The following is a 54,833-nucleotide window of genomic DNA, read 5'->3' on the forward strand; positions in this document are numbered from 1 at the left end:
GGGTTCCTGAAATCCAGCAGGGCGAGATCGACCTGCCGCTCGCCAAGCAGCCCGGATCGGGCGGCGAGAAAATGCATGTCCATGACGACGGCCTGCCATCGAAGACGCGCTACCGCGTCATCGAGCGCGCCGGGAACAGCGCGGCGTGGGTCGAGCTGCAACCGCTGACCGGGCGCACCCACCAGCTGCGCGTCCATATGGCGGCGATCGGCCACCCGATCGTCGGCGACGGCAAATATGGCGGCAAGGGCGCGTTCCTGACCGGGACGATCAGTCGCAAGATGCATCTGCACAGCCGGCGCCTCCGCATCGACCATCCCGACGGCGGCGCGATCGACATAAGCGCCGAGGTGCCCGACCATTTCGCCGCAAGCCTCGACGCGCTGGGCTTCGACACCCTGCTCGGCCAGATCGGCATCGACGCGCAGGAAAAAGGTCCGCCGCCCAAATCGGCGCTGAAGGCGCAGGCCAAGGCGCACAGCAAGCAAATCCGCAAGGCCCGGCGCGGCGAACGGCGCGGGCGCACCGCCGACAGCAAGCCGACCGACTTCGTCGGCAAGCCGAAGCCCAAACCCAAGGCCAAATCGGGCAAGCCGACGACGCCGAAACCCGCCGGCAAGAAACCGACCGCGAAAAAGCACCCGGCGCAGCCCGCCAAGCCGCGCTGATGCATCCCGATCCCGCCTTTCGGCCCAAGGACGACGACCTCGCCGCGCTGCTGGTGCGCGAGATCGGCTTCGCCGCGATTTTCGCAAGCACCCCCGACGGCCCGCGCGTCGCGCACGCGCCGGTGGTGCTGAGCGAAGATACCAGCACGCTGCAATTCCACCTGTCGCGCGGCAACGGGCTGGCCCGGCATCTCGATGGCGCCGCGGCGCTCGCGGTGGTGCAGGGTCCCGACGCCTATGTCAGCGCGAGCTGGTACGCCGCGCCCGACCAGGTCCCGACCTGGAATTATGTCGCGGTCGAGATGGAGGGCAAGTCCCGCAAACTCGACCGCGAGGCGCTGATCCGCCAGCTCGATACGCTGTCGGCGCTCCATGAAGCGCGCATCGGCATCGACCCGCCATGGACGCGCGACAAGATGAGTCCGGCGATTTTCGGCAAGATGGCGGATGCGATCACCGGGTTCGAAATGACCATCACCGCGTGGCGCCCGACGCTCAAGCTATCGCAGAACAAGCCCGCCGACGAACGCACGCGGGTGGCGGGCGCGCTGCAGGCGCAGGGTCATGGCGCGCTCGCCCATTTGATGGACCAGCTCGCTGGTCGAGGAGAAAGACGATGACCGCCGCCGACGAAGCGCTCGCCAAGAAACGCTATTTCGCGATCAACCTGATGCGCATCATCGGCGCGCTGCTCATCATGGCGGGCTTTCTGCTCGTCGCGGGGCGCTGGGACCTGGCGGGACAACCGACCGACCGCTATATCGGCATCGCGGTGGTGCTGATGGGCGCGTTCGATTTTGCGGTTTTCCCGCTGCTGCTCGCGCGCCGCTGGCGGACGCCCAAAGAGCTATGAAGCGTTTCTGGAAAGAGGCCAGCGTCGTCGAGGATGGCGGCGGCTGGGGCATCGCGCTCGACGGGCGCCCGGTGCGGACCCCGCAGCGCGCACCGCTCGCGGTCGCAAACCCCGCGCTTGCCGAGGCGATCGCCGCCGAATGGCAGGCGCAGGGCGAGACCGTCGATCCCGCGGCCATGCCGCTGACCGGCCTCGCCAACGCGGCGATCGATCTGGCGATGCCGGGCCCCGCCGTCTTTGCCGAACCCGTCGCCGCTTATGCCGCGACCGACCTCTTCTGTTATCGCGACGACCGCGACGCCTTGCTGCAGGCTGAGCAGGCGGCGGCATGGAACCCGCTGCTGGCCTGGGCCGAGGCGCGGTACGGGGTCGAGTTCGAGATTACGCGGGGCATTTTGCCGATCGACCAGCCGCCCGCGACGGTGGCGGCGTTGCGCACGGCGGTGCTGGCGCTCGATCCGTGGCGGATGACGGCGCTGACCCCGCTGGTGACGATCGGCGGGTCGCTGGTCGCGGGGCTTGCAATGGTCGAGGGGGCGTTCGATCCCGAGGATTTGTGGTCGGCGGTCAGCCTCGACGAGCATTATCAGGAGCGGCGCTGGGGCGCCGATGCCCTGGCGCAGGCGCAACGCGCGGCGCACAAGCGCGACTGGGACAATGCGGTGCGGTTTTTGGGATTGCTTTGATTTCGATCCTCCCTGTCGCGAAGCGATGGGGAGGTGGCAGCGCGGAGCGCTGACGGAGGGGCCGACGCCATAAACGCCGGTTTGCGGCTGCATTGCCCCTCCACNGGCGGTCCCCCTCCCCATGGCTTCGCCACAGGGAGGATTTTTCAGTCCGCGAAATTCGGCGCCCGCTTTTCCATCCCCGCCATCACCGCCTCGATCTGGTTCGGGGTGCGGATCACCAGCACCTGCTCATCGCTCTCGGCCTGCAAAATCTCGGCGTCGCTTGCGTCGGCGAGCATGTTGCACAGCCGCTTGGCGCCGCGGATCGCGTGCGGATTCTTGTTCGCGATCACCGCCGCGAGGTCCATCGCCTTCGCCAGCGGGTCGTCCGAGACATGCGTCGCGAAACCCAGCAGCTTCGCCTCCGACCCGTTGAATTCGCGGTTGGTATAGATCATCTCGCGCAGCACATCGTCGGCAACCTGGGTGCGCCACAGTGCCATGCCGGCGACATCGGGGACGAGACCCCAGCGCATTTCCATGATCGCGATGCGCGTATCGGGGTGGACGATGCGGATATCGGCGGCGGCCATGATCTGGCTGCCTGCACCGAACGCAACGCCGTGCACCGCCGCGATCACCGGCACCGGCAGCTCGCGCCAGCCCCACGCCGCATATTGGGCGTTATTCGAAACCCCGCGGGTGCGGTCGGACAGCGTGCCGCCCGCGCTGCTCGCGCCCGGGTCGCGGTCGGCGCTGAGGCTCGACAGGTCGAGCCCGGCACAGAAGGCGCGGCCCTCGCCCGACAGCACGACGACGCGGAGGCCCGCGGTGGCCTTCAGCTGGTCGATCGCCTCCGCCAGCGCCGCCCACATCGCGGCGTCGAGCGCGTTCATCTTGTCGGCGCGGATCAGCCGGACGTCGGCGATGCCGTTTTCCAGCATGGTGATCGAAATGCGGTCTTTCATTCAGGCTTCCCCTGGCTTCTTCGCTTGAGCGCCGCTGCGACGAGCGGCAGTTGGTCGTTTCCGAAATACATGTCGTCGCGATCGACGAAGATCGTCGGCGAGCCATAGCCGCCGCGCGCGATCACTTCCTCGGTATTGGTCCGCAGCCGCGCCTTGACCGCATCGCTGCCGGCCGCCGCCGCGAGCGCGACGCCATCCAGCCCCTCGGCATCGGCGACCGCCGTCAGCACCGCGACATCGTCGAGATTTTCCTGCCGGTCGAAATAGCTCGCGAAGGCGGCGCGCGCGAAACGGACGAGCGCGGCCTGATCGTCCTCGAGCGCGCAGCAGAAACGCATCGCCGCGATGCTCTTCGCCGGATGCCATTGCGACGGGAAATTCATCGGCACGCCCGCGAGCCGTGCCCAGTCCTTAAGCACCTTCCAGCTGTGCTGCAGCCGCCGGTTGTCGGCCTGTTCGCGCGCCGCATAGACTGCGGGGTTCACCGCGTTGAACACCCCGCCGACCAGGATCGGACGGTAACGCGCGCTCGCCCCGGCCCGTCCGAGCACGCCCGGCAAATTGTGGAAAGCAAGACAGGTCCAGGGCGAGGACAGGTCAAAGAAGAATTCGACGCGTTCTTTCACCCTGGACCTCCCTGCATGGTTCAGCCGACCTTGAGTTCGATGTCGGGCACGCCCGGACAGGCGATCCGCACCGACTTATAGGCGGGCAGCGCGTTCGGGATGTCGAGGCTGAGGTCTACCTTCGTCACCACCTGCGGCGTCGCGCCGTCGGGCGCGTTCGCGCGCAGCAGCACGATCTGGTTCGGCGGGTTCATCTTGTCGAGCGGACCGGCCTGCAGCGCGGTCGCATAGCCCGCGACCGGCGCATTGGCGGTGCCGCTGATCTTGAGCGTCTTGGTCGCGGCATCGATCGTCGCCGCCAGCTTGACGTCGGCCAGCTTGTTGCAGGCGTTGGGTTTCGCGGGATCGATCGGGATCGCCGCGGGCGCCGCCACGGGGGCGGCGGTTGCCGCGGTCGCGGCCGGGTCGGCTGTCTGGTCGGCCGGCGGCGCGTCCTTCTTGCCGCATCCTGCCAGTCCCACGGCGACTATCATCGCCGCCGTCATCATCGCCTTGTTCATAAGTCAGCCTCCAACATCGGGGCGGCGGCCTGTCGGTCCGCCGCCGACTCGCGCGGTCAGTTTGCCCGCGCCCAATATTGGTCGCGGAGCAGGCGCTTGTATAGCTTGCCGGTGTCGTGGCGCGGCAGCGTTTCCATGAAATCGATGCGGCGCGGGACTTTGACGCCCGACAGCTTTTCGCGGCAATAGGCGATCAAATCGTCGCGCAGCGCGTCGCCGGCGTCGGCCATGTTCGCGGGCTGGACCACCGCGATCACTTCCTCGCCGAAATCGTCGTGCGGGCCGCCCACGACCGCGACGTCGGCGACCGCGGGGTGGGTGACGAGATGATTCTCGATCTCCTGCGGATAGACGTTCACGCCGCCGGTGATGATCATGAAGCTCTTGCGGTCGGTGAGGTAGAGGAAGCCTTCTTCGTCAACCTTGCCCACATCGCCGAGGGTCGACCAGCCCCTCGAGTTGCGGCTCGACGCGGTCTTCTCATTATCCCCATGATATTCGAAGACATTTTCGCTTTCAAAGAAAACGCAGCCTTCCTCGTTCGGGCCAAGCTCGGTTTCATTGTCCTCGCCCATGACATGCACCGCGCCGAGGATCGGGCGACCGACACTGCCCTTGTGGGTCAGCCAGTCGGCGCTGGAGATGAAGGTCATGCCATTGCCCTCCGATCCCGCATAATATTCGAAGAGCACCGGCCCCCACCATTCGATCATCGCCTGCTTGACCGGCACCGGGCACGGCGCCGCGGCGTGGATCGCGACCTTCATCGACGACACGTCGTAGCGCGCGCGGGTCTCGTCGGGCAGCTTGAGCATGCGCACGAAATGGGTCGGCACCCACTGGCTCGAATTGACGCGATATTTTTCGATGAACGACAGCGCCGCCTCGGGATCGAATTTCTTCATCAGCACTACGGTGCCGCCAAGGCGGTGGACGGTCATCGACCAGCGCAGCGGCGCGGCGTGATAGAGCGGCGCCGGCGACAGATAGACGCTGTCGGCGTTCATCTGGAACACCGCCGCGGCGAGCATCACGAGGCTGTTCGTCGCGTCGATCGCCGGATCCTCGGGCAGCGGCACGCGCACCCCCTTGGGCCGCCCGGTGGTCCCCGACGAATAGAGCATGTCGACCCCGGCGCGCTCGTCGGCGACCGGCGTCGCGGGCATCGCGGCGACGGCCTCTTCCCAATTCGCGTAGCCGGGGATGGTGCCGCCCATCGCGAACCGCTCGATTTGCGTCGTCAACTGCTGCGCGGCGCCCGCGAGGCTCGCCGAAACGACGAGCAGCCGCGCGCCCGAATTTTCGAGGATATAGTCGGTCTCGTCCTGCGTCAGCCGCGACGAGATGCAGACATAGCGCAGCCCCGCGCGCTGCGCGCCCCAGGTCAGCCCATAATAGTCGGGCGTGTTGTCGAGCATATAGGCGACGACATCGTCATGCCCCAGGCCATGCGCGCGAAACAGCTGCGCGACGCGATTCGACGCGGCATCGAGCTCGCCATAGCTGATCGTCGCACCGGTTTCGGCGACGATGATCGCGGGCTTGTCGGGGTTGCTGCGCGCGTGGACGGACGGATGCATCGGGGACCTCTCCAGCAGGGATCATTGGTTTCTTTATGTCCGAAGTCAGTAGCAAGCTGAAACTTTTGGTCAAGCGACGGCGGCACGGCAGCGCTACGAAGCGCAGGATCGGTCAAATCGCGGCAGCAAATGGGTCAAATGACCGCCCCGTTTTCAGAACTGGGGATCCTCGGGCCGCGAGCGGAGCGCATAGCCCTGTCCCTTGACGGTGCATAGCATCGGCCAGGCGAAGCCGCGGTCGACCTTGGCGCGCAGCCGCGACATATGCACCTCGACCCGGTTGGTGCCGGGATCGAAATCGATGCGCCATACCGCCCTGAGCAGCGCGACGCGCGACACCGGCCGGTCGGGTGCGCGCGCGAGGTTGGCGAGCAGGTCGAATTCGCGCAGCGGCAGGCGGATCTCGCGTCCCGCGCGCTCGACCCGGCGGTCGATCAGGTCGATCCGCAGTTCGCCCCCGCCGAGTTGTCCCGCGGCCATCCGGCTCCGCCGGATCAGCCCGGCGATTCGCGCGACGACCTCGGCCGGATCGTCGACCCAGCCGACCGCATCGTCGGCGCCGGCGGCGAGCGCGAGCATCCGGTCGGCGCGGCTATCGCGGTCGGACAGGATCAGCAAGGGCCGCCGCGCCGCGATCGCGCGCGCGAGGCCGACGAGACCCGCAGGATCGTGCGACTCGGCAAAGGGATCGACGGCGAGCAGGTCGAAACAGCCATCGCGCCAGACGCGGCCACCGCCGGCGAGCGGCGGCAGGCACATGACGCGAAATCCGCCGGCCTCGAGCGCGCAGGCAAGCCGGTGTGCGCGCGCCGCGATCGCATGGTGGACGCCGATCAGCGGCGGGGGTCCGGTCACGGCGCGACGGTCGCTTTGCTCCAATCGCCCCTCCCCCGCGCGTCACATCATTTCGATCGGTCCCCTTTTCGCTCCGTTGCACCGTGCCACCGCTGTGCTAACGAACCGCTTCATGACCGCACCCGAAATGCTCGCCGGCGACTTCGCCACCCTGCCCGACCTGATCCGCGCCCACGCCGCCGAACGCCCCGATGCGATAGCCGCGGCCGATCCGATTCGGCGCCTGAGCTGGTCCGAACTGGACGCATTGGTCGATCGCATCGCGGCGCGGCTGCAACAGGACGGCTTCGCGAAAGGCGATCGCACCGCGGTCGCCGGGCTGAACAGCGTCGAGCAGATGGCGGCGATCCTCGGCACGCTGCGCGCCGGCGGGGTCGCGGGCCTCATCACCAACAGCGCGACGGGCGAACAGATGGCGGCGATGATCGCCGACACCGGCGCGCGGCACCTGTTCCTCGACAGCGCCGCATCGGCGAGCATGGAAGGGCAAGTCGTCACCGCGAGCGACCGCGTCGCGATCGACGGCAGCGACGTCGGCACCCCGATGGACGCCTGGCTGGCGCTCGCGGGCGCGAAACCGGCGCCGGTCGATATCGGTCCCGACGATGGCTTCAACATCATCTATTCGTCAGGGACGACGGGCACGCCCAAGGGCATCGTCCACAGCCATGCGATGCGCTGGCAGCATATCCAGCGCGGCGCCCCCGCCTATGGCCGCGACGCGGTGACGATCCTATCGACCCCGCTCTATTCGAACACCACGATGGCGAGCTTCCTGCCCACCGTCGGGTCGGGCGGCCAGGTCGTGCTGATGAAGAAATTCGACGCGCGCGGCTTCCTCGAACTCGCGAGCCGCGAGCGCGCGACGAACACCATGCTGGTGCCGGTGCAATATCGCCGCATCATGGCGCTCGAGGATTTCGACAGCTTCGACCTCGACAGCTTCGTGATGAAATACTGCACCTCGGCGCCCTTCGCCGCGACGCTGAAGGCCGATGTGCTGAAGCGCTGGCCCGGCGGCCTCGTCGAAATCTATGGCATGACCGAGGGCGGCGCCTCGTTCATCCTCGAGGCGCATCATTTCCCCGACAAGCTGCACACCGTCGGCCGCCCGGCACCGGGCCATATCGCCAAGGTGATCGACGAGGACGGCAACGAACTGCCGCAGGGTTCGGTCGGCGAAGTCGTCGGGCGCTCGCCGGCGATGATGACCGGGTACAACAACCGCCCCGACGCGACCAAGGCGATGCACTGGCACGATGCCGACGGGAACCTCTTCTATCGCCACGGCGACATCGGGCGGATCGACGAGGACGGCTTCCTGACCCTGATGGACCGCGCCAAGGACATGATCATCTCGGGCGGCTTCAACATCTTCCCGAGCGACCTCGAGGGCATCCTGCTCGCCGACGACCGCGTCGTCGAAGCGGCGGTGGTCGGCATGCCGAGCGAGGAATGGGGCGAGACCCCGGTGGCGTTCGTCGTGCTGAAGGACGGCGCCGACGCCGAGAGCGTGCGCGCCGACTGCAACGCCAAGGTCGGCAAGACCCAGCGGATCAGCGCGATCACCGTGGTCGACGAACTGCCGCGCAGCCCGATCGGCAAGGTGCTGAAGCGCGAACTGCGCGACCGTTACGCCCGGTAACGACCGAGAGTCGCCCTCTCTTGTCTCGTCACCCCGGACTAGATCCGGGGTCCCGCTTGAGGTCGAAGCATGCCGATGCTTTAAAAGAGCGGGATCCCGGATCTAGTCCGGGATGACGATGGGAAATGAGGCGACGTCCGCTTTCCACCCCAAAACCGCCGCTAGCCCCAATGCCCGATATTCGGCATCGGCGGACGAGGGGCGGCCCTCACCCCCTTCTCAAACCAGTCGTCGCCCGGTAACCGCCACCGTCGCGCAGGCGGGCGTGCCGTCCTTGCCGGTTCCGTCCACCGAAATCGCGATGCGCCCGCCATCCTTCGCCGCGGCGTCGAGCATAGCCTGTCCGATGTCGTGGATGTCGATCTTCATCCGGCGGGACCATGGCGAAGACGGGTCCCCGGCCATCTGCCCGATGCGGATATAGACGAAGCGCCGCTGGGGCCCCTCGCGCCGCACTTGATCGCCAAGGAATTTCGGCCCCGGCCCGACGCGGATAGCAAAATCGAAGGCCAGCGGCTCGCCCGCGTCCGACGCTCTGGCATCGAGCGGGCCGCCGTCCCTGCCCTGCAGGCTGTGGAGCACGCCGGGTACCGGCCGGTCGATGACGATCCGCATTGGAACCTCATGCTGGTCCACGCGCGCCATCCTAATGCCCCATATCCGCCATCGACGCCTTTGCCGCCCCCGGCTTCGGCGGGCGGAGCAGCAGCACCAGCGGGATCGACGCCAGCGTCACCCACATCATCAGCCAGAAATCGTCGATATAGGCGACCATCGCCGCCTGCCGGTTGATCTCGGCGTTGATCATCGCCAGCGCGGTGTCGCCCGCGATGCCGAAGCGGTCGGCGGTCGACGGGTCGAGCAGGCTGACCGAGCTGTTGGTGACATGGCTCGCCAGATCCTCGTGGCTGCGCTGAATATTGGCGCCGAGCAGCGTGGTGACGGTCGAGATGCCGACCGACGCGCCGACGCTGCGCAGCAGGTTCAGGATGCTCGACCCGTCGGTGCGATACTGCGGCGGGATCGTCGCGAACGCCATGGTGTTGAGCGGGATGAAGATCAGCCCCATGCCCAGCCCCTGCACGATGCCGCTGATGATCACCGGCTGCATCCCCATTTCCAGCGACCAGTGGCTCATCTGCCACAGCGACAGCGCGGCGATGAGCAAGCCCGAGCCCACCATCCAGCGCGCGTCGATCTTGCCCAGCATCTGCCCCGCGAACCACATGCTGGCGAGGATGCCGACCCCGCGCACGGCGAGCACGACGCCGGTGTCGATCACCGGCCAGCCGAACAGATTCTGCAGCATCGGCGGCAACAGCGCCATCGACGCGAACATCACCACCCCGATCACGATCATAAAACCCATCGCGGTGACGAGGTTGCGGTCGGCGAGCATCTGGCGGTTGAACAGCGGTGCGCGCGCGGTGATCATATGGACGAGGAACATCCACAGGCATGCGACCGCGACGCCGCATTCGATCCAGATTTCGATGCTGTCGAACCAGTCCTGGTGCGCGCCGCGGTCGAGCATCAACTGCAACGACGCGAGCCCCAGCGCGAGCATCGAGAAACCGAACAGGTCGAACTTGCGGTCGGCCTTGCGCGTCGCGGGCAGCAGCGCCCACATCATCGCGATCGTCAGCAGCCCGACCGGCAAATTGACGTAAAAGACCCAGCGCCAATTGGCGCTTTCGGTCAGCCAGCCGCCGAGCAAAGGCCCCAGGATCGGCCCGACCATGATCCCCATGCCCCAGATCGACATCGCGCGCGCCTGTTTGTCGGGCGGGTTGATGTCGAGCATCACCGATTGCGACAGCGGCCCGATGAAGGCGGCGCTGATCCCTTGCAGGAAACGGAAGACCACCATCTGTTCGAGCGACTGCGCGGCGCCGCATGCCATCGAGGTAATGATGAAACCGGTGATCGCGGCGAGGAACAATTCGCGCCGCCCGATGCGGTCGGCGAGCCAGCCGGTGATCGGCATCGCGATCGCCGATGCGAGGATATAACTGGTCAGCACCCAGGTCACCGTCTCGCTCGTCGCGCCCAGCGCCGACTGCATGTGCGGGATCGCGACATTGGCGATGGTGGTATCGAGAATCTGCATGATCGACGCGCCCATGACGGCGACCATCAGCAACCCGCGATAGCGGACGCGCTCGTGCAAGGGCCGATCGTCGGCGGCGGGTAGCGCCGCGGCGGGCGTGCGGCGAGGGAGCGAGCGGGAGGCCATGGCTAGAACAGATCCTCCCTGTGGCGAAGCCATGGGGAGGGGGACCGCGCCCAAAGGGCGTGGTGGAGGGGCCGCGACGGCAGCGCCAANCATCGCTACGCGACAGGGAGGATCGACGATAGGAATGGCCCGGCATTGCCGCCTACTTCCCGGCCACCGCACCATCGCCCGTAAACACCCGCACATCGGCCGACAGCCCGGCGATCATGTCGCGCGACGGCTTTTCGTCGAAGGCGATCTTCACCGGCACGCGCTGGGTCACCTTGACCCAGTTGCCGGTCGCGTTCTGCGCCGGCAGCACCGAAAACTCGCTGCCCGTCCCCGCGCCGATCGTCAGCACATGGCCACGAATCTTCAGCCCCGGATAGGCGTCGAAGCTGATTTCGGCGCGCTGGCCGATGCGCATATTGGCAAGGTCGGTTTCCTTGAAATTGGCCTCGACCCACGGATGGCCGGTATCGACGATCGTCACCGCGGGCAGGCCCTGCACCATCATCTGGCCGATCTGCAGCCGGTCAGCCTGCGCGACGCGGCCGGCGTAAGGCGCCCGCACATCGGTACGACCCAGATTGACCTCGGCCTGCGCGCGCTGGACGCGCGCCGCCTCGACCTGCGGGTTGATCCCGCTCGCGGGGCCGGCGGCGAGCTTGGTGCGCGCCTCGGCGGCGGCGGCTTCGGCCTGCCGCACACGCTCGCGCGCCTGCGCCACCGCGTGGCGCGACGCGTCATAGGCCGCCTTGGTGGTGAAGCCCTTTTCCATCAGCGCCGCCTGGCGGCCGAACGTGACCTCGGCGAATTTCACATCCTCGCGCGCCGCCGCGATGTCGACGGCGGAGGTGTTGGCGCTGGCCGACAGATTGCCGACCTCGACCTGCGCCGCGTCGATCGCTGCGGTCGCCTGCGCGACGTTAAGCCGATAGGGTTCGCCGTCGATGCGGAACAGCAATTGCCCCGCCGTGACATCCTGCCCGTCGCGAACCGCGACCTCGGTGATCCGCCCGCCGACCTCGGCGGCGACCGATACCTTGTCCATCTGGACATAGGCATTGTCGGTCGACACCGATCCGCCGCTGGTCAGCCACCAGCCGGCACCGCCCGCGATCAGCAGCGCCGGCAGGCCGAACATCAGGATGCGGGTGCGCCATTTCGGCGCGTCCCTGGCCTCGGCGGTGGCCGCGGTCACCGGGGGCACGGGGTCGGCCTTCGGCGCGGCTTTCGGCGGCTTGGGATCTTCCGCCGTCGGGCGGTTGGGGGAAAGCTGGTCCATCAGGCGGTCTCTTTTTCTTTTTGGCATTCGCGGCGCGACAAATTGGTCCGGACGCGTTCGACAAGGTCGGTGAGCAGCGCGCGTTCGGCGTCGCTCATGCCCTCGGTGGCTTCGGCAACCACCGCTTTCGCCGTCTGGCGCAAATGGTCGAGCAAGGGCTCGGCTTGGGTGGTCAGGTGGAGCATCCACGCGCGGCGATCGGTCGGGTCGGCGCGCCGCTCGACCAGGCCCGATTCCTCCAGCCGGTCGATCATCCGCGACAGCGTGATCGGCTCGACCTCGATCAGTTCGGCGAGCGGTCCCTGCCGGATGCCGGGATAGCGCGCGAGATAGGTCAGCACGCGCGATTGCAGCGCGGTGATCCCGCTCTCGCGGGTGCGCGCATTGAACGTGCGGCGGAACATCCGCGCGGTGTCGTTCAGCAGGAATCCGATCGTCTCACTCATGGCATGCGATATAATAGCAGTTGCTACTAAATGCAACCGCACGCTGCGCGGCCCCTTCGCCAACATCCGCGATATGCGCGATGATCGACAAATTACACGGCCGCGCTAAGATGCCCCCATGACCCTCACCGCCGATCTCTTCTGGTCCTTCCGGTCGCCCTATTCCTACCTTTGCATCGGCCGCTATCGCGCGCTCGCGGCAAGCCATCATGTCGATATCAACCTGCGCCCGGTCTATCCGCTCGCGATCCGCCAACCCGACTTCTTCGAGCGCAACCACCCGAACTGGCTGAGCTACACGATGCGCGACATGATCCGCGTCGCGCAGTTTCACGGCATCCCCTTCGGCCCGCCGCGCCCCGACCCCATCGTCCAGAATGTCATGACGCGCGAGATTTCGCCCGACCAGCCCCATATCTATCGCCTCACCCGGATCGGCCAGGCCGCGTCGCGCCGCGGCCGCAGCCTCGCCTTCGCGCATGAGGCGGCGCAGCTCATCTGGGGCGGCGCGCAGGACTGGCACCTCGGCGACCATCTCGCCGGCGCCGCGCGCCGCGCGGGGCTCGATCTCGCCGACCTCGATGCCGAAGCGGTGCGCGATGCCGAGGCGCTCGACACCGAAATCGCCGCCAATCAGGTGGCGCTTGAAATCGCGGGCCACTGGGGCGTGCCGACGCTCGTCTTCGACGGTGAGCCCTTCTTCGGGCAGGACCGTATCGAGATGGCGCGCTGGCGGATGGAGCAGAAGGGGCTGCAGCCGCGATGAGCGAGGCCCTGACCGGCGGCTGCCAGTGCGGCGCGGTGCGCTTTTCGACCACACACGCCGACCGCGACGCCTATTGGTGCCATTGCCGCATGTGCCAGCGCGCGCTCGGCAATGTCGCCGCCGCCTTCTGGAACGTCACGAAGGACAGCGTGGCGTGGGCAGGCGAACGCGCGGCCTATATGTCGTCGCCCTTTGGCCGACGCGGTTTTTGCGGCATATGCGGCACGCCGTTGACCTTCGATTATCCCGACAGTCCCAAGATCGACCTGACCGTCGGCGCCCTCGACGATCCGGGTGCGGTGTCGCTCACCAGCCATTTCGGGATCGAAAGCCGCGTCCATGGCTGGACCGCCGGCGAGGGGCTTCCCGAAATGCGCACCGATGACTATGCGCCGCTGCAGCAACGCTGGGCCAAGGTGCAAGACGCGACATGACGATCGAACCGCAGTTTTTCGAAGCGCGCGACGAGGTGCGCCTCGCTTGGCGCGAACTGGGCGAAGGCCGCCCCGTGGTGCTGCTCCACGGCCTGTTTTCAAGCGCCGAGGTCAACTGGATCAAATTCGGCACCGCCGCCCGCATCGCCGCCGAGGGCTTTCGCGTCATCATGCCCGACCTGCGCGTGCACGGGTCGAGCGATGCGCCGCACGACGACTGGCATTATCCACCCGACGTACTGGTGAACGACCTGCAGGATCTGGTCGCGCATCTCCACCTCGACGATTTCGATCTGGGCGGCTTCTCGCTCGGCGCGCGCACCAGTACGCGCGCCGTCGTCGCGGGCATGAAACCCCGTCGGCTGATCCTTGGCGGCATGGGGCTGGCAGGGCTGGCGGGCTGGCAGCGGCGTGGGCAATTCTTCAAGCGCGTGATCGCCGATTTCGAGACGGCAAAGCGCGGCGACGACACCTGGCTTTCGATCCAGTTCATGAAGACGATGAAGGTCGATCGCATCGCCGCGGGCCATCTGCTCGACAGCTTCACCGACACGGCGCCCGAAGCGCTCGCGGCGCTGACGATGCCGGTCCTGCTCGTCTGCGGCGAACAGGACGGGGACAATGGCTCGGCCCCCGAACTGGCCGAGGCGCTGCCCGATGCACGGCTAGTGACCATCCCCGGCACGCATATGTCGAGCGTCACCCAGCCCGAAATGGGCGAAGCGATGGCGGCGTTCCTCGCGGCTTGACCCTGCTGGCGGGCGGGTCCAAGCTGGTGTCATAGCGCCATAGAGCGCAACCACCAGACCCGAGGATACACCCCCCATGAAAGCCATGATTTCGACGCTGTCGCTTGCCCTGTCGCTCGCGCTGGCCGGCCCTGCGCTGGCAGCCGAGAAGAAAGCGGACACGTCCGCGCAGAGCGCCAAGCCCACCGCCGCCGATGCCGATGCCTTCGTCGCGGCGGCCGAAAAGGACCTGTTCGACTATACGGTCGAGAGCAGCCAGGTGAACTGGGTCAACGCGACCTATATCACCGAGGACACCGACGCGATGGCGGCGCGGATCAACGCGGTCGGGACCGAAAAGGCGGTCAAATATGCGCTCGAGGCGGCGAAATTTGCCACCATCCCCGGCCTCAGCCCCGACACCAGGCGCAAACTCGACATCTTGCGGAACGGTCTCGTCCTGCCTGCGCCGACCAAGCCCGGTGCCGCGACCGAGCTCAACCAGATCGCAACCAACCTGCAGTCTCAATATGGCAAGGGGCGCGGCACGCTCGACGGCAAGGAAATTTCGGGATCGGATATCGAGGCCGAGATGGGCAACCTGAACCACACGCCGGCCGAATATGCCGAAATGTGGACGAGCTGGCACGACAATGTCGGCGCACCGATGGGCAAGGATTATGCCCGCATGGTCGCGATCGCCAATGCGGGGTCGAAGGAACTTGGCTTTGCCGACACCGGCGCGATGTGGCGTTCGGGCTACGACATGCCGCCCGAGGAATTCGCCAAGACCACCGAGCGGCTGTGGCAGGAAGTGAAGCCGCTCTACATGGCGCTGCACACCTATGTCCGCTGGAAACTCAACGAGAAATATGGCGATGCGGTGCAGCCCAAGACCGGCCCGATCCGTGCCGACCTGCTCGGCAATATGTGGGCGCAGGAATGGGGCAATATCTATCCGCTCGTCGCGCCCCAAGGTGCGGGCGACCTAGGCTACGACATCGGCGACCTGCTCACCGCGCAGGGCAAGGGCCCGCTCGACATGGTCAAGGCGGGTGAGAATTTCTATTCCTCGCTCGGCATGGCGCCGCTGCCCGAAACCTTCTGGAAGCGCAGCCAGTTCACCAAGCCCGCCGACCGCGAAGTGATCTGCCACGCCTCGGCGTGGGATATCGACAACAAGGACGATATCCGCATCAAGATGTGCATCAAGGTGAATGCCGACGACTTCGTCACCATCCACCACGAACTCGGCCACAATTATTACCAGCGCGCTTACAAGAACCAGCCGACGCTCTACCTCAACGGCGCCAACGACGGCTTCCATGAGGCGATCGGCGATTTCGTCGCGCTGTCGATCACGCCGCAATATCTGGTCGACATCGGCCTGCTCGACAAAGCGAAGGTGCCGAGCGCCGACAAGGATATCGGGCTGCTGCTGCGGCAGGCGATGGACAAGGTCGCCTTCCTGCCCTTCGGCCTGCTCGTCGATCGCTGGCGCTGGGGGGTGTTCGACGGCACGATCAAGCCCGCCGATTACAACAAGTCGTGGACCCAGTTGCGGACCCAGTATCAGGGTATCGTCCCGCCGAGCGAGCGGCCGGCCGATGGCTTCGACGCGGGCGCCAAATATCATATCCCGGGGAACACCCCCTACACGCGTTACTTCCTCGCGCGCATCCTGCAGTTCCAGTTCTACAAGGCGGCATGCGATCAGGCGGGCTGGCAGGGCCCGCTCCACCGCTGTTCCTTCTATGGCAACAAGGAGGTTGGCGCGAAGCTGAACGCGATGCTCGAGATGGGCGCGTCGAAGCCCTGGCCTGACGCATTGGAAGCCTTCACCGGCGGGCGTGAGATGTCGGGCAAGGCGATGGCCGAATATTTCGCGCCGCTGAAAGCCTGGCTCGACGAGCAGAACAAGGGCAAGCCGACCGGCTGGTGACCGGTTCGACGTAACGAAACGAGGATGGCCGGAGAGGTGATTCCCCGGCCATTTTCATTGGGCTTCGACGCTTTGCTTGAAGCGCGCGAGCCGCGCGGTCGCGGCGGCGGCGTGCGGGCCGATCCAGCGGTCGTGGATGTCCTGGATCGGCATCGCGTTGAGATGGTTCCAGCGGGTGCGCCCGCGGCGCTCGGCGATGACGAGACCGGCTTCTTCGAGAACCTTGAGGTGCTGCATCACGGTGCAGCGGTCGATTTGCTCGAACATCGCGCATATCGCGCCGGTCGTCAGCGGCTGGTCGCGGAGGGTGTCGAGCATCTGGCGGCGAATGTGCGACGATAAAGCCTTGAAAATCTTGTCATATTCTTCGTGGATTGACATGTTATAAATTTATAACATATTGTGAAGATAAGCAAGCGGAGAATCGACCATGGAGCTGAAGTTTCGAGTCGCGGCGCGGATCGCGAAGCCGGTGCATGAGGTGTTCGAGGCGGTCGCCGACCCGGCGACACTGTCGCACTATTTCACGACCGGCGGCGCCAAGGGCCGGCTGGAGACCGGCGCGACGGTCGAATGGGACTTCCACGACTTTCCCGGCGCCTTCCCGGTCTGGGTGATCGAGGTAGTGCCCGACGAGAAGATCGTGCTCGAATGGCAGGCGAACGAAGGCGAGGCGCCTAACGTGGAGGGCGGCGAACTCAAGGATGCCGATTACCGCACGCGCGTGACGATGAGCTTCAAGGGGCTCGACGACGGCCGCACGCTCGTCGAGATCGCCGAGGAAGGCTGGCGCGAGAACCAAGGGGCGCTCAGCGCATCCTATGGCAATTGCCAGGGCTGGTCGCAGATGCTGTGCGCGCTCAAAGTCTGGATCGAACATGGGATCAATTTGCGCGAGGGGATGTATATCTGAACGATCCTCCCTGTGGCGAAGCCATGGGGAGGTGGTAGCGCGAAGCGCTGACGGAGGGGCTATAGCGCGACGTCGCTGCCCCTCCACCACGCTCTTCGGGCGCGGTCCCCCTCCCCACGGCTTCGCCGCAGGGAGGATCCTAGTCCGGATATTCCAGTCTTAGCGCGCGCGTCCCGAGCGGCGCGCCGGTATTCGCGTCGATCACCACCGGACGGATCGGTTCGCCGGTTTCGACGTCGATCTGGCGGGTCAGCGCGCCGCCGCCATTATGCTTGCCCCCCCAGGCGCCAATCGCGGCGAGGATGGGCAGGAAGTCGCGGCCCTTTTCGGTGAGCAGATATTCGTCGCGCGGCGGGCGCTGACTGTAGCGGCGCTTTTCGAGCAATCCCGCTTCGGCGAGCGCGGTGAGACGCCTCGCGAGGATATTCGGCGCGATGCCGAGGCTGGTGCGCATCTGGTCGTAGCGGGTGAAACCGCGCTGCACGTCGCGCAACACCAGCATCGACCAGCGATCGCCTATCAGCGTCAGCCCGCGGTCGATCGGGCAGGTCCCGAATTTTTTTTCGTCGTCGGTCATTGAATGGATATGGAGAAGTTACTATCATTTTGCAAGTGACCCGTTTGGGGCCAGCAAAAGGAGACAGACGATGACCGACAAAATCCAGGGAACCGCCCTCATCACGGGCGCTTCGACTGGCCTTGGGGCCGTATATGCCGACCGCCTCGCCAAGCGCGGCCACGACCTGATCCTCGTCGCGCGTAACGGCGCGCAGCTGGAGGAGCGCGCGACGAAGCTGCGCGCCGACTACGGCGTCGCGGTCGACGTGATCGCCGCCGACCTGACCAAAAGCGACGATGTGACGCGGATCGAGCAGCGGCTGATCGACGATACGGGCATCGCGCTGTTCGTGAACAATGCCGGCATGTCGCTGAACGGCGGAACGCTGGAAAACGGCACGAGCGAGATCCAGAAGATCATCGCGCTGAATATCACTGCCGCGGCGCGGCTGGCGATCGCGGCGGGCAAGGCGTTCGCCGCGCGCGGCACGGGCAAGATCGTCAACATCGCCTCGGTCCTCGCGCTGGCGCCCGAGACGTTCGAAGGCGTCTACAGCGGATCGAAGGCGTTCCTGCTCAACCTCAGCGTGTCGCTCGCGAACAGCGTCCGCGAACGCGGGGTGCTGGTGCAGGCGGTGCTGCCGGGCGCGACGCGCACCGAAATCTGGGAACGGTCGGGCAAGGATATCGACGCGTTTCCGTCCGAGATGGTGATGGACGCCGGCGACCTGGTCGATGCGGCGCTGACCGGGCTCGATCGCGGCGAGGAAGTCACGATCCCGCCGCTCGCCGACGCGGGTCAGTGGGATGCCTATCAGGCGGCGCGGCTGGCGATGGGACCGGGGCTGTCGCGCCGCGAGGTGGCGGGGCGGTATCGGACCACGCAAGCAGCTTGACCACGAGCGGCGGGAAAGGGTCGGTTACGGACAAACCGCCCTTCAAATCCCGCTCGTGTCGAGCGAAGTCGAGACACCCATCGGTAGCGCAACGCCTTCAGGGTGTCTCGACTTCGCTCGACACGAACGGAAAAAAGGGTCCGCTTCCCACGCCGAAGCGGGCCGCGCTCTCAATTCGCCGGTCTGGTCTCGTCGATCTTTTCGACCCATTCGGGGTAGAAGCTCGGCTCGCGCGCGGACCAGCCGGGGGCGGTGGCCGCCGCTTCGCTGATCGACTGGAGCAGGATCTTGCGCTTGTCGGGGTGGAGGTGCGGCAGCGACGCCGCCGCGCAAAAGGCACCCGGCAGCCACGGCCGCGCATGCGCGCCGAGCAGTCGTTCATAGAGAAAGCGGTAGGACGCAAAGCCCGGCAGGCGGTCCTGCCCGAGATCGAAGGCCGACACCGCGACGAGCGGCGCCATGAAATGTTCGAGCGCGTCGAGGCCGCTGTCATCGGGAATATGCGCGCGAATTTCGTTGATCCGCTGATAGACGCGCGCCTGGACGCGGATCGCGGTCTCCTCGACCATGTCGCGCGACCAGCGGCTGATCGCATCGTCGCGCTCGAGCCCGATATCGAGCGAGCGGCGGATGTAGCGCTGCGTCGCCGCAGGGAAGCCCGCAAATTCCTTGATTTCCGCAAAGGACAGCTCGCCGGCTGCTGGTCCAGAACGCGTCGCCATGGTCATGCTCCCGCACGGCGCCCGGGGAGCCATCCCCCCGGAGGCCTGCAATTAGGCAGTCTGCCACCAAAATGGTTAGCGGCCGGTTAACCATGACGTTGGCGATTGTTCATCCGACTTGGGGGCGTTGCGCGATGCCGCGACGGAGCCTAATCAGCGTGTCTTGAAACTGACACACGAGAGCCATCATGTCGCACGCACCGCAGCCGGTACTTTCCTCGACCGGCCTTTTCACCCCCGCCGAAGCCATCTCCAACGAAGAACTTGTCGCCAGTTTTAACCAGTATGTTGCACTGCACAATAGGGAAAATGCACAGGCCATCGCAAAGGGCGATGTGGCGGAACTGACCGAATCGAGCGTCGAGTTCATCGAGAAAGCGAGCGGTATCGGGTCGCGCTTCGTCGTCGACAAGGCCGGCATCCTCGACCCCGCACATATGGCGCCGCGCCTCGACGACCGCGGCAATGACGAGATTTCGCTGCTCGCCGAAATCGGCGTCGCGGCGGCGAAAGACGCGCTGATGCGCGCCGGACGCGACGCGGGGGACGTCGATGCGGTGCTGTGCGCGGCGTCGAACATGCAGCGCCCCTATCCGGCGATGGCGGTCGAGATCCAGGACGCGCTCGGCATCGACGGCTTTGGCTTCGACATGAATGTCGCTTGCTCGTCGGCGACCTTCGGCATCCAGACCGCCGCCGACTATATCCGCGCCGGCCATGCGAAGAGCGTGCTCGTCGTGAACCCCGAAATCTGTTCGGGGCATTTGAACTGGCGCGACCGCGACAGCCATTTCATCTTCGGCGACGTCGCGACCGCGATTCTCGTCGAGGACAAGGACATCGCGCCCGCGGGCCATTGGGACATCCTCGGCACCAAGCTCAAAACGCAATTCTCGAACAACATCCGCAACAATTTCGGCTTTCTCAATCGCGGCCATGGCGGCATCGATCAGGACGGCCCGAAGAGCGACAAGCTGTTCGTCCAGGAAGGCCGCAAGGTGTTCAAGGAGGTCGTGCCCTGGGTCGCGAACCTGATCGTCGAGCATATGGAACTGCTGGGCCTTGAGGGCGCCGACATGCGCCGGCTGTGGCTGCACCAGGCGAACACCAACATGAACCGACTGATCGCGCAGCGCGTGCTGGGGCATGAGGCGAGCGCGGACGAGAGCCCGACGGTGCTCGACACCTATGGCAACACGTCGAGCGCGGGGTCAATCATCGCCTTTCACCTGAACCATGAGGATATGGCGGCGGGAGATACCGGGCTAATCTGCTCGTTCGGCGCGGGGTATAGCGCAGGGACGGTATTCGTTCGGAAGACATAGTCGTCGCCCCTGCGAAGGCAGGGGCCGCTATCGACCTTGCGCTACATCGCCAACGGCCGCGACAAGAGGCACGTGACTCTAGTCGCCCTTCGCGGGGCGACGCATTAAGGCACGAAGGTCGTGAACAGGTAGATCGCAAACAGCATCAGGTGGATCACCCCCTGCAGCACCGTCGTTCGTCCGTTCGCCAGCGTCTGCACCGACACGATCAGCGACAGAAACAGCAACACGGTCGACTTGGCGTCGAGGCCGAGGCTGATCGGCAGGTCGGTCATGATCGACAGGATCGCGACCGCGGGGATGGTGAGGCCGATGGTCGCCAGCGCCGAACCCAGCGCGAGGTTGAGGCTGGTCTGCAAGCGATCGGCCTTAGCCGCGCGCACCGCTGCCAAGCCTTCCGGTGCGAGAATCAGCGCCGCGATCAGCACGCCGAGCACCGCCGGCGGCGCGCCCCAGTCGGACAGCAGCGCGCCCATCACCGGCGACAAATTCTTGGCGAGCAGGACGACCGCGACCAGGCTGGCGAGCAGCAGCGCGCCCGATATCGCGGTGCGCTGGACGGTCGGGGGCGCGGCGTGCGCATCAGGTTCGCCGTCCCCGTCGGCATCGCCGTCGGGAAGGAAATAGTCGCGGTGGCGAACCGTCTGCACCAGCGCGAAGGTCGCATAGAGGATCAGCGACACCGCCGCGACGAAACCGAGCTGGACGGGGGAATAAAAGGACCCCGGCGCGCTCGACGTGAAATTGGGGAGTACCAGCGTCACCACCGTCAGCACCGTCAGCGTCGCGAGCGCGGCGCCGATACCAGTACGCTGGAACCGCTGTTCATGATGGCGGATCGCCCCGCTTAGCAGGCAAAGCCCCATCAGCAGGTTGAGGATCACCATCACCGCCGCGAACACCGTGTCGCGCGCCAGTGTCTGCGCCTTCTCGGGTTCGGCCTGCATCAGGGTCAGGATCAGGCCAACCTCGATCACCGTCACCGCGAGTGCGAGGATCAGCGTGCCGAAAGGTTCGCCGACGCGATGTGCGATCACCTCGGCATGATGGACCGCCGCGACGACGGCGCCCATCAGGATGAAGGCGACGAGCCAGGCGTTCAGCGGCATCGCGAAACTCGCCATCGCGGCGACGAAGCCGAGGATCGGGAAAATGTCGTTGGTACGGTCGGCGATGCGGAGTTTGCTTTGCATCGGGCTTCTATTGCAGTCCGATTCCGCCCTGACCACCCCTCGCAAGCGGATTAATGCACGCGCACTGGCAGTCCCGCTGCGGCGAGCCGCGCATGGGCGTCGGCGATCGTCGCTTCGCCGAAGTGGAAAATACTCGCGGCGAGCACTGCGCTCGCGCCGCCTTCCACCACGCCGGCGACCAGATGGTCGAGATTGCCGACGCCTCCGCTTGCGATCACCGGTACGCTGACTGCATCGGCGATCGCGCGGGTGAGCGCGAGGTCGTAACCGTCCCTGGTGCCGTCGCGGTCCATGCTGGTCACGAGCAATTCGCCCGCGCCGAGGGTGGCGAGCCGCACCGCATGCTCCAGCGCATCGACCCCGGTCGGCGTGCGCCCGCCATGGGTGAAGATTTCCCAGCGGCCCTCTGCCACACGCCGCGCATCGATGCTGCCCACCGCGCACTGGCTGCCGAAACGGTCGGCGATATCGGCGACGAGTTCGGGCCGCGCGACCGCCGCGCTGTTCACCGCGACCTTGTCGGCGCCGGCGAGCAGCAGCGCGCGCGCATCGTCGGCGCTGCGCACGCCGCCGCCGACCGTCAGCGGCATGAAGCAGACTTCGGCGGTGCGGCTGACCATGTCGAGCAAGGTACCCCGCCCCTGATGGCTCGCGCCGATGTCGAGAAAGCAGAGTTCGTCGGCGCCCGCAGCATCATAGGCGCGCGCCGCTTCGACCGGATCGCCCGCGTCGCGCAGGTCGACGAAATTGACGCCCTTGACGACACGCCCGTCGGCGACGTCAAGGCACGGGATGACGCGGACGCGGACGGTCATCTGCTCCCCTCCCACTTGTGGGAGGGGTTGGGGGAGGGCATGTTTCGGGACGGAAGCGCTTTAGACATGCCCTCCCCTAGCCCCTCCCGCCAGCGGGAGGGGAATTGCCCACCGCAATCGCTTCAGCGAGATCGAGCCGCCCGTCGTATAGCGCGCGCCCGGTGATCACGCCTTCGATGCCGTCGGCAACATGCGGGCGCAGCGCGTGGATATCGTGGATGTCGGCGACGCCGCCGCTCGCGATCACCGGGATGGCGACCGCCTTGACCAGCGCGACCGTCGCCTCGACGTTGCAGCCCTTGAGCAGGCCGTCGCGGCCGACATCGGTGAACAGCAGCGCGGCGACGCCGGCATCCTCGAAACGGCGGGCAAGATCCTCGACGCGGACGTCGGAAACATCGGCCCAGCCCTCGGTCGCGACCATGCCGTCGCGCGCATCGACCCCGACGATGATCCGGCCGGGCAGGTCGCGCGCGGCGGACTTCACGAATTCGGGGTCTTTCAGCGCGGCGGTGCCGATGATCACGCGGCTGACGCCGAGCGCCAGCCAGCGGTCGACGCCGGCGCGGTCGCGGATGCCGCCGCCGACCTGCACCTTGCCCGGGAAGGCCGCGACGATGCTCTCGACCGCCGCGCCGTTGACGCTCGCACCCGCGAAGGCGCCGTCGAGGTCGACGACATGCAGATGGCTCGCGCCCGCAGCGGCGAACAGTCGCGCCTGCGCCGCCGGATCGTCGCCATAGACGGTCGCGCGCGCCATATCGCCCTCGGCAAGCCGCACCACCTGCCCGCCTTTGAGGTCGATCGCGGGGAAGATGGTCAGGGCCGCCATGCGAGAAATCTTTCGAGCGTTGCGAGGCCATAGGCCTGGCTTTTTTCGGGGTGATATTGGACGCCGACGATGTTGTCCTTGGCGACCGCGGCGGTGAACCGCCCGCCATGGTCGCTCGTCGCCGCGACGTCGGTCGCGTCGGCGAAATGATAGGAGTGGAGATAATAGGCCTCGCCCGCCGCGATCACCGGATGATCGCCCCCCGGGATGACGTCGTTCCAGCCCATATGCGGGATGCGCAGCCCGGGAGCGGGGGTGAAGGCGCGTACCGTGCCGCCGATCCAGCCGAGGCCATGATGCGTGCCATGCTCCTCGCCTGCATCGGCGAGCAATTGCATGCCGACGCAGATGCCGAGAAAGGGCGCGCCCTGCCCGCGAACGCGCTGTTCCATCGCGTCGATCAGCCCGGGGATCGCGGAAAGCCCGTTCATGCACGCGGCGAACGCACCCACGCCGGGCAACACGATCCGGTCGGCCTTCGCCACGACATCGGGATCGGCGGTAACGGCAACGTCGGTCGCGCCCGCGGCGACGAGCGCATTGTGCACCGAGCGAAGATTGCCCGCGCCATAGTCGATCAGGGCGATGGCGCTCATCGGACGGTCCTTAGAGGACCCCCTTGGTCGACGGAATCGCATCGCCCTTGCGCGGGTCGATCTCGACCGCCTGGCGCAGCGCACGGGCCAGCGCCTTGTACATGCTTTCGGCGATATGATGGTTGTTCTCGCCGTAGAGCGTTTCGATGTGCAGCGTGATCCCGGCGGTCTGCGCGAAGCTCGCGAACCAGTGCGGGAACATCTCGGTGTCCATCTCGCCGAGGCGCGGCTGCGAGAAGCTCGATTTATAGACGCAGTGCGGGCGCCCCGAAATGTCGAGCACGCAGCGCGTCAGCGTCTCGTCCATCGGCGCATGCGCCTCGCCGTAGCGCGCGATACCGCGCTTGTCGCCGAGCGCCTTCGCCACCGCTTCGCCGAGCGCGAGCGCGCTGTCCTCAACGGTGTGATGCTGATCGATGTGGAGGTCGCCCTTCACCTGCATCGAGATGTCGATCAGCGAGTGGCGCGACAATTGCTCGACCATATGGTCGAGGAAACCGATGCCGGTGGACACCGCATAATCGCCGGTGCCGTCGAGATTGACGGCGATCGCGATGTCGGTTTCCTTGGTCGTGCGCTGGACGGTGGCGGTTCGCATGGCCGACGCCATAGCACCCACTTTTCGCGTTGCAAGGCGACTCTCCCCCCTTGACCGGCACGCGACCGGCGTTCATCCCCCTGCGCCATGACTGAAGACGTTCGCGACAGCCTGATTCCCTATGACGAGATCGTGCAGGACGCCCTGCGCGCGGTGGTCGGCCGCGTGCTGCGCCAGATCGAAGGCTATGACAGCCTGCCCGGCGAGCATCATTTCTATATCACCTTCAAGACGCAAGCGTCGGGGGTCGATATTCCCGCGCATCTGATCGCCAAATTCCCCGACGAGATGACGATCGTGCTGCAGAACCGGTTCTGGGACCTGACGGTCGAGGAAGATTTGTTCAGCGTCGGCCTGTCGTTCAACCAGACCCCGTCGATCCTGACGATCCCCTATGCCGCAATCACCGCCTTCGTCGATCCGTCGGTCGATTTCGGGCTGCAGTTCCAGGTCAGCGACGACGGCGCCGAACCCGAACCGCATGACGAGGCCGACAATGATCGCCCCGAGGTGACGACCGAGGACGGGACGAACGTCGTCACCGTGGATTTCGGCAAGAAACGCTAGGATGGCGGGCCCGAACTGGCCCCCCAGCCGCTTCTGGCAATATTGGGCCCTCGCCGGCATGGTCGTGCTGACCGCCGCCTTCTGGTGGGGGGTTGAGGGTTTTGCGCTGCTCGAAAGCGGCGGCACCGGCAGCGATATCGGTGACGGCATCCTGCGCTTCAGCCTGCTCGCGCCGACCCCGGCGCTGGTCATCGTCTGGCTCGCCCCCGGCTGGCTGCGCCCGCGCGTCGGCGACAGCGGCTATTGGCAATTGCTGGGCACCGTCGCGGCGATCTGGGCCGGCGCGGTGCTGGTGACGCGGATGTTGATCGGATGAGCGAAAGTCGGATCGAAAGCGACAGCATCGGCGAGATCGCGGTTCCGGCGGACGCCTATTGGGGGGCGCAGACCGAACGCAGTCGCCACAATTTCGCTTTTCCCGCGCATGAGCGGATGCCGTTGCCGATCGTCCACGCGCTGGCGCGGGTCAAGCGCGCCGCCGCCACGGTCAATCGCAGTCACGGCCTCGATGGCCATGTTGCCGATGCGATCGCCGCCGCCGCCGATCGCGTCATTGCCGGCGAATATGACGATCAATTCCCGCTCGCCATCTGGCAGACGGGCAGTGGCACCCAGTCGAACATGAACGCCAATGAGGTGATCGCGGGCATCGCCAATGAGGCGCTGGCGGGGCAGCGCGGCGGCAAGTCGCCCGTCCACCCCAACGACCATGTCAACATGGCGCAGTCGTCAAACGACAGCTTCCCGACCGCGATCCATGTCGCGGTCGCGATCGAAACGACGAAGCGGCTGCTGCCCGCGATCGTCGCCCTCACCGACGCGCTGGCGGCCAAGGTCGAGGCGTGGGCCGACATCGTCAAGATCGGCCGCACCCATTTGCAGGACGCGACCCCGCTGACTTTGGGGCAGGAGTTTTCGGGCTATGTCGCGCAGCTGATCGCCTGCCGCGCGCGGATCGAGGGCGCGCTCGCCCACAATATCAACAAGCTTGCGCAGGGCGGCACCGCGGTCGGCACGGGACTCAATGCGCCGGCGGGTTTCGATGTCGCGATCGCCGCCGAGCTGTCGAAGACCACCGGTATCGCCTTCGAACCTGCGCGCAACAAGTTCGAGGCGCTGGCGTCGAACGACGGGCTCGTCTTCTTCTCGGGGGCGCTGAACACGCTCGCCGTGGCGCTGACCAAGATCGCCAACGACATCCGCCTGCTCGGCTCGGGTCCGCGCGCCGGCTTCGGCGAACTCGACCTTCCCGCGAACGAACCCGGCAGCTCGATCATGCCGGGCAAGGTCAACCCGACCCAGTGCGAGATGCTGACGATGGTCGCGGCGCAGGTCGTCGGCAACCATCAGGCCGTCACGGTTGGCGGGCTGCAGGGGCATCTGGAACTCAACGTCTTCAAGCCGCTGATCGGGTCGAATGTGCTGCGCTCGATCGACCTGCTCGCAATCGGCATGGCGGGTTTCACCGAGCATTGCGTGATCGGGCTCGAACCCAATCGCGGCCGCATCGACGAGCTGATGAACCGCTCGCTGATGCTCGTCACTGCGCTGGCGCCCGAAATCGGTTACGACAAGGCGGCGAAGATCGCGAAACATGCGCATGAGACGGGATCGACGCTGCGCGAGGCCGCGCTCGATCTGGGCTATGTCGATTCGGACACCTTCGACCGCGTCGTCGACCCGCGCACGATGCTGGGTGCGGAACCGACCCGGCCCTCCGGGAATTGATGGGGAGAAGGAGAGATGGGCATGATCGGCAGGATTGTTGGCGGCGTTCTCGGCAGCGCCATCGGAAAGCAGAAGGGCGGCCACCCCGTCGCGGGCGCGGTGATCGGCGCGGCGACCCTGTTCGCGGCGCGGCGCCTGTTTCCCCAGCGTTATGCCGCGATCGCGGCCTGGGGCGCGGCGGGGTATCTTACCAAGAAATGGGCCGACCGCGTCGCGGCGCGCAAGGCAGCGGAGCAAGCGCATGCGCTCGATCCCGAACTCGCCCGCGAAGGCGTGGTCGATAGCTATGCCGGCACCGGCGAACCACTTTCGGACGGCGAGAGCATGGGCGACGCGCTGCCCCCGGCGATCCCGATCGACGAAGCGCACCCCCGCCCCGTCATCCACTAGGAACCGGCCCGACACCCATGATGAGGGGGCGGGACATAAGCCCCGCCCCTGTCGTCAGAAGTCGAAGCTGACTTCGGCGCCGATGATCCGCGGATCGCCCGGCGCGGTGAGCACATAACCAAGGCTGCCCGAGAAATCGAGAACCGTGGTGCCATAGCGCTTGTCGGTCAGGTTCTTCACGAACAGCGCCACATTCATCGACGGCTTTTCGAAGGTCTTGGAAATACGGAGGTTGAGCAGGCCATAGCCCTGGATCGTCGTCCAGCTCTTGGTCAACGGATCGGTCAGGCTGCTCGGCGCGCCGTCGTGCGTGCCCTTATAGGCGTAGTCGATCTGCGCGCGCAGCGGCCCGCCCGGCATCTCATGCTCATAAGCCGCCGACAGCGACCAGTTCCATGTCGGCAGATAGGGGAAGCGTTCGAACGAACGATCCACGCCGTTGCTGACATAATCGTCATAGCGGGCGTGGACATAGCCGAGCGCGCCGCGCAGCGTAAGGCCGTCGAGCGGCACCGCGGTCGCCTCCGCCTCGAAACCCTTGATCGTCCCCTTCGCGGCGTTGCGCACCACGGTCAGCGTCGGCGGGCTCGGCGGCGGCAGCGAGCTGCCGACGACCACGGTGCGCTGGATCCCGTCATATTTCGAGATATAGCCCGCCAGGTTGAGGCGCAGGCGGCGGTCGAACCAGTCGGACTTGAGTCCCAGTTCATAGTCGGTGACCGTTTCGGGATCGAAGGGCTGGAAGGTCAGCGGATCGGCGCCGCCGCGCAGGTTGAAGCCCCCCGCCTTGTAGCCGCGTGCGGTGCGGGCATAGAAAAGCAGCCCATCGCGCGGCTTGTAATCGAGCGTCGCCATATAGGACCAGTCGGAATAGTTTTGCTTAAGATTGGCGACGCAGCCGGCCTCGGTCGTCACAGTGCCGACGATCGCGGTGGGCAGGTTGCAGCGCAGGAAGGTGCCCAGCGGCCGGTCGACGCGATTGCGCGAATCGAGCGCCTTGGTGTCCTTGGTATAGCGCAGACCCCCGGTCAGGCTAAGTGCGTCGGTAAGCTTGAAGGTCGCCTGCGCAAAACCCGCGATGCTCGAATTCTCGACCGAACCATCGGTGACGTTCACCGTCCGTCCGTCGACGTTGGTGGTCGTGTTATAGTTGATCGTGCGCGTACCGTCGGTGCCCGTTTCGCGCGAATAGAAGGCGCCGAAGATCCAGTTCAGCCGGTCGTCGAGCGACACGCCGGAAATCTGCGATTCCTGCGTAAAGACCTTTTGCCGGGTCGGCTGGCGAACGAGAATGAGGTTGAAGGTCGTCGCATCGAGATCGTGCTGCGTCAGCCGGTCGAGTTCGCGATAGGCGCTGATCGATTTAAAATCGATGCTGTCGTTCAGGCGGATGTTGAGCGTGGCGGAGGTGCCCCATGCCTCGATCCGGCTGATGCTTTCGCCGCCGTGGTTGACGTCGCGATAGTCGGCGTTCTGCGCGAGGATGTCGGCGAGGCTGCCGCCCTGGGCGATCGCGTTGGTCAACAGCGCCGACGTCGGCCGCACCCCGGCGATATGCCAGGCGAGGGTCGAGGTGCTGGCCTTGTTGTAATCGCCGCGGACCGTCAGGTCGATGGCGTCGCTGACGTCCCAGCGCAGCGCCGCGCGCAGGTTGCCGCCGTTGAGGTCGCCGCCGATATATTTGCCGTCGACGCGGTTGCGGCCATAGCCGTCGCGCTTGTCATATTGACCGATGACGCGCAGCGCCAGCGTGCTCGCGAGCGGCACGTTGACGATCGCGGACGCGCCGCGACGCCGATATTCGTCGGTGCGCAGGACGAGCTTGCCTTCGAAATGGTCGGTCGGCTGCTTGTAGAAGATATTGATCGCGCCGCCGGTGGTGTTGCGGCCGAACAGCGTGCCCTGCGGCCCTTTCAATATCTCGACGCGATCGACGTCGATCAGGTTCGACATTTCGGTCGAGATCGTCTTGGCGATGTTGACGCCGTCGAGATAGATTCCGACCGCGGGGTCGGTGGTGAGCAGCGCGTCGGTCTGCGTCTGGCCGCGCAGCGAGATGGCGGTCGAGTTGCGGTCCGCCGAAACCGGGTTGATCGACAGCGACGGCGTCTGTTCCTGCAGGTCGCGGAAGCTCTGGATCGACTGGTTGGTCAGCGCTTCGCCCGACAGCGCGGTGATCGCGAGCGGCACGTCCTGAAGCCGTTCTTCGCGCTTGCGCGCCATGACGATGATATCGCCGTCGATCGCGTCCGACGTGTCGACCGTCTCGCCCGTGTCCTGCGCGAAGGCGGACGGGACCGCCCATCCGCCGATGCCCATGGCGACCATCGTGCCAGCGGCGAACGCCTTGCCAAGCTTCATCTGCCTCTCCCTGACTTATATATCTAGGTTATAGAGGTTGCGCTCGTAGAGAAAATATGACGAACCGTCAACTATGGCCGGGGGTCACGGGTTCGCGGGCTGTCGATCGAGCCGAACGGGTCCGTTCGGGCTGCACCGATTCGCACATCCGCTCCGTCCTCGGGGTCCGGCGCCGCGTCGAAACCGCCCGGCGGTGGAGGCCGTCAGCCGCCCGCCTGCCATTCCTTGATCGCCTCGACCGGCGAGACGAGCATGAGGACGTTGAGCGTCAGATTGTCGCGGATCGTCCACAGCGTGAACAGCTCGAAGACGATGGCAATCGCGACCGTTACCCACCACCGCATCCGGCTCGCCGCGAGGAAGCCCGCGATCATGAACAATGCGTCGCTGACCGAATTGAGGATCGAGTCGCCCGAATAGCCGAACGCCATCGTCACCTCGCGATAACGGTCGATGATGATCGGCGAGTTTTCCAATATCTCCCACGCCGCCTCGATTCCGATCGCGAGCGCCAGCAGGACCCACAAGGGCTGGCGCGGCAGCAGCCAGCGACCAAGGCCATAGAAGATGAAGCCGTGGATGATGTGGCTGAAGCTGTACCAGTCCGAAATCTGCTGGCTGTTCTGGTTCGACTGGACGGTGCCGTGCCACAGGCTGATCGTCCCGCACGGGCAGATCGGCGGGCGCCCCATCGCGAACAGGATCGCGGCGAACACCGCGATCAGCCCCACGGCGACCAGCCAGCCTTTTCGTGAAACCCCCAGGATCATCGTCGCCCTTCCCGCTTGACCGCGCCGCGCTGTCGCGCAATTAGCCCGCATGGCTGAAAGCGTCCACCTCAACCGCCGCGGCGTGTTGTTCGTCCTCTCCTCGCCCTCGGGCGCGGGCAAGACCACCATCTCGAAAAAGATGCTGCTCGCCGATCCGGATATCGCGCTGTCGATCTCGGCGACGACGCGCCCGCCGCGCCCCGGCGAGGTCGACGGCAAGGATTATCATTTCGTCGATACCGAAACGTTCAAGCAGATGGCGGCCGACGGCGAGTTCCTCGAATGGGCGCATGTCTTCGGCCATCGTTACGGCACCCCCCGCGCGCGCGTCGACGAACTGCTCGATGCCGGCAAGGACGTGCTGTTCGACATCGACTGGCAGGGCGCGCAGCAGCTGTATCAGGAGGCCGGCCCCGACGTCGTGCGCGTCTTTGTCCTGCCGCCGACGATGGAAGAACTCGAACGGCGGCTGCGCGCGCGCAACACCGACAGCGACGAGGTGATCGCCGCGCGCATGGCGCGCGCGGCGAACGAGATCAGCCACTGGGACGGCTATGACTATGTGCTGATCAACGATCAGGTCGACGAATGCTATGGCGAAGTCATGGCGATCCTGCGCGCCGAACGGCTGAAGCGTCGTCGCCAGATCGGCCTGATCGGCTTTGCCCGCGACCTGATCCGGTCGGTCCCGGACAGCGATACGACGATCGACGAATAACAGGGACAGTCCCTATGGATTGGCCGGCGTCACCAGCTTGTCGGTCAGTTCCGCGACCATCTCGGCGCGCAGCGGCTTGGCCTGACCGTCGGTGCGGCACACGACCACGGTGTCGCAGCTTGCGATCGCGCGGCCATTCTGGAACATCGCCTGGACGATCGTCCAGCTCGACGTGCCGATGCGGCCGATGCCGCTGGTGATCGTCACCGGGTCGGGGAAATTGCCCTCGCCCAGATAATTGATCTCGACCATCGCGACCATCGTCCGCTCGTTCGCGGGGCGATCGATCAGCGGCCGCACCTCGCGGTTGAGGAGCACCCGGCCACTTTCGAACAAGGCGGCAAAGGCCACATTGTTAAGGTGGCCGTTGATGTCCATGTCCTGGAACCGCGTCTGCAATTCGATAGACGCGGGGTAGCTGGCGGCATCGAGCCGCCAGCTTTCCGGCTTGGCCATATCAGCGCGGGCCCATGCGGATGCCGCCGTCGAGGCGGACGTCCTCGCCGTTGAAATAGCCATTCTCGATCATCGTCAGCGCGAGACCGGCATATTCCGCCGGGTTGCCGAGGCGCTTCGGATTGAGCACCGAGGCGCCCAATGCGTCGCGGACATTCTGCGGCGCGCCCGCGAGCAGCGGGGTGTCGAAAATGCCCGGCAAGATCGTGTTGACGCGGATGCTCTCGCTCGCGAGGTCGCGCGCGATCGGGATCGTCATGCCAACGACGCCGCCCTTCGATGCGGAGTAAGCGGCCTGGCCGATCTGGCCGTCCTCGGCCGCGACGCTCGCGGTGTTGACGATCGCGCCGCGCTCGCCGTCTTCCATCGGCGGCAGCGTCATCATCCCCGCCGCCGACTTGGCGATGCAGCGGAAGGTGCCGACGAGGTTGATCTGGATGATCCAGTTGAAGGCATCGAGCGGGAAATGCTTGATGCTGCCGTCTTCCTTCGAACGGCTCGCGGTCTTGATCGCGTTGCCGGTGCCCGCGCAGTTCACGAGGATGCGCTCCTGGCCGATCGCTTCGCGCGACTTGGCGAAAGCGGCATCGACCGACGCGTCGTCGGTGACGTTACATTCGCAGAACACGCCGCCTAGTTCGGCCGCGAGTGCGGTGCCCTTTTCTTCCTGCAGGTCGAAGATCGCGACCTTGACGCCCTTAGCCGCCAGCGCGCGCGCGGTCGCGGCGCCGAGGCCCGAGGCGCCGCCGGTGACGACGGCGGAAACGGTGGAATCGAGTTTCATATTGGTCTCCCTAGTTCATATTCGTCGCCCCCGCGGAGGCGGGGGCCGTTGGCAGCCTCGCGCTACCCCGATAGCGGCCCCCACCTTCGCGGGGGCGACGCCAAATTGCTTACAGCCGTTCGATGATCGTGACGTTGGCCTGGCCGCCGCCTTCGCACATCGTCTGGAGGCCGTATTTGCCGCCGGTCGCGTCGAGCACGCCGAGCAAAGTCGCCATCAGCTTGGTGCCGCTGGCGCCGAGCGGGTGGCCGAGCGCGATCGCGCCGCCGTGGACGTTCAGGCGCGCATGGTCGGCACCCAGATATTTCAGCCAGGCGAGCGGTACCGGCGCGAAGGCCTCATTCACTTCATAGGCGTCGATGTCCTCGATCCTCATGCCCGCCTTCTTCAGCGCCTTTTCGGTCGCAAACAAAGGTTCTTCGAGCATGATCACCGGGTCGCCCGCGGTCACCGAAATATGGTGGATGCGTGCACGCGGGGTGAGGCCATGGTCCTTCAGCGCCTGTTCCGAAACGATCAGCGCGGCCGACGCACCGTCGCAAATCTGGCTCGACGAAGCGGCGGTGATCGTGCCGCCTTCCTGCAGGATCTTGACCCCGGCGATGCCTTCCAGCGTCGCGTCGAAACGGATTCCCTCGTCGACGAGATGCATCGCGCGGCCTTCAGGGGTGTCGATGTCCAGCCCCACGATCTCACGCTTGAAATGGCCCGCCTCGGTCGCTGCCTTGGCGCGGCGATGGCTTTCGAGCGCGAAGGCGTCGAGGTCGTCCTTGGTGAAGCCATGCTTCTTGACGATCATCTCGGCGCCCATGAACTGGCTGAACATGATGCCGGGATATTTTTCCTCGAGCCGCTCGGACTTGTAGTGACCGAGGCCTTCCTTGATGAAGAGCGTCGCGACGCTGCCCATCGGCACGCGGGTCATGCTTTCGATGCCGCTGGCGAGGACGATGTCCTGAGTGCCCGACATCACCGCCTGCGCCGCGAACATCATCGCCTGCTGCGACGATCCGCACTGACGGTCGATCGTCACCGCGGGGATCGAGTCGGGCAGGTTCGACGCGAGCACGGCGTTGCGGCCCAAATCCATCGTCTGCTGCCCGCCCTGCGACACGCAGCCGGTGATGACGTCGTCGATCTTCGACGTGTCGAAATCGTTGCGGTCGGCGATCGCATCGAAGACAGCGGCGCCAAGGTCGACGGGGTGGACACCGGCGAGCCGGCCGCCGCGCTTGCCGCCAGCGGTACGAACGGCATCGACGATATAAGCATGAGCCATGGGGAGTTCCTTTCTTCGTGGGGCGCAATAAATAGGGACAGTCCCTATTTATGCCCGGTGACATCAAATTGCCGGGCGACTGTTCTGCATAAATAGGGACTGTCCCTATTTATTGCTCATGCCGCCGTCAGAGTTTCCGCCCGATCAATTCCTTCATGATTTCGTTGGTGCCGCCGAAGATCCGCGTCACGCGCGCGGCGCGCCAAGCGCGGGCGATCGGATATTCGTTCATATAGCCCGAGCCGCCGAACAGCTGGAGGCATTTGTCCATCACCTCCCACTGCAACTCGGTGTGCCACAGCTTCGCCGCGGCGCCCTCTTCGGGGGTCAGTTCCTTCTTCATGTGACGCGCCAGCGCCCAGTCGAGATGCGCCCAACCGACCTGGAGCTTGGCCTTGAGGTCCGCCAGCACGAAGCGGCTGTTCTGAAAATCGAGGATCGGCTTGCCGAACGCCTTGCGGTCGCGGGTATATTCGACCGTGTCGTCGAAGGCGCGCTGCGACGCCGCCTGCGCGCTGACCGCGATCGACAGCCTCTCTTGGGGAAGCTCGCTCATCAGATAGATGAAGCCCTGTCCCTCTTCGCCGAGGCAGTTGGTGATCGGGACGCGGACGTCGTTGAAGAACATTTCCGAGGTGTCGGCTTCGTCCTGCCCGATCTTGTCGAGATTGCGGCCGCGCTCATAGCCCTCGCGATCGGCCTCGACGAGGACGATCGACACGCCCTTCCATGCCGGCTGGATCTCGGTGTCGGTCTTGACGCAGACGAGGATCAGGTCGGCGTTCTGGCCGTTGGTGATGAAAGTCTTCGACCCGTTGATGACATAATGATTGCCATCCTTCTTCGCGGTCGTGCGCATGCCCTGAAGGTCGGAACCGGTGCCCGGTTCGGTCATCGCGATCGCCGTGATCACCTCGCCCGCCACCATCTTGGGCAGCCAGTGCTTCTTCTGCTCTTCGCTGCCATATTTGACGATATAGGAGGTGACGATGTCCGACTGGAGCGAGAAGCCCGTAGTGGCGCGGCCGTAATAGGCGCTTTCCTCGTCGACGATCGCATTATAGCCGAAGTCGAGGCCGAGACCGCCATATTCCTCGGGCACCGTCGGGCACAGCATGCCGAGTTCGCCCGCCTTGGGCCAGATCGACTTGGGAACGATCTTGTCCTCGGCCCATTGCGCGGCGTTGGGGGCGACTTCCTTTTCGAGGAACTGGCGGACCGTGGCGCGGAACGCCTCATGATCCTCGCCATAGGCCGAGCGCGACAGGTTATCGAGCGACATCGTCTTCTTCTCCCGTATGACGGCCGGACGAAAGCGGGGAGCCGGCGCGCGTGTATGGCCGCGCTGGCGCGCGCCCTTCGCCCGCCACCTGACCTTACGTTTACGTGCACGTCAAGTAGAAATGCCGTTACGGCATGAATGTCGCGGCATCGCTCGCACAAAGCCGCAGCGACGAATAGGTTTGCAGGCGCTGGGCAGCGGCGACGGCGCAGGTTACAGCGCGCCGATGGTCCAACTTCTCCTCGATGCCGGCGCCTTGCTCGGCGAGTCGCCGCGCTGGCACGCCGGCGAAGCCCGCCTCTATTGGGTCGATATCGACGCGCAGCAGATCCATCGGCTCGATCCCGCGACCGGCGACCATGACTGGATGCAGTTGGCGGAACCGGTCGGCTGCGTCGCGCCGCGCGCGAGCGGCGGACTGATTGCCGCGCTCGGCGACGGCTGCGCGCTGATCGATGACTGGGGAGCCGTACCGCGTCCGTTCGGTCCCGCCGCGCTCGCCGAGCTGCCGCACCAGCGCTTCAACGACGGCTGCGTCGACAGCGCCGGCCGCCTGTGGATCGGCAGCCTGACTGCCGACAAGCCGAAACGCGACGCCGCGCTTTACCGTCTCGACCCCGACGGCAGCCTCACAAAAATGCTCGGCGGATTGATGACCAGCAACGGCGCGGCGTTCAGCACCGACGGGCGCACCTTCTACCACGCCGATACGCCGACGCACCGCATCCATGCCTATGATGTCGATCCCGCGACCGGGACGCTCGGCGAAGGCCGGTTGTTCCACGAATTTCCCGAGGGCAATGGCCGCCCCGACGGCGCCGCGGTGGATGCGGAAGGCTGCTATTGGTCGGCGCTGTGGGATGGGTGGCGGATCGTTCGCATGTCGCCCGCGGGCGAACTGCTTCAGACGGTCGACTTGCCCGTCCAGCGGCCGACGATGCTCGCTTTCGGCGGCGACGATCTGTGCACCGCCTTCGTCACCAGCGCGGGCAAGAATTTGACCGAGGGCGAGCGGACGGCGCAACCGCATGCGGGCGGGGTGTTCAGCTTCCGGGTCGATGTGCCGGGGCTCGCGCAGCCGATGTTCGAGGGGTGAGTTCCTCGCTGTCGCCTTGCGGCGGGAGGGTCGCAGGCCCCAAACTTGCACATAACCGTCACATCTGGTTAAGACGCCCGCCGACATGGTTTCACCCGAAACCTTTTCCACCGGGAGATTCGAAACATGCCGCGCAACGCGCCCCTTTTTGCCCGCCGCCAGTTTCGCCGCGCGTCGATGATGCTTGCATCGACTGCGCTGCTTGTGGGTTATAGCCAGATGACCCACGCCGCCGAAACCGCCGCCCCTGCCCAGCCGGCCGCGACAGCGCCCGCCGATGGCAACCCGCTGCTCGCGCCCTGGACCGGCCCCTTCGAAGGGGTACCGCCGTGGGACAAGCTCGATCCCGAACTCTTCCCCGACGCCTTCACCCAGGCGATGGCGGAGACCAAGGCGCAGGTGCAGGCGGTGATCGATAACCCCGAACCCGCGACGTTCGAGAACACCCATGTCCCGATGATGCTCGCCGGCGACACCGCCGACCGCGTGTTCGCGCTGTGGGGCGTGCAATCGTCGAACAAGTCGAACGACCGCGTCGAGGATATCGACGCCGAGTGGAGTCCGAAAATCTCCACCTTCTATACCGAGCTGTTCCTCGAGCCCAAGCTCTTCGCGCGCTACAAGGCGGTCTATGACGCGCGCAACACGAGCGGCCTCAATGCGCAGCAGATCCGCATCGTCGAGCGCAGCTATGATGAGATGGTCCGCGACGGCGCCAACCTGTCGGCCCCCGACAAGGCCAAGCTGGTCGCGATGAACGCCAAGCTCGAAGGGCTGTTCTCGACCTTCTCGTCGAAGCTGCTCGGCGACGAGAAACTTTATACCTTCGTCACCGACAAGGCCGAACTGGCGGGTCTCGAACCCGGCTTCGTCGCGTCGCTGGCGTCGGCCGCCGAAGCCAATGGCAAACCCGGCCAGTGGGCGATCAAGAACACCCGCTCGTCGGCGCAGCCGGTGCTGCAGAACGCCACCAACCGTGCGCTGCGCGAAAAGGTGTACAAGGCCTTCGTCAACCGCGGCGACAATGGCGACGCCAACGACACCAACACGACGATTGCCGAGATACTGAAGCTGCGCCAGCAGCGCGCCGAACTGCTCGGTTTCCCCAACCATGCCGCGTACCGCATGGCCGACACGATGGCGAAAACCCCCGCCAACGCGATGGGCCTGATGATGAAGGTGTGGCCCGCCGCGGTCGCGCGGGTGAAGGAAGAGGTCGCCGACATGCAGGCGATCGCCGACGCCGAAGCCAAGGCCGGCAAGGGCCCGAAGCTGACCATCGAGCCGTGGGATTATCGCTTCTACGCGGAGAAGGTTCGCAAGCAGAAATACGACCTCGATGAGAGCGAGGTGAAACCCTATCTTCAGCTCGACAAGCTGACCGAGGCGATGTTCTGGTCGGCTGGGCAACTCTACGACCTCGGCTTCCGCGAAAACACCGGCACCGTTCCGGTCTTCGATCCCAAGGTCAAAACCTTCGAAGTCTATAACCTCAAGACGAACGAGAATGTCGGGCTGATCTATCTCGACAATTTCGCGCGCGACGGCAAACGGTCGGGCGCGTGGATGACGACCTATCGCAGCCAGCAGACGCTGGGCGGCGAACGCAATGTGCTCGCGTCGAACAACAATAATTTCACCGAAGGCGCGAAGGGCGAGCCGACGCTGGTCAGCCTCGACGACGCGACGACCTTGTTCCACGAATTCGGCCACGGCATCCATTATCTGCTGCAGCACATCTATTACCCCGCGCTCGCCGGGGTACCGCGCGATTTCGTCGAATTCCCGAGCCAGGTGAACGAGAACTGGCTGATGACCCCCGAAGTACTGTCGAAATATGCGACGCACTACAAGACGGGCGAACCGATGCCGCAGGCGCTGGTCGACAAGATCCTCGCGTCGAACAAGTTCAACCAGGGGTTCGAGACGGTCGAATATCTGTCGAGCGCGATCGTCGATATGAAGATCCACGACCGCAAGACCCCGCCGACCGACATCGACAAGCTGGAACGCGACACGCTCGCCGAAATCGGCATGCCGAAGGAAATCGTCATGCGGCATCGCCTGCCGCAGTTCGGCCATTTGTTCAGCTCGGACGCCTATTCGGCGGGCTATTATTCCTACCTCTGGTCCGAAACGATGGACGCCGACACCTGGGCGGCGTTCACCGAAGCCGGCGGCCCGTGGGACCGCAAAGTCGCCGACAAGTTCCGCACCATATTGCTGATGACTGGCAACGAAACCGACCGCGCCGAAGCCTATCGCGCGTTCCGCGGCCGCGACCCCGATGTGAAGGCGCTGCTCCACAAGCGCGGCTTCCCGACCGGCGAATAAGCGAGAGGGGCGGCCATGCGCAGACGCGTTTTTCTGACGCTGGCCGCCCTGATCCTGATCGCGGTGAGTGTCGCCTATGCGACGCGCGACGGGGCGCCCCGCGACCAGACACAGGGACAAGAGTCTTCGACCTACCTGCCGATCGGCAACATTCCGTTCGGGCGATATGCTGGCGAGGCGGAATTCATGGAAGAGTGGATCGCCCAAGCGCTGCGCGCAGCCAAGGAGCCCATATTGTCCCGCGCGGGAGACCGCCGCGATCAGGCCTATATCCTCAGGCTCAGCTTCCTTCCGTCGTTCGATGGTGCAACGATCGTTCGCATATCTTCCCGGGACGGCCGCAGCGGCGAAGCGCTCGTCACGACACTGGATGATCGGGCGGACATGCCGCCAACCGCCATCGCCGAGCAAACAAGGATTAGCCTTTCTCCCGCGAGGCTTTCCCATATCAAGGCGCTCGCGGAAAACGCGCAGATTGCGTCAGCCCCGTTCGATAACGATATGGCGGGATGCGACGGCATGGCGGTCTTCTTCGAAATCGGCGACACGCGAGGATATCGGGTCATAAAGCGAGGCAGTTCGGGTTTTTCGGCGGCCCAACTCGCATTGATGCGCGCACTACTGGATCTTCATAAATCGCCGAGGGCCAAAGCCGCCGAATATCTTGACGGCGATGAACCCGTTGAAGAGACCGCCCTGCCAGCGAACTGGTGGAAAGAGCTAAAAGAATGGTGGCGCTGAGCAAAGGCGGTGGATTCCCCGCGATCACCCCAGCCCCTTGCGGCGCAGATGTTCGTGGGTCGCGATCGCCAGCGCGTAGAAGGCGACGTCGGCGAGCAGTTTGCCCGCGAGGATGCCGAGCGCGGGGCCGAGCAGCCAGACGGTGAACCCGATCGCCGCGGGACGGATGACGAAGGTGTCGAGCAGTTCGGCGGGACCGAATTCGACGAGCAGCAGCGCCACCGCGCGCCAGCGCCGCCCCGGTGCGGCGGTCCACGCCGCCTGCGCGCCCATGACGCCGTAAAAGCCGACATTTTCCACCATCGCCGCGGCGTAAGCGGCGCCGACCAGCGGCGCGCCCATCGCGCTCGCCGCCAGAAAGCCGCCATAGCTGGTGGCGACCGCCGCCACTTCGGCGGGGCCATAGCGGCGTAGCCAGCGGTTCAGGCGGGCGGGGAGGCGTTCCGTAATTTGTCGATCATCGCGCATATCGCCGATATTGGGGTGCGAAGGCCGGGCTTGGCAAGCCCGGCCAGCGGCGCCGGAAACCGGCGTGTTGACAGCCGTGAAATTCGATATAAATATGATATCATAATTATATCGGAGGGCATGATGACTGATTCGAATGTGGCCGCGGGTTTGAACCCGACGCGGGAAGTGCGCGCCGCGACCGCGAGCGGCTATCTGATGCTGCTCGTCTGGCTCGCGCTGCTTGGCATCGCGGCCTGGGCGGCGATCACCAACGCGACCGCCGACGTCCAGGTCGCCTGGAAATGGGCCGTCGTCGCCGCGAGCGCGGTGGCCGGCCTGCTGATCCTGTGCGGATTTTACCTGATCAACCCCAATGAAGCCGCGGCGATCCAGCTGTTCGGCAGCTACAAGGGCACCGACCGCGAAGCCGGGCTGCGCTGGGTGCTGCCCTGGCTGACCCGCAAGAAGATCGCGGTGCGCGCGAACAACGTGATTTCGGACAAGATCAAGGTCAACGACCTGCGCGGCAACCCGATCGAGATGGCGGCGCAGGTCGTGTGGCGCGTCACCGACACCGCGCAGGCGCTGTTCGACGTCGATGATTACAAGGAATTCGTGATGGCACAGATCGAGGCCGCGGTGCGCTCGATCGGCTCGCGCTATCCCTATGACGATATCGAGCATCAGGAAATCACCCTGCGCGGCAATCATGACGAGGTCGGGGTCGAGCTGCGCAAGGCGCTGATCGAACGGCTGAGCGTCGCGGGGATCACCGTCGACGAATGCGGCCTGACCCACCTCGCCTATGCGCAGGAAATCGCCGGCGCGATGCTCCGCCGCCAGCAGGCCGAGGCCGTGATCTCGGCGCGCAAGAAGCTGGTCGAGGGCGCGGTGACGATGGTCGAGATGGCGCTCAACCTGCTCTCCGAAAAGGGCGTCGTCGAACTCGACGACGAGCGCAAGGCGGCGATGGTGTCGAACCTGATGGTCGTGCTGTGCGGCGAACGCGACACCCAGCCCGTGGTCAACGCCGGCTCGCTTTACTGAGGCGGATGAGGCCGTGTCCCCGTCGTCCAAAAAAGCCTTTGCCCTGCGGGTCGATCCGGCGCTCTACGCCGCGATCGAGCGGGCGGCGGCGGACGATTTGCGCAGCGCCAACGCCCAGATCGAGGTGCTGCTGCGCGAGGCGCTGGCGCGGCGCGGGATCAGGGTCAAGCCGCCGGTCGCCGCCAAACGCGGCCGCCCGCCGAAAGAGGAAGGCTGAAAAATGCTGCATCTGTTGCTGGACAAGAAGCCCTGGTTTCGTCCCAAAAATAGCGGTTATGGCAGCGGGTTGCCGATCGCCTGGCAGGGCTGGCTGTTCATGGCGCTCCACATCGCGCTGATCACCGGCATCGCGACGCTGCTGCGCGACCGGCCGGCGATGATGACGATCGCGATCGTCCTCGCGGGCCTCGCGCCGCTGCCGATCTATCGCGCCCGCACCGAGGGCGGCTGGCGCTGGCGATGAACGGTCCTCCCTGTCGCGAAGCGATGGGGAGGTGGCAGCCGCGCAGCGGCTGACGAAGGGGCCGACGCCGTCAAAGGCTGGCGCAAGGCCGCGGCCCCTCCACCACCGCTTCGCGGCGGTCCCCCTCCCCACGGCAGCGCCGCAGGGAGGACCTTGCCGCCATCGCGCCTTTTCCACCGCTGGCGCCGAAGGCCCGCTTGCCCCCCAAGGGGTTGATGGTTAAGGCCGGTGGTCATGTCCCCCGTCACGCCCCCGTCACACATCGCCCCCGTCCGCATCGCCCCGTCGATCCTCAGCGCCGATTTCGCGCGATTGGGCGAGGAAGTCCGCGCCATCGAGGCCGCCGGCGCCGACTGGGTGCATATCGACGTCATGGATGGCCATTTCGTGCCGAACCTGACGATCGGCCCCGCAGTGGTGAAGGCGCTGCGCCCGCACAGCAGCCTGCCCTTCGACGTCCATCTGATGATCTCGCCGGTCGATCATTTTCTCGACGCCTTTGCCGCCGCCGGCGCCGACATCATCACCGTCCATCCCGAGGCCGGACCGCACATCCACCGCAGCATCCAGCACATCAAGTCGCTGGGCAAGCAGGCCGGTGTGTCGCTCAACCCCGCGACCCCGGCGAAGATGCTCGACTATCTGATCGACGACATCGACCTGGTGCTGATCATGAGCGTCAACCCGGGCTTCGGCGGCCAGAGCTTCATCACCAGCCAGCTCCGCAAGATCGAGGCGGTACGCAAGATGATCGACAAGAGCGGCCGCGACATCAGGCTCGAGGTCGACGGCGGCATCGACGTTGCGACCGCGCCGCTGGCGATCGCCGCGGGCGCCGATGTCCTCGTCGCCGGCACCGCGACCTTCCGCGGCGGCCCCGACGCTTACGCCGACAATATCCGAAGCCTCCGCGGCGCCTGATCGGTGAAGGGAAGAGCCTTGACCTCTGCCCCCATCGACCAGCTTCCCGATGCGGGCGACGATACCCCGCCGATCGACGACACGATCGAGCCCGGCAAACGGCTGATCCGCCTGCCCGCCGAAAAGGGCCTGTCGCTCGGCGACCGCATCGCCAATCATTTTACCCGCCTGACCTGGCGCACCCCGCTGCACGCCTTCCGCCTGAAAGGGCGCTTCCCGCTCAAGCTGCTCGGCGTGCCGACCGACCCGATTCCCGGCGACACCCGCGCCGGCACCGCGATCCGCGCCGGGCATTTCCTCCACCGGGGACTCAAGCAGCCGCTCGGCGAGCTGGATTTCGCGGCGCTCTCCGTCGCGCCGACCTTTGCCGACTATCTCCACAGCTTCGCCTGGCTGCGCGACCTCGCCGCGACCGGCGCCCGCGCCGACGGCGCCCCGATCGCCGAGGCGATGGTGCGCAACTGGCTCACCGCGCATGGCGAAACCGTCAGCGAACCCGCCTGGCGCGCCGACAACACCGGCTGGCGCATCCTCTATTGGGCGTTCCATGCGCCGCTGATCCTGTCGTCGAGCGACCTCATCTATCGTTCGGCCGTGCTCAACCATCTCGCGCGCGCCGCGCGCCACCTCGACCGCGTCGCCGACAAGACGCGTCCCGGCATCGGCCAGCTCGTCGCCTGGACCGGTATCGTCGCCGCGTCGCTGCTGATGCCCGGCGGCGAACCGCGGCAGATCTTTGGCGAGGCGGGGCTGCGCAAGGTGCTGGAAACCAGCTTCTACGCCGACGGCGGCAATATCGCGCGCTCGCCGCAGGCGCAGCTCGACGCGATCATGGCGCTGTCGATGCTCGCGCGCGTCTATGACATGCGCCGCATGGCGGTGCCGCCTTTCGTGCAGGAAGTGCTCGCACGCGCGGTTCCGGCGCTGCTCGGGCTGGTCCACGCCGACGGCGGCATGGGCAGCTGGCAGGGCAGCGGGGCGACCGCGGCCGAGCAGATCCAGGCGATCGTGACCGCCAGCGGGGTGCGCACCCGCCCGCTCAAGCAGGCGCGCGACTGGGGCTATCAGCGGCTCGTCGCGAACAAGGTCGTGCTGCTCGCCGATGCCGCGCCGCCGCCGATCGCGCGGGTGACCGAGGCGGGCTGCGCCTCGACGCTCGCCTTCGAACTCAGCGACGGCGCCGACCGCATCATCGTCAATTGCGGCGGCGCGGCGCTGACCGGCGCGACGATCCCCGAGGACCTCGCGCGCGGGCTGCGTACCACCGCCGCGCATTCGACCCTGATCCTCGCCGATTGCAATTCGACCGCGATCCTGGCGAGCGGGTCGCTCGGCAAGGGGGTCACCGAGGTCGAGCTCGACCGGCGCGAGACGCCGCAGGGCAGCCGGCTGGAGATGAGCCACGACGGCTACGCCCGCCGCCATGGCCTGATCCACCGCCGCCTGCTGATCCTGTCGCCCAACGGGCGCGAACTGCGCGGCGAGGACCAGCTGCTCCCCGCCCCGCGCAGCCGCCGCAAGGGCGACAAGGCGTTCGTGCTGCGTTTCCACCTCGGACCCGCGCTGTCGGCGAGCCTCACCGCCGACAAGCTCGGCGCGCTGCTGCGCATCAACGGCGGGCCGCTGTGGCAATTCCGCACCTCGGAGGGCGCGCTCGACATCGAGGAAAGCCTGTGGGTCGACGGCGAAGGCCGCCCGCACCCGGCCGAGCAGCTCGTCGTCACCGGCACCGCGCCCGCGGGCGGTGCCAGCATCGGCTGGATCTTCAAACATATCGGCTGATCGCCGCCGCGCGGCGTCAAAAATCTTCGGGCGCCACTTTCGGCGCAATCCGTAGCGCTGGCGCGGAAACCGCTTTCCTTCTGTTTCATTAGTGTGACACCCCCGTAACACAGCGGTCATAGAGCGCTGTCACTGGCCCCCTCGACTCGTCCGGAGCCAACAGGACCGGACGATCTTTCCACTCTCCAGGGGGATTTATGTCCAAGCTTTTGAATGTCCGGTCGCGCATCCTGCTCGGCACCTGTCTTTCGCTCGCCGCCGCGATTCCCGGCACCGCCTTTGCCTCCGACATCACCGGCACCGTCACCGATGCCACCGACACCCGCGCGCTGCAGGGCACCGAAGTGCGCATCGTCGAACTCGACCGCGTCGCCGAAGCCAGCCGCGACGGCAGCTATCGCTTCGTCGACGTTCCCGCGGGCACCTACACGCTCGAAGCACGCTATAGCGGCGCCGAGCGCGTCACCCGGAGCGTCACGGTCACCGACAGCGGCAATGTGATCGCCAATCTCTCGGTCGGCACCGACGGCTCGATCCTCGTCATCGGCCAGGCCGCCAACCTGTCGAGCAGCCTGTCGCGCCAGCGCGCCGCCGACGGCGTCGAAAGCGTCCTGACCCGCGACGCGATCGGCCAGTTCCCCGACCAGAATGTCGCCGAATCGCTGCGCCGCCTGCCAGGCGTGAACATCCTCAACGACCAGGGCGAAGGCCGCTTCATCTCGGTCCGCGGCCTCGACCCCGAACTCAACGCCGCCTCGATCAACGGCGCGCGCCTGCCCGCACCCGAAAGCGACGTCCGCTCGGTCGCGCTCGACGTCGTCGCCGCCGAACTGATCGAATCGATCGAGGTCAAGAAGTCGCTGACCCCCGACATGGACGCCGACACGATCGGCGCGTCGATCGAAATCCACACCACCAGCGCCTTCGACCGCAAGAAGGACCTGCTCTCGGTCAAGCTCGAGGGCAGCTACAACAATTATGCCGACGCGCTGACCCCCAAGGGCAGCCTCGATTTCTCGACCCGCGTCACCGACAATTTCGGCATCGCCGGCGGCATCAGCTATTACCAGCGCAAGTTCGAAACCGACAATATCGAGGCGGCGGACTGGGACGAGCAGGACGGCAACGCCTTTGCCCGCGAAATCCAGTATCGCGACTATGACGTCGAACGGAAGCGCCTCGGCGGCTCGCTCAGCCTCGACTGGCGCCCGAGCGACACCACCAAGCTTTATGCCCGCGGCCTCTACAGCCAGTTCTCCGACCAGGAATATCGCGGCGACGTGATCTTCATCATGAGCGGCGATCCGCGCGAATCGACCGAGACCAGCGCCGAATTCTCGAGCGCCGACGGCCGCATCGAGGTGCGCCGCCGCATGAAGGACCGGTTCGAAAAGCAGAAGATCGCCTCGCTCGTCGTTGGCGGCGAAACCGAAACCGGCCCGTGGAAGCTGACCTATTCGGGCAGCTATTCGAAGGCGAGCGAGAAGGAAGACGGTTCGGTCGACCCGACGCGTTTCCGTGCGCGCTTCGCGGGCACCGGCGCGAACGAGGTCGGGGTCAATTTCGACTATTCGGACCCGCGCCGGCCGCTGTTCGCGGTCACCGGTAACACCGCCTTGTTCAACAACACCGCGAGCTACGGCTTCAACGAGCTGGAAGTCACCGATCTGTCGGATTCGCAGGATCGCGAATGGATGGCACGCGGCGACGTGGCGCGCGAGTTCGCGATGAACGACGGCACCTTCACGCTGCAGGGCGGGGTCAAGTCGCGCTGGCGTTCGAAGTCCTACGACCTCGACGCGCTGGTCTATGACGGGTTCAACGGCACCTACAACCTCGGCAACGTCCTCGCCGCCAGCTACAATTATCGTATTCAGGATCTGGGGCCGCTGCCCGACAAGCATGCGCCGAGCCTCTTCTATTACGGCAATCCCGACGCCTTCAGGCTCAACGAGGACGACACGATCATCAATTCGACCTCGTCGGATTATGCGATCGATGAGGACGTACTCGCCGGCTATCTGCTCGGCCGCTATGACAGCAGCGCGCTGCGCATCGTCGGCGGGGTCCGTTTCGAACGCACCTATAACGACATCCGCGCCTTCGCGATCAACGAGGACACGCTGGACATCACGCCGAACCGGATCACCCGCAACTACACCGACTGGCTGCCCAGCCTGACCTTCCGCTTCGAACCCGCCCAGAACCTTGTCCTGCGCCTCGCCGGGTACAAGAATCTGGTGCGGCCCAAGCTGTCGAACCTGGCGCCGCGCGTCGTCCTAAACGAGGAACTGGAAGCCGAGTTCGGCAACCCGAATCTGAAGCCCTATCGCGCCTGGAACATCGATGCGTCGGCCGAATATTATTTCGGCAACAATTCGGCGCTGACCGCCGGGGTGTTCTGGAAGTCGATCGACGATTTCATCGTCGAGCTCACCGACACCACCCCGGGCGAAATCCTCGGCATCGATTATACGAAGGCGACGACCTTCACAAACGGCGAGACCGCGAAGGTCAAGGGGATCGAGCTGAGCTTCGCGCAGCGCTTCACCTTCCTGCCTGCGCCGCTCGACGGGCTGCTGCTCAACGCCAACTACACCTTCACCGACGCCAAGGGCACGGTGTTCGCGGGCGACGACCTGACCGATCCGCGCCGCATCAACCTGCCGGCCTCGTCGAAGCACACCTTCAACGTCGCGCTGGGGTATGAAAAGGGCCCGATCTCGCTGCGCGCCGCGGGGACCTATCGCGACAAATATCTCGACGAACTGGGCGGCGATGCCGACGAAGACCGTTTCGTCGATCAGCATTTCCAGCTCGACCTGTCGGCGAAATTCCGCGTCACCAAGGACATTCGCCTGTTCGCCGAGTGGATCAACGTCACCGACGCGCCCTATTTCGCCTATCAGAACTTCGCGGGCGCGAAGCGCATCCTGCAGTATGAAAAATACAGCTGGACCGCGAAGTTCGGCGTTTCGGCGAGCTTCTGATGACGTCGGGGCACGGGGAAGACATGATGACGACCAAGCGGAGCTTCGCCCTGTCGCTGCTCGCGGCGACGCTGCTGGCAGGGACGGCGGCGGCCGCCGAACCCGCGACGACCGGCTTCGCGATCGTCACGCGGACGGAGGATGGCCAGCCCATCCCCCGTTCGGCGGGTCTTCCCTATGCCCCCAAAAATCTTGCCGACCGCATCGTCCTCACGCCCGGGGCCGACCCGGCGCGTGAGATGGCGGTCGCCTTTCGCACCGACACCGCGCAGGCCGAGGCGCAGGCCCAGCTCGCGGTGTCGGTCGACGGCCCGACGCTCGAGGAAAAGGCAAAGCTGGTCGGCGGCACGTCGATGCCGGTCGACAGCAGCTATGGCCGCGCGCTCTATCACCAGATCCGCTTCGAGGGACTGACCCCCGATACCGCGTACAGCTACCGGGTGAAGGGCGCCGCCGGCTGGAGCGAATGGTATCAGTTCCGCACCGCCGCCGCCGCCGACAAGCCCTTTCGCTTCCTCTATCTCGGCGATGTCCAGAACGGCATATTGACCTATGCCAGCCGCGTGATCCGCCAGGCGTTTCACGCCAATGGCGACATCCGCCTCGTCGTCCATGCCGGCGACCTCGTCGGCCAGCGCGACGACCTCGACCATGACGACGAATGGGGCGAGTGGAACCAGGCGGGCGGCTATAATTATGCGATCGTCCCGCAGGTGCCGGCGACCGGCAACCATGAATATGTCGACGACATCCGGCCCGACGGCAGTGAAAGCCGCAAGCTCGGCCCCTATTGGCCGGCGCAGTTCGCGCTGCCCCGGAACGGGGTGAAGCCGGTCGAAGCGACGACTTATTACACCGACTATCAGGGGGTGCGCTTCATCGTCCTCGACGGCACCGCGGCGATCGACCTCGGGTCGATGCAGGCGCAGACCGACTGGCTCGACCGGACGCTCGCCGCGTCGAAGGCGAACTGGAACGTCGTGCTGTTCCACCAGCCGGTGTTCACCTGCGCCCGCCCCAACGACACGGCCGAGATCAAGGCGGCGTGGAAGCCGGTGTTCGAAAAGCGCAAGGTCGACCTGGTGCTGCAGGGCCACGACCATTGCTACAGCCGCCTGACCGGCGAGGCGGGCCGCGAGGCAAGCGCCAAGGCTCGCGCCGACGGCATGATCCAGGGGCCGGTCTATCTGGTCTCGGTGACGGGCTCGAAGATGTACAAGCTCAACGACCGCACGCCTTGGCAACCCGACAAGGTCGCCGAGGCGACCGAACTCTACCAGATCGTCGACGTCGCGCCGAAGACGATCAAGTTCCGCACCTTCACCGCGTCGGGCAAGCTGTACGACGGCTTCGATCTGACACGCACCGACAAGGGCAATCGCCTGGCCGAAATCACCGAACCGACGCTCGCCACGCGCCGGTGTTCGGGCGAGGTCGGGCCGGACGGCGGCGTCTGCGTCGCATCGGGGAAATGACATGACCAAGACCCTAAAACTCTTCGCCACCCTCGGCCTCGCAACGGCGCTCGCCGGCTGCGGCGCCAAGGAACCCGTCTTTTTCGGCCTCCCGCCCGTCCCCGTCGCCGCGACCGGCGAGACCGATCCGGTCGGCACCGGCAAGGCCGATGCCGCCGACGATCCGGCGATCTGGGTCGATCCCGCCAACCCGAACCGCGCGCTGATCATCGCCACCGACAAGAAGGCGGGCATCCACGTCTATGACCTGACCGGCAAGGATATCGCCTTCATCAAGGGCGGGCTGGTCAACAATGTCGACGTCGTCGGCAACATCGTCGCGGCGAGCGACCGCAACGACGGCGTCAACGCGCATATCGCGCTGTTCCGGATCGATCCCGCCACCACAGGTCTGACCGCGCTCGGCCGCGCCGCGGCAGGCACCGGCGAGGCCTATGGCTTCTGCCTGAAAAAAACCGCGCCGGGCGAACCGCTGACCGCTGCGCTGATCATCAAGGACGGCACGGTGCGCGTCGGGACGCTGGCCGTCGACGGCGCCGCGCCGCGCTTTACCGCGCAATGGGAGCACAAGATCCCGACCCAGTCCGAAGGCTGCGTCTTCGACAGCGATACGCTGTACGTCGGCGAAGAGGATGCCGGCATCTGGCGGCTTACCGCCAATGGCGCGGGCGTCGACGCCAAGATGGTCGCGCCGGTCGACAACCAGCGCCTCGTCGCCGACGTCGAGGGCCTTGCGACGATCGACCATAAGGGCCAGCGCTACCTGCTCGCGTCGAGCCAGGGCGACAACGCCTATGCGGTCTTCAAGCTGCCGAGCATGGACTATGTCGGCCGCTTCGCGGTGACCGCCGGCAAATATGGCGCGACCAGCGACACCGACGGCATCGAGGCGGTCGCGGGCCATTTCGGCCCCGCCTATCCCGATGGCCTCTTCCTCGCGCAGGACGGCGACAACGCCCCCAGGGCGCAGAATTTCAAACTGCTGCGCTGGGACCAGATCGCGGCGGCGCTGGGAATCTGATATCCGTCGCCCCCGCGAAGGCGGGGGCCGCAAGAGGTCTAGCGCAAGGTTGCCAGCGGCCCCCGCCTTCGCGGGGGCGACGACGCTTGCCCTAACGTCCCTTGGCGCCTAGGGGGGCCGCGTCTTTCCCATCCTGCAAAGGCCGCCTTCCCCATGACCGACCTGATTCCCGTCCGCCGCGCCCTGCTGTCCGTCAGCGACAAGGCGGAGCTCGCCGAGCTTGCCGCCGCGCTCGTCCGCCACGGGGTCGAGCTGGTGTCGACCGGCGGCACCGCCAAGGCGCTGCGCGAAGCGGGGCACGAGGTGCTCGACGTCTCCGACCTCACCGGTTTTCCCGAGATGATGGACGGCCGCGTCAAGACGCTGCACCCGACCGTCCATGGCGGCATCCTCGCGGTGCGCGACGATGCGGCGCATGTCGCGTCGATGGAGACGCACGGGATCGGCGCGATCGATCTGGTCGTCGTCAACCTCTACCCCTTCCTCCAGACCGTGATGAGCGGCGCCGACCGCGATACGATCATCGAGAATATCGACATCGGCGGCCCCGCGATGGTGCGCTCGTCGGCGAAGAACCACGCCTTCGTCGGCATCGTCACCGAGCCCGAGGATTATGCCGCACTGATCGCGGAAATGGACGCCAACAATGGCGCGACCACATTGGCGCTGCGCAAGCGCCTCGCCGCCACCGCCTTTGCGCACACCGCGACCTATGACGGCATGATCGCGCAATGGTTCGCTTTCGCCGACCAGGGCAAATTCTTCCCCGACACGCTGCCGCTGACCGCCAAGCTGTCGACCGAGCTGCGTTACGGCGAGAATCCGCACCAGAAGGCGGCGCTCTATCTGCCCGCCGGCCCCGCCGGGCGCGGCATCGCGCAGGCGCAACAGGTTCAGGGCAAGGAACTCAGCTACAACAATATCAACGACGCCGACGCCGCGCTCGAACTGGTCGCCGAATTCCGCGAGGCCGATCCGACCTGCGTGATCGTCAAGCACGCCAACCCCTGCGGCGTCGCCACGGCAGCCACCATCGCCGAGGCCTATGACGCGGCGCTGAAATGCGACGATGTGTCGGCCTTCGGCGGCATCATCGCGGTCAACCGCCCGCTCGACGGCGCGACGGCCGAGGCGATCAGCGGGATTTTCACCGAGGTGGTCTGCGCCCCCGACGCCGACGCCGACGCGCGCGCGGTGTTCGCGAAGAAGAAGAACCTGCGCCTGCTGCTGACCGGCGAACTGCCCGACCCGGCGCGCGGCGGCATCATGATGAAGACGATCGCCGGCGGCTGGCTGGCGCAGAGCCGCGACAATGGCCGTATCACCCGCGCCGACCTGAAAATCGTCACCGACCGTGCGCCGACCGAGGAAGAGCTGACCGACGCGCTGTTCGCCTGGACGATCGCCAAGCATGTGAAGTCGAACGCGATCGTTTACGCCAAGGGCGGATCGACCGCGGGCATCGGCGCGGGGCAGATGAACCGCCGCGACAGCGCGCGCATTGCCGCGGTCAAGGCGCGCGAGGCGGCCGAGAGCCATGGCTGGGCCGAAGCCCGCACGGTCGGCAGCGCGGTGGCGAGCGACGCCTTTTTCCCCTTCGCCGACGGGTTGCTGGCGGCGGTCGAGGCGGGTGCGACCTGCGTCATCCAGCCCGGCGGCTCGATCCGCGACGACGAGGTCATCGCGGCGGCGAACGCGGCGGGGCTGGCGATGGTGTTCACCGGGATGCGGCATTTCAGGCATTGATGGAATGTTCCCCGGCGAAAGCCGGGGTCCATGAGGGCAAGGTTGGGCTAGCAATCTGGGCCCCGGCTTTCGCCGGGGAACAGCATCTCGACTTCGCCCCGGCCCACCGCCATAGGTACGCTCGCGCGAATTGTCGCATCAAAGGACCAGCATGACCGCCACCACCCATCGGCCCGGCCTGATCCATCGCATGTACAACTGGACGATGGAGAAATCAGCGCATCCGCACGCCGAGGCCTGGCTGGCGCTGGTCGCCTTTGTCGAGGCGAGCTTCTTCCCGATCCCGCCGCACCCGCTGCTCGGCCTGATGTGCCTCGCCAACCCGAAAAAGGCGGTGCGTTATGCGGTCATCTGCACCCTCGCCTCGGTCGCGGGCGGCATGTTCGGCTACGCGATCGGCTTCTTCCTCTATGAAAGCGTCGGGCTGTGGCTGCTTGGGGTGCTCGGGCTGACCGACGCCTTCCCGCCCGCCGCCTGTTACCTGCGCGAATTCGGCGCCGAAATTATCTTGATCAAAGGCGCGACGCCGATCCCGTTCAAGCTGCTGACGATCACCGCCGGCTTCATCCACATGAATTTCTGGACCTTCCTGTGGGCGAGCCTCGCCAGCCGGGCCTTTTCCTTCCTGCTGGTCGGCATATTGTTCCGGCTGTTCGGGGCGCCGATCAAGGCATTCATCGACAAATATCTGATCTGGGTCACCGGCGCCTTCCTGGTCGCGGTGGTCGCCGGGTTCCTGGCGATCGGCGCGCTGTCGGGCGACGGCAAGACCAAGGAAGCCGACAAATGCAGCGGCGCGACGCTGCAGAGCATGGGGCTCGACCGCAAATAGCGCAGGATCCGGCTGCAACCCCTTTGCACGCCGCGAATTGAACGAACGTCGCTCCTGTCGCGATAGGAGGATCTCATGTCGGCTCAAGTCTCGGTCACCCGTCATCGCGATCTGCGAACCGGTCAGTCGATCTGGTCGGCCCGGCGGCGGCCGACGATCCCGACGCAGAGTTTGAACCGGAATATCCGCTGCGACGTAGCGATCATCGGTGCCGGGATTTCGGGAGCGCTGATCGCCGAAACGCTGTCCGAGGCCGGACTTCAGGTCGTCGTGCTTGATCGCCGCCGTCCGCTGGACGGATCGACCGCCGCGTCGACCGCGATGCTGCAATATGAAATCGACACGCCGCTATCGCTCTTGTCCGAACAGATCGGCCGCGATCGCGCCGAACGTTTGTGGCGGCGGTCGCGCCAAGCCGTCGATGCCCTGCGCGAGCGAACCGAACGCCTCGGGCTGAAGGTCGACGCCGCGACGCGCGGGTCGATCTATCTGCATGGCAATGTCCTCGATCCAGAGGGCCTCGCGCGCGAGGCCGATGCCCGGCGGCGCGCGGGGTTCGAAATCGAGTTGCTGAAACCGGCCACAGTCCTTGATCGCTATGGCATCGCCGGGCGTCACGCCATCATAGGCTTCGGCAATTATTCGGCCGACCCGCGTCAGCTGGCGGCAGGATATCTGAACGTCGCAATCGGTCGCGGGGCACGGGTCTATAGCCCGGTCGACATTTGCGACGTCTCACCCAGCGACAGCCGCGTGACCCTGCAGAGCGCGGATGGACGCGAAATCCGGGCACGGTATCTGGTCGTCGCAGCGGGATACGAAATGATGAAAGGCATCCCGCGCAAGGGGAACCGGATCATCTCGAGCTGGTCGATTGCGACCAAGGCACAACCGCGCGCGATCTGGCCGACCGCAGCGATGATCTGGGAGGCCGCAGACCCTTATCTCTATATCCGCTCCACCCCGGCGGGCGAAGTCATCTGCGGCGGCGAGGATGAGGAAATCAGCGATGCCGAGGAACGGGATGCCAAACTGGCCGACAAGACCAGGACCCTTTCGCGCAAGCTGGGCGCACTGCTGCCGACAATCGATCCGACACCTGCCCATGCTTGGGCGGGCAGTTTCGGCGACAGCAGAACCGGCACCCCGACGATCGGTCGCATCCCGCGCATGCCAAACTGCTACGCCGCGATGGGCTATGGCGGCAATGGCATCACCTTTTCGATGATGGCCGCGCAGATGCTGCGCGGCATGATCTGCGGCGACGGCGACCCCGACGCCGATCTGGTCAGCTTCTCGCGGACGTTCTGATCGGGCCTACTCGTTCGCCGCCGTGTGCAGCCAATCCGCGTGGCGCGGGGCCTTCTTGGTCTGGCTCCATTCTTCGAGCATCAGCGGCGCGACGCGGCGCAGCTCGGCATATTGCTCGGCGGTGCCGATGTCGCACGCCAGTTCGACGCGGTGGCCGTTGGGGTCGAAGAAATAGATCGACTTGAAAATGCCGTGATGCGTGGGGCCGAGCACATCGACGCCCTCGCTCTCCAGATGCGCCTTGGCGGCGACCAGTTCGTCATAGCTGCCGACCTTGAACGCCAGATGCTGGACCCACGCCGGGGTGTTGGTGTCGCGTCCCATGTCGGGCTGGTTGGGCAGCTCGAAAAACGCCAGGATGTTGCCATTCCCCGCGTCGAGGAAGACGTGCATATAGGGGTCATATTCGCCGGTCGACGGCACATGATCCTCGGCAAAGGCGGTGGTGTAGGTCATGCCGAGCATACGCTCGTACCAGTCGACCGTCTGCTTGGCGTCCTTGCAGCGATAGGCGGCGTGGTGGACGCCGCCCAATTTGATCGGGCTGGTCATTCGGCCGGCTCCTCGACGGTCAGCGCGCCGCGGCGGATCTGGTCCATTTCCATCGATTTGAACAGCGCGGTAAAATTGCCCTCGCCGAACCCCTCGTCCTTTTTGCGCTGGATGAATTCGAAGAAGACCGGGCCGATCACCGTCTGGCCGAAAATCTGGAGCAGCAGGCGCGGGTCGCCGTCCTCGGTCGAGCCGTCGAGCAGGATGCCGCGCGATTGCAGACCCTCGACCGACTCGCCATGGCCGGGCAGGCGGCTTTCGAGCATCTCGTAATAGGTCGCGGGGGGTGCCGGCGCGAAGGGGTTGCCGAGCGCCTTGAGCTTGTCCCACGCGACGTAGAGATCGTCGCAGCTGAACGCGATATGCTGGATGCCCTCGCCATTATAAGCGCGCAGATATTCCTCGATCTGGCCCTTGCCGCCGGCGCCTTCCTCGTTGAGCGGGATGCGGATCTTGCCGTCGGGGGCGGTCATCGCCTTCGAGGTCAGCCCGGTATATTCGCCCTTGATGTCGAAATAGCGGATCTCGCGGAAGCCCGCGATGCGCTCGTAGAACGCCGCCCAATGCGCCATGCGGCCGCCATAGACATTGTGGGTGAGGTGATCGATCAGCTGCATACCCGCACCGACCGGATGGCGATCGACGCCGTCCTCATAGACGAAATCGATGTCGTAGATGCTGAGGTCGTCGCCGTAACGGTCGACCAGATAGATGATCGAGCCGCCGATGCCGCGGATCGCGGGCAGGCGGAGTTCCATCGGCCCCGGCATCACCTCGACCGGTTCGGCGCCGCGTGCGATCGCTTCCGAATAGGCCTTCGCCGCGTCGCGGACGCGCCAGCCCATGCCGCACGCCGACGGACCATGTTCGGCGGCGAAATAGGCGGCGGGCGATTTGGGCTGGTAATTGGCGATCAGGTTGATGCCGCCCTGGCGCCACAATTGCACGTCCTTCGAGCGGTGGCGCGCGATCAAGGTGAAGCCCATCGCCTGAAACACCGGTTCGAGCACGCCCTTTTCGGGCGCCGAAAATTCGACGAATTCGAAACCGTCGAGGCCCAGCGGATTGTCGAACAGGTCGGCCATGGTCATTCCTCATCTAGTTTCA

At 65.9% G+C, this 54,833-nt stretch carries 56 protein-coding genes and 1 pseudogene; 31 read left to right on the top strand and 26 right to left on the bottom strand.

The features are described 5' to 3' along the window. The 4 genes and pseudogenes from ASD67_RS23610 to ASD67_RS05080 form a co-directional block, all read left to right on the top strand. A pseudogene (locus ASD67_RS23610) lies at window positions 1–668 on the top strand (RluA family pseudouridine synthase); the annotation flags it as partial. Beyond that, the gene (locus ASD67_RS05070) at window positions 668–1,288 is read left to right on the top strand and encodes an FMN-binding negative transcriptional regulator (RefSeq protein ID WP_056344291.1); all 621 of its coding nucleotides are present in this window, start codon (window positions 668–670) and stop codon (window positions 1,286–1,288) included. The pseudogene ASD67_RS23610 and the gene ASD67_RS05070, both read left to right, overlap by 1 nt. Continuing rightward, window positions 1,285–1,521, top strand: coding sequence for a hypothetical protein (locus tag ASD67_RS05075; RefSeq protein ID WP_056344294.1), 237 nt, complete (start codon window positions 1,285–1,287; stop codon window positions 1,519–1,521). Before ASD67_RS05070 ends, ASD67_RS05075 begins: the two co-directional genes overlap by 4 nt. Then, complete coding sequence (locus tag ASD67_RS05080; protein WP_056344297.1) at window positions 1,518–2,207, top strand: ATP12 family chaperone protein; 690 nt, start codon at window positions 1,518–1,520, stop codon at window positions 2,205–2,207. The genes ASD67_RS05075 and ASD67_RS05080 overlap by 4 nt, the downstream gene beginning before the upstream one ends. Before the next feature lie 146 nt (window positions 2,208–2,353). Here ASD67_RS05080 and ASD67_RS05085 read toward each other — a convergent pair whose 3' ends face one another. From ASD67_RS05085 to ASD67_RS23615, 5 genes are all read right to left on the bottom strand, one after another. Beyond that, complete coding sequence (locus ASD67_RS05085; protein ID WP_056344299.1) at window positions 2,354–3,157, bottom strand: crotonase/enoyl-CoA hydratase family protein; 804 nt, start codon at window positions 3,155–3,157, stop codon at window positions 2,354–2,356. Then, window positions 3,154–3,783: a 2-hydroxychromene-2-carboxylate isomerase gene (locus ASD67_RS05090; protein ID WP_056344301.1), complete on the bottom strand. Its 630-nt coding sequence runs from the start codon at window positions 3,781–3,783 to the stop codon at window positions 3,154–3,156. The genes ASD67_RS05085 and ASD67_RS05090 overlap by 4 nt, the downstream gene beginning before the upstream one ends. A 20-nt stretch (window positions 3,784–3,803) precedes the next feature. Then, entirely contained in the window at window positions 3,804–4,283 is a 480-nt protein-coding gene (locus tag ASD67_RS05095; protein WP_056344304.1) for a hypothetical protein, read from the bottom strand. A gap of 56 nt (window positions 4,284–4,339) precedes the next feature. Beyond that, window positions 4,340–5,863 carry an acyl-CoA synthetase gene (locus ASD67_RS05100; RefSeq protein ID WP_056344307.1) on the bottom strand — a complete coding sequence of 508 codons (1,524 nt, stop codon included), beginning with the start codon at window positions 5,861–5,863 and terminating at the stop codon, window positions 4,340–4,342. A gap of 153 nt (window positions 5,864–6,016) precedes the next feature. After that, window positions 6,017–6,718, bottom strand: a complete 702-nt coding sequence (locus ASD67_RS23615; RefSeq protein ID WP_235535574.1) for a winged helix-turn-helix transcriptional regulator — start codon at window positions 6,716–6,718, stop codon at window positions 6,017–6,019. Window positions 6,719–6,830: 112 nt separating this feature from the next. Between ASD67_RS23615 and ASD67_RS05110 the strand changes: the two genes are divergently transcribed. Then, window positions 6,831–8,363 carry a class I adenylate-forming enzyme family protein gene (locus ASD67_RS05110; RefSeq protein ID WP_056344311.1) on the top strand — a complete coding sequence of 511 codons (1,533 nt, stop codon included), beginning with the start codon at window positions 6,831–6,833 and terminating at the stop codon, window positions 8,361–8,363. Window positions 8,364–8,582: 219 nt separating this feature from the next. Here the strand turns inward: ASD67_RS05110 and ASD67_RS05115 are convergent, their stop codons facing one another. From ASD67_RS05115 to ASD67_RS05130, 4 genes are all read right to left on the bottom strand, one after another. Next, window positions 8,583–9,008, bottom strand: coding sequence for a DUF5990 family protein (locus tag ASD67_RS05115; RefSeq protein ID WP_056344315.1), 426 nt, complete (start codon window positions 9,006–9,008; stop codon window positions 8,583–8,585). 1 nt (window position 9,009) lies between these two features. Further along, window positions 9,010–10,599 carry a DHA2 family efflux MFS transporter permease subunit gene (locus tag ASD67_RS05120; RefSeq protein ID WP_056344318.1) on the bottom strand — a complete coding sequence of 530 codons (1,590 nt, stop codon included), beginning with the start codon at window positions 10,597–10,599 and terminating at the stop codon, window positions 9,010–9,012. Between the two features lie 142 nt (window positions 10,600–10,741). Continuing rightward, window positions 10,742–11,866 (bottom strand): HlyD family secretion protein, encoded by a 1,125-nt coding sequence (locus tag ASD67_RS05125; protein ID WP_056344321.1) that lies wholly within the window; start codon window positions 11,864–11,866, stop codon window positions 10,742–10,744. Continuing rightward, on the bottom strand, window positions 11,866–12,312 hold the full coding sequence (locus ASD67_RS05130; RefSeq protein WP_056344324.1) for a MarR family winged helix-turn-helix transcriptional regulator: 447 nt from the start codon (window positions 12,310–12,312) through the stop codon (window positions 11,866–11,868). Before ASD67_RS05130 ends, ASD67_RS05125 begins: the two co-directional genes overlap by 1 nt. 118 nt (window positions 12,313–12,430) lie before the next feature. On the opposite strand from ASD67_RS05130, the gene ASD67_RS05135 reads away from it, so the two are divergent. The 4 genes from ASD67_RS05135 to ASD67_RS05150 all read left to right on the top strand — a co-directional run bounded on the left by ASD67_RS05135 (window position 12,431) and on the right by ASD67_RS05150 (window position 16,182). Next, window positions 12,431–13,078, top strand: a complete 648-nt coding sequence (locus tag ASD67_RS05135) for a 2-hydroxychromene-2-carboxylate isomerase (RefSeq protein WP_056344327.1) — start codon at window positions 12,431–12,433, stop codon at window positions 13,076–13,078. Further along, window positions 13,075–13,512, top strand: a complete 438-nt coding sequence (locus tag ASD67_RS05140) for a GFA family protein (protein ID WP_056344330.1) — start codon at window positions 13,075–13,077, stop codon at window positions 13,510–13,512. Before ASD67_RS05135 ends, ASD67_RS05140 begins: the two co-directional genes overlap by 4 nt. Next, a complete protein-coding gene (locus ASD67_RS05145) occupies window positions 13,509–14,261 on the top strand; it encodes an alpha/beta fold hydrolase (protein WP_056344333.1) in 753 nt (250 codons plus the stop codon). The genes ASD67_RS05140 and ASD67_RS05145 overlap by 4 nt, the downstream gene beginning before the upstream one ends. Window positions 14,262–14,337: 76 nt before the next feature. Beyond that, window positions 14,338–16,182 (top strand): M2 family metallopeptidase, encoded by a 1,845-nt coding sequence (locus tag ASD67_RS05150; RefSeq protein ID WP_056344336.1) that lies wholly within the window; start codon window positions 14,338–14,340, stop codon window positions 16,180–16,182. Window positions 16,183–16,236: 54 nt separating this feature from the next. Here ASD67_RS05150 and ASD67_RS05155 read toward each other — a convergent pair whose 3' ends face one another. Next, window positions 16,237–16,563 carry an ArsR/SmtB family transcription factor gene (locus tag ASD67_RS05155; protein WP_056344338.1) on the bottom strand — a complete coding sequence of 109 codons (327 nt, stop codon included), beginning with the start codon at window positions 16,561–16,563 and terminating at the stop codon, window positions 16,237–16,239. Window positions 16,564–16,612: 49 nt separating this feature from the next. Between ASD67_RS05155 and ASD67_RS05160 the strand changes: the two genes are divergently transcribed. Beyond that, a complete protein-coding gene (locus ASD67_RS05160; protein ID WP_056344342.1) occupies window positions 16,613–17,095 on the top strand; it encodes an SRPBCC family protein in 483 nt (160 codons plus the stop codon). 139 nt (window positions 17,096–17,234) lie between these two features. Here the strand turns inward: ASD67_RS05160 and ASD67_RS05165 are convergent, their stop codons facing one another. Next, a complete protein-coding gene (locus ASD67_RS05165; RefSeq protein ID WP_056344344.1) occupies window positions 17,235–17,672 on the bottom strand; it encodes a winged helix-turn-helix transcriptional regulator in 438 nt (145 codons plus the stop codon). Window positions 17,673–17,742: 70 nt separating this feature from the next. Here ASD67_RS05165 and ASD67_RS05170 point away from each other — a divergent pair, with 70 nt between their 5' ends. Then, window positions 17,743–18,549 carry an SDR family NAD(P)-dependent oxidoreductase gene (locus ASD67_RS05170; RefSeq protein ID WP_056344346.1) on the top strand — a complete coding sequence of 269 codons (807 nt, stop codon included), beginning with the start codon at window positions 17,743–17,745 and terminating at the stop codon, window positions 18,547–18,549. A gap of 170 nt (window positions 18,550–18,719) precedes the next feature. On the opposite strand, the gene ASD67_RS05175 is transcribed toward ASD67_RS05170, so the two are convergent. After that, a complete protein-coding gene (locus ASD67_RS05175; RefSeq protein WP_056344349.1) occupies window positions 18,720–19,271 on the bottom strand; it encodes a hypothetical protein in 552 nt (183 codons plus the stop codon). A 188-nt stretch (window positions 19,272–19,459) separates the two neighbouring features. Between ASD67_RS05175 and ASD67_RS05180 the strand changes: the two genes are divergently transcribed. Continuing rightward, a complete protein-coding gene (locus ASD67_RS05180; protein ID WP_056344353.1) occupies window positions 19,460–20,596 on the top strand; it encodes a beta-ketoacyl-ACP synthase III in 1,137 nt (378 codons plus the stop codon). Between the two features lie 104 nt (window positions 20,597–20,700). Here ASD67_RS05180 and ASD67_RS05185 read toward each other — a convergent pair whose 3' ends face one another. The 5 genes from ASD67_RS05185 to hisB all read right to left on the bottom strand — a co-directional run bounded on the left by ASD67_RS05185 (window position 20,701) and on the right by hisB (window position 24,630). Further along, on the bottom strand, window positions 20,701–21,789 hold the full coding sequence (locus ASD67_RS05185; protein WP_056344355.1) for a calcium:proton antiporter: 1,089 nt from the start codon (window positions 21,787–21,789) through the stop codon (window positions 20,701–20,703). Between the two features lie 50 nt (window positions 21,790–21,839). Beyond that, window positions 21,840–22,604 carry an imidazole glycerol phosphate synthase subunit HisF gene (hisF, locus tag ASD67_RS05190; RefSeq protein WP_056344357.1) on the bottom strand — a complete coding sequence of 255 codons (765 nt, stop codon included), beginning with the start codon at window positions 22,602–22,604 and terminating at the stop codon, window positions 21,840–21,842. Window positions 22,605–22,680: 76 nt separating this feature from the next. Next, complete coding sequence (hisA, locus tag ASD67_RS05195; protein ID WP_056344360.1) at window positions 22,681–23,436, bottom strand: 1-(5-phosphoribosyl)-5-[(5-phosphoribosylamino)methylideneamino]imidazole-4-carboxamide isomerase; 756 nt, start codon at window positions 23,434–23,436, stop codon at window positions 22,681–22,683. Continuing rightward, window positions 23,424–24,032, bottom strand: a complete 609-nt coding sequence (hisH, locus tag ASD67_RS05200; protein WP_056344362.1) for an imidazole glycerol phosphate synthase subunit HisH — start codon at window positions 24,030–24,032, stop codon at window positions 23,424–23,426. Before hisH ends, hisA begins: the two co-directional genes overlap by 13 nt. Before the next feature lie 10 nt (window positions 24,033–24,042). Continuing rightward, window positions 24,043–24,630, bottom strand: a complete 588-nt coding sequence (gene hisB / locus ASD67_RS05205) for an imidazoleglycerol-phosphate dehydratase HisB (RefSeq protein ID WP_056347034.1) — start codon at window positions 24,628–24,630, stop codon at window positions 24,043–24,045. Between the two features lie 87 nt (window positions 24,631–24,717). Here hisB and ASD67_RS05210 point away from each other — a divergent pair, with 87 nt between their 5' ends. The 4 genes from ASD67_RS05210 to ASD67_RS05225 are packed head-to-tail and all read left to right on the top strand — an operon-like array spanning window position 24,718 to window position 27,315. Continuing rightward, the gene (locus ASD67_RS05210) at window positions 24,718–25,197 is read left to right on the top strand and encodes an SspB family protein (protein WP_056344365.1); all 480 of its coding nucleotides are present in this window, start codon (window positions 24,718–24,720) and stop codon (window positions 25,195–25,197) included. Between the two features lies 1 nt (window position 25,198). Beyond that, window positions 25,199–25,513, top strand: a complete 315-nt coding sequence (locus ASD67_RS05215; protein ID WP_056344368.1) for a hypothetical protein — start codon at window positions 25,199–25,201, stop codon at window positions 25,511–25,513. After that, window positions 25,510–26,925: a class II fumarate hydratase gene (gene fumC / locus ASD67_RS05220; RefSeq protein ID WP_056344370.1), complete on the top strand. Its 1,416-nt coding sequence runs from the start codon at window positions 25,510–25,512 to the stop codon at window positions 26,923–26,925. The genes ASD67_RS05215 and fumC overlap by 4 nt, the downstream gene beginning before the upstream one ends. Before the next feature lie 21 nt (window positions 26,926–26,946). Beyond that, window positions 26,947–27,315 (top strand): hypothetical protein, encoded by a 369-nt coding sequence (locus ASD67_RS05225; RefSeq protein WP_235535575.1) that lies wholly within the window; start codon window positions 26,947–26,949, stop codon window positions 27,313–27,315. Between the two features lie 54 nt (window positions 27,316–27,369). On the opposite strand, the gene ASD67_RS05230 is transcribed toward ASD67_RS05225, so the two are convergent. After that, window positions 27,370–29,676 carry a TonB-dependent receptor gene (locus ASD67_RS05230; protein ID WP_056344377.1) on the bottom strand — a complete coding sequence of 769 codons (2,307 nt, stop codon included), beginning with the start codon at window positions 29,674–29,676 and terminating at the stop codon, window positions 27,370–27,372. 203 nt (window positions 29,677–29,879) lie between these two features. Further along, a complete protein-coding gene (locus tag ASD67_RS05235) occupies window positions 29,880–30,446 on the bottom strand; it encodes a DUF2585 domain-containing protein (RefSeq protein ID WP_056344380.1) in 567 nt (188 codons plus the stop codon). Between the two features lie 49 nt (window positions 30,447–30,495). On the opposite strand from ASD67_RS05235, the gene gmk reads away from it, so the two are divergent. After that, entirely contained in the window at window positions 30,496–31,164 is a 669-nt protein-coding gene (gene gmk / locus ASD67_RS05240) for a guanylate kinase (protein WP_056344385.1), read from the top strand. Between the two features lie 12 nt (window positions 31,165–31,176). Here gmk and ASD67_RS05245 read toward each other — a convergent pair whose 3' ends face one another. The 4 genes from ASD67_RS05245 to ASD67_RS05260 form a co-directional block, all read right to left on the bottom strand. Continuing rightward, a complete protein-coding gene (locus tag ASD67_RS05245) occupies window positions 31,177–31,620 on the bottom strand; it encodes an acyl-CoA thioesterase (RefSeq protein ID WP_056344387.1) in 444 nt (147 codons plus the stop codon). A 1-nt stretch (window position 31,621) separates the two neighbouring features. Beyond that, window positions 31,622–32,404, bottom strand: a complete 783-nt coding sequence (locus ASD67_RS05250) for an SDR family NAD(P)-dependent oxidoreductase (protein ID WP_056344390.1) — start codon at window positions 32,402–32,404, stop codon at window positions 31,622–31,624. A gap of 109 nt (window positions 32,405–32,513) precedes the next feature. Further along, the gene (locus ASD67_RS05255) at window positions 32,514–33,683 is read right to left on the bottom strand and encodes an acetyl-CoA C-acetyltransferase (protein ID WP_056344392.1); all 1,170 of its coding nucleotides are present in this window, start codon (window positions 33,681–33,683) and stop codon (window positions 32,514–32,516) included. A gap of 127 nt (window positions 33,684–33,810) precedes the next feature. Beyond that, a complete protein-coding gene (locus tag ASD67_RS05260; RefSeq protein WP_056344395.1) occupies window positions 33,811–34,965 on the bottom strand; it encodes an acyl-CoA dehydrogenase family protein in 1,155 nt (384 codons plus the stop codon). Between the two features lie 226 nt (window positions 34,966–35,191). Between ASD67_RS05260 and ASD67_RS05265 the strand changes: the two genes are divergently transcribed. The 3 genes from ASD67_RS05265 to ASD67_RS05275 all read left to right on the top strand — a co-directional run bounded on the left by ASD67_RS05265 (window position 35,192) and on the right by ASD67_RS05275 (window position 39,136). After that, window positions 35,192–36,061, top strand: a complete 870-nt coding sequence (locus tag ASD67_RS05265; RefSeq protein ID WP_056347036.1) for an SMP-30/gluconolactonase/LRE family protein — start codon at window positions 35,192–35,194, stop codon at window positions 36,059–36,061. 219 nt (window positions 36,062–36,280) lie between these two features. Beyond that, entirely contained in the window at window positions 36,281–38,395 is a 2,115-nt protein-coding gene (locus ASD67_RS05270) for a M3 family metallopeptidase (protein ID WP_235535576.1), read from the top strand. A 15-nt stretch (window positions 38,396–38,410) separates the two neighbouring features. After that, a complete protein-coding gene (locus ASD67_RS05275) occupies window positions 38,411–39,136 on the top strand; it encodes a hypothetical protein (protein WP_056344400.1) in 726 nt (241 codons plus the stop codon). A 24-nt stretch (window positions 39,137–39,160) separates the two neighbouring features. On the opposite strand, the gene ASD67_RS05280 is transcribed toward ASD67_RS05275, so the two are convergent. Further along, complete coding sequence (locus ASD67_RS05280) at window positions 39,161–39,604, bottom strand: hypothetical protein (RefSeq protein ID WP_056344402.1); 444 nt, start codon at window positions 39,602–39,604, stop codon at window positions 39,161–39,163. Between the two features lie 123 nt (window positions 39,605–39,727). Here ASD67_RS05280 and ASD67_RS05285 point away from each other — a divergent pair, with 123 nt between their 5' ends. From ASD67_RS05285 to ASD67_RS05335, 11 genes are all read left to right on the top strand, one after another. Next, on the top strand, window positions 39,728–40,633 hold the full coding sequence (locus ASD67_RS05285) for an SPFH domain-containing protein (RefSeq protein ID WP_056347037.1): 906 nt from the start codon (window positions 39,728–39,730) through the stop codon (window positions 40,631–40,633). A gap of 13 nt (window positions 40,634–40,646) precedes the next feature. Further along, window positions 40,647–40,850 carry a hypothetical protein gene (locus ASD67_RS05290; RefSeq protein WP_056344404.1) on the top strand — a complete coding sequence of 68 codons (204 nt, stop codon included), beginning with the start codon at window positions 40,647–40,649 and terminating at the stop codon, window positions 40,848–40,850. A gap of 3 nt (window positions 40,851–40,853) precedes the next feature. Continuing rightward, window positions 40,854–41,096 carry a hypothetical protein gene (locus ASD67_RS05295; protein WP_056344407.1) on the top strand — a complete coding sequence of 81 codons (243 nt, stop codon included), beginning with the start codon at window positions 40,854–40,856 and terminating at the stop codon, window positions 41,094–41,096. A gap of 234 nt (window positions 41,097–41,330) precedes the next feature. Then, window positions 41,331–42,017 (top strand): ribulose-phosphate 3-epimerase, encoded by a 687-nt coding sequence (gene rpe / locus ASD67_RS05300; protein ID WP_056344409.1) that lies wholly within the window; start codon window positions 41,331–41,333, stop codon window positions 42,015–42,017. Window positions 42,018–42,035: 18 nt separating this feature from the next. Continuing rightward, entirely contained in the window at window positions 42,036–43,799 is a 1,764-nt protein-coding gene (locus tag ASD67_RS05305; RefSeq protein ID WP_056344412.1) for a heparinase II/III family protein, read from the top strand. 197 nt (window positions 43,800–43,996) lie between these two features. After that, window positions 43,997–46,789, top strand: a complete 2,793-nt coding sequence (locus ASD67_RS05310) for a TonB-dependent receptor (RefSeq protein WP_082544860.1) — start codon at window positions 43,997–43,999, stop codon at window positions 46,787–46,789. A gap of 23 nt (window positions 46,790–46,812) precedes the next feature. Next, entirely contained in the window at window positions 46,813–48,264 is a 1,452-nt protein-coding gene (locus ASD67_RS05315) for a metallophosphoesterase (RefSeq protein ID WP_443028009.1), read from the top strand. A 1-nt stretch (window position 48,265) separates the two neighbouring features. Next, the gene (locus tag ASD67_RS05320; protein WP_056344415.1) at window positions 48,266–49,285 is read left to right on the top strand and encodes a phytase; all 1,020 of its coding nucleotides are present in this window, start codon (window positions 48,266–48,268) and stop codon (window positions 49,283–49,285) included. A gap of 153 nt (window positions 49,286–49,438) precedes the next feature. Continuing rightward, window positions 49,439–51,031, top strand: a complete 1,593-nt coding sequence (gene purH / locus ASD67_RS05325) for a bifunctional phosphoribosylaminoimidazolecarboxamide formyltransferase/IMP cyclohydrolase (RefSeq protein ID WP_056344417.1) — start codon at window positions 49,439–49,441, stop codon at window positions 51,029–51,031. 178 nt (window positions 51,032–51,209) lie between these two features. Continuing rightward, window positions 51,210–51,863, top strand: a complete 654-nt coding sequence (locus ASD67_RS05330; protein WP_056347043.1) for a YqaA family protein — start codon at window positions 51,210–51,212, stop codon at window positions 51,861–51,863. A gap of 75 nt (window positions 51,864–51,938) precedes the next feature. Beyond that, window positions 51,939–53,174 (top strand): NAD(P)/FAD-dependent oxidoreductase, encoded by a 1,236-nt coding sequence (locus ASD67_RS05335; RefSeq protein WP_056344419.1) that lies wholly within the window; start codon window positions 51,939–51,941, stop codon window positions 53,172–53,174. A gap of 6 nt (window positions 53,175–53,180) precedes the next feature. Here ASD67_RS05335 and ASD67_RS05340 read toward each other — a convergent pair whose 3' ends face one another. Both ASD67_RS05340 and hppD read right to left on the bottom strand, forming a co-directional pair. Next, window positions 53,181–53,726 (bottom strand): VOC family protein, encoded by a 546-nt coding sequence (locus tag ASD67_RS05340; protein WP_056344422.1) that lies wholly within the window; start codon window positions 53,724–53,726, stop codon window positions 53,181–53,183. Beyond that, the gene (hppD, locus tag ASD67_RS05345; protein WP_056344425.1) at window positions 53,723–54,811 is read right to left on the bottom strand and encodes a 4-hydroxyphenylpyruvate dioxygenase; all 1,089 of its coding nucleotides are present in this window, start codon (window positions 54,809–54,811) and stop codon (window positions 53,723–53,725) included. The genes ASD67_RS05340 and hppD overlap by 4 nt, the downstream gene beginning before the upstream one ends. Window positions 54,812–54,833: the final 22 nt, after the last annotated feature.

Origin of the sequence: Sphingopyxis sp. Root1497 (assembly GCF_001427085.1) — a bacterium.
GTDB lineage: Bacteria > Pseudomonadota > Alphaproteobacteria > Sphingomonadales > Sphingomonadaceae > Sphingopyxis.

Bases quoted from the DNA above. Each gene is read 5' to 3' on its own strand.
- ASD67_RS05070 (WP_056344291.1), top strand. From the start codon at position 668: ATGCATCCCGATCCCGCCTTTCGGCCCAAGGACGACGACCTCGCCGCG.
- ASD67_RS05075 (WP_056344294.1), top strand. From the start codon at position 1,285: ATGACCGCCGCCGACGAAGCGCTCGCCAAGAAACGCTATTTCGCGATC.
- ASD67_RS05080 (WP_056344297.1), top strand. From the start codon at position 1,518: ATGAAGCGTTTCTGGAAAGAGGCCAGCGTCGTCGAGGATGGCGGCGGC.
- ASD67_RS05085 (WP_056344299.1), bottom strand. From the start codon at position 3,157: ATGAAAGACCGCATTTCGATCACCATGCTGGAAAACGGCATCGCCGAC.
- ASD67_RS05095 (WP_056344304.1), bottom strand. From the start codon at position 4,283: ATGAACAAGGCGATGATGACGGCGGCGATGATAGTCGCCGTGGGACTG.
- ASD67_RS05100 (WP_056344307.1), bottom strand. From the start codon at position 5,863: ATGCATCCGTCCGTCCACGCGCGCAGCAACCCCGACAAGCCCGCGATC.
- ASD67_RS05110 (WP_056344311.1), top strand. From the start codon at position 6,831: ATGACCGCACCCGAAATGCTCGCCGGCGACTTCGCCACCCTGCCCGAC.
- ASD67_RS05115 (WP_056344315.1), bottom strand. From the start codon at position 9,008: ATGGCGCGCGTGGACCAGCATGAGGTTCCAATGCGGATCGTCATCGAC.
- ASD67_RS05120 (WP_056344318.1), bottom strand. From the start codon at position 10,599: ATGGCCTCCCGCTCGCTCCCTCGCCGCACGCCCGCCGCGGCGCTACCC.
- ASD67_RS05125 (WP_056344321.1), bottom strand. From the start codon at position 11,866: ATGGACCAGCTTTCCCCCAACCGCCCGACGGCGGAAGATCCCAAGCCG.
- ASD67_RS05130 (WP_056344324.1), bottom strand. From the start codon at position 12,312: ATGAGTGAGACGATCGGATTCCTGCTGAACGACACCGCGCGGATGTTC.
- ASD67_RS05135 (WP_056344327.1), top strand. From the start codon at position 12,431: ATGACCCTCACCGCCGATCTCTTCTGGTCCTTCCGGTCGCCCTATTCC.
- ASD67_RS05140 (WP_056344330.1), top strand. From the start codon at position 13,075: ATGAGCGAGGCCCTGACCGGCGGCTGCCAGTGCGGCGCGGTGCGCTTT.
- ASD67_RS05145 (WP_056344333.1), top strand. From the start codon at position 13,509: ATGACGATCGAACCGCAGTTTTTCGAAGCGCGCGACGAGGTGCGCCTC.
- ASD67_RS05150 (WP_056344336.1), top strand. From the start codon at position 14,338: ATGAAAGCCATGATTTCGACGCTGTCGCTTGCCCTGTCGCTCGCGCTG.
- ASD67_RS05155 (WP_056344338.1), bottom strand. From the start codon at position 16,563: ATGTCAATCCACGAAGAATATGACAAGATTTTCAAGGCTTTATCGTCG.
- ASD67_RS05160 (WP_056344342.1), top strand. From the start codon at position 16,613: ATGGAGCTGAAGTTTCGAGTCGCGGCGCGGATCGCGAAGCCGGTGCAT.
- ASD67_RS05165 (WP_056344344.1), bottom strand. From the start codon at position 17,672: ATGACCGACGACGAAAAAAAATTCGGGACCTGCCCGATCGACCGCGGG.
- ASD67_RS05170 (WP_056344346.1), top strand. From the start codon at position 17,743: ATGACCGACAAAATCCAGGGAACCGCCCTCATCACGGGCGCTTCGACT.
- ASD67_RS05175 (WP_056344349.1), bottom strand. From the start codon at position 19,271: ATGGCGACGCGTTCTGGACCAGCAGCCGGCGAGCTGTCCTTTGCGGAA.
- ASD67_RS05180 (WP_056344353.1), top strand. From the start codon at position 19,460: ATGTCGCACGCACCGCAGCCGGTACTTTCCTCGACCGGCCTTTTCACC.
- ASD67_RS05185 (WP_056344355.1), bottom strand. From the start codon at position 21,789: ATGCAAAGCAAACTCCGCATCGCCGACCGTACCAACGACATTTTCCCG.
- hisF (WP_056344357.1), bottom strand. From the start codon at position 22,604: ATGACCGTCCGCGTCCGCGTCATCCCGTGCCTTGACGTCGCCGACGGG.
- hisA (WP_056344360.1), bottom strand. From the start codon at position 23,436: ATGGCGGCCCTGACCATCTTCCCCGCGATCGACCTCAAAGGCGGGCAG.
- hisH (WP_056344362.1), bottom strand. From the start codon at position 24,032: ATGAGCGCCATCGCCCTGATCGACTATGGCGCGGGCAATCTTCGCTCG.
- hisB (WP_056347034.1), bottom strand. From the start codon at position 24,630: ATGCGAACCGCCACCGTCCAGCGCACGACCAAGGAAACCGACATCGCG.
- ASD67_RS05210 (WP_056344365.1), top strand. From the start codon at position 24,718: ATGACTGAAGACGTTCGCGACAGCCTGATTCCCTATGACGAGATCGTG.
- ASD67_RS05215 (WP_056344368.1), top strand. From the start codon at position 25,199: ATGGCGGGCCCGAACTGGCCCCCCAGCCGCTTCTGGCAATATTGGGCC.
- fumC (WP_056344370.1), top strand. From the start codon at position 25,510: ATGAGCGAAAGTCGGATCGAAAGCGACAGCATCGGCGAGATCGCGGTT.
- ASD67_RS05225 (WP_235535575.1), top strand. From the start codon at position 26,947: ATGATCGGCAGGATTGTTGGCGGCGTTCTCGGCAGCGCCATCGGAAAG.
- ASD67_RS05230 (WP_056344377.1), bottom strand. From the start codon at position 29,676: ATGAAGCTTGGCAAGGCGTTCGCCGCTGGCACGATGGTCGCCATGGGC.
- ASD67_RS05235 (WP_056344380.1), bottom strand. From the start codon at position 30,446: ATGATCCTGGGGGTTTCACGAAAAGGCTGGCTGGTCGCCGTGGGGCTG.
- gmk (WP_056344385.1), top strand. From the start codon at position 30,496: ATGGCTGAAAGCGTCCACCTCAACCGCCGCGGCGTGTTGTTCGTCCTC.
- ASD67_RS05245 (WP_056344387.1), bottom strand. From the start codon at position 31,620: ATGGCCAAGCCGGAAAGCTGGCGGCTCGATGCCGCCAGCTACCCCGCG.
- ASD67_RS05250 (WP_056344390.1), bottom strand. From the start codon at position 32,404: ATGAAACTCGATTCCACCGTTTCCGCCGTCGTCACCGGCGGCGCCTCG.
- ASD67_RS05255 (WP_056344392.1), bottom strand. From the start codon at position 33,683: ATGGCTCATGCTTATATCGTCGATGCCGTTCGTACCGCTGGCGGCAAG.
- ASD67_RS05260 (WP_056344395.1), bottom strand. From the start codon at position 34,965: ATGTCGCTCGATAACCTGTCGCGCTCGGCCTATGGCGAGGATCATGAG.
- ASD67_RS05265 (WP_056347036.1), top strand. From the start codon at position 35,192: ATGGTCCAACTTCTCCTCGATGCCGGCGCCTTGCTCGGCGAGTCGCCG.
- ASD67_RS05270 (WP_235535576.1), top strand. From the start codon at position 36,281: ATGACCCACGCCGCCGAAACCGCCGCCCCTGCCCAGCCGGCCGCGACA.
- ASD67_RS05275 (WP_056344400.1), top strand. From the start codon at position 38,411: ATGCGCAGACGCGTTTTTCTGACGCTGGCCGCCCTGATCCTGATCGCG.
- ASD67_RS05280 (WP_056344402.1), bottom strand. From the start codon at position 39,604: ATGCGCGATGATCGACAAATTACGGAACGCCTCCCCGCCCGCCTGAAC.
- ASD67_RS05285 (WP_056347037.1), top strand. From the start codon at position 39,728: ATGACTGATTCGAATGTGGCCGCGGGTTTGAACCCGACGCGGGAAGTG.
- ASD67_RS05295 (WP_056344407.1), top strand. From the start codon at position 40,854: ATGCTGCATCTGTTGCTGGACAAGAAGCCCTGGTTTCGTCCCAAAAAT.
- rpe (WP_056344409.1), top strand. From the start codon at position 41,331: ATGTCCCCCGTCACGCCCCCGTCACACATCGCCCCCGTCCGCATCGCC.
- ASD67_RS05310 (WP_082544860.1), top strand. From the start codon at position 43,997: ATGTCCAAGCTTTTGAATGTCCGGTCGCGCATCCTGCTCGGCACCTGT.
- ASD67_RS05315 (WP_443028009.1), top strand. From the start codon at position 46,813: ATGATGACGACCAAGCGGAGCTTCGCCCTGTCGCTGCTCGCGGCGACG.
- ASD67_RS05320 (WP_056344415.1), top strand. From the start codon at position 48,266: ATGACCAAGACCCTAAAACTCTTCGCCACCCTCGGCCTCGCAACGGCG.
- purH (WP_056344417.1), top strand. From the start codon at position 49,439: ATGACCGACCTGATTCCCGTCCGCCGCGCCCTGCTGTCCGTCAGCGAC.
- ASD67_RS05335 (WP_056344419.1), top strand. From the start codon at position 51,939: ATGTCGGCTCAAGTCTCGGTCACCCGTCATCGCGATCTGCGAACCGGT.
- ASD67_RS05340 (WP_056344422.1), bottom strand. From the start codon at position 53,726: ATGACCAGCCCGATCAAATTGGGCGGCGTCCACCACGCCGCCTATCGC.
- hppD (WP_056344425.1), bottom strand. From the start codon at position 54,811: ATGGCCGACCTGTTCGACAATCCGCTGGGCCTCGACGGTTTCGAATTC.